The 56,790-nt window shown below is 69.6% G+C and carries 60 protein-coding genes (2 of these 60 cut by a window edge); 28 read left to right on the top strand and 32 right to left on the bottom strand.

Translation table 11 applies throughout. The annotated features are described in order from the left end of the window. The 7 genes in view from O7615_RS07330 to O7615_RS07300 are tightly spaced (at most 44 nt apart) and all read right to left on the bottom strand, a layout consistent with a single transcriptional unit that may run on beyond the window. Positions 1-584: the 5' portion of a radical SAM protein gene (locus O7615_RS07330; RefSeq protein ID WP_278176590.1), read on the bottom strand. The gene continues 268 nt to the left of window position 1, outside the view; the window shows 584 of its 852 coding nt (coding positions 1-584); it begins with the start codon at positions 582-584; its stop codon lies off the left edge, out of view. Between the two features lie 11 nt (positions 585-595). Beyond that, positions 596-1,609 (bottom strand): NAD-dependent epimerase/dehydratase family protein, encoded by a 1,014-nt coding sequence (locus O7615_RS07325; RefSeq protein ID WP_278176589.1) that lies wholly within the window; start codon positions 1,607-1,609, stop codon positions 596-598. Further along, positions 1,606-2,592, bottom strand: coding sequence for a glycosyltransferase family 2 protein (locus O7615_RS07320; RefSeq protein WP_278176588.1), 987 nt, complete (start codon positions 2,590-2,592; stop codon positions 1,606-1,608). The genes O7615_RS07325 and O7615_RS07320 overlap by 4 nt, the downstream gene beginning before the upstream one ends. Further along, positions 2,589-3,485: an LLM class flavin-dependent oxidoreductase gene (locus O7615_RS07315; RefSeq protein ID WP_278176587.1), complete on the bottom strand. Its 897-nt coding sequence runs from the start codon at positions 3,483-3,485 to the stop codon at positions 2,589-2,591. Before O7615_RS07315 ends, O7615_RS07320 begins: the two co-directional genes overlap by 4 nt. Then, positions 3,482-4,657, bottom strand: coding sequence for a glycosyltransferase family 4 protein (locus O7615_RS07310; RefSeq protein WP_278176586.1), 1,176 nt, complete (start codon positions 4,655-4,657; stop codon positions 3,482-3,484). Before O7615_RS07310 ends, O7615_RS07315 begins: the two co-directional genes overlap by 4 nt. Next, the gene (locus O7615_RS07305) at positions 4,647-5,381 is read right to left on the bottom strand and encodes a PIG-L family deacetylase (protein ID WP_278176585.1); all 735 of its coding nucleotides are present in this window, start codon (positions 5,379-5,381) and stop codon (positions 4,647-4,649) included. Before O7615_RS07305 ends, O7615_RS07310 begins: the two co-directional genes overlap by 11 nt. Positions 5,382-5,425: 44 nt before the next feature. After that, complete coding sequence (locus tag O7615_RS07300; protein ID WP_278176584.1) at positions 5,426-6,217, bottom strand: phytanoyl-CoA dioxygenase family protein; 792 nt, start codon at positions 6,215-6,217, stop codon at positions 5,426-5,428. 28 nt (positions 6,218-6,245) lie between these two features. Here O7615_RS07300 and O7615_RS07295 point away from each other — a divergent pair, with 28 nt between their 5' ends. Beyond that, positions 6,246-7,079 carry an endonuclease/exonuclease/phosphatase family protein gene (locus O7615_RS07295; RefSeq protein ID WP_278176583.1) on the top strand — a complete coding sequence of 278 codons (834 nt, stop codon included), beginning with the start codon at positions 6,246-6,248 and terminating at the stop codon, positions 7,077-7,079. Here the strand turns inward: O7615_RS07295 and O7615_RS07290 are convergent. Next, entirely contained in the window at positions 7,019-7,798 is a 780-nt protein-coding gene (locus O7615_RS07290) for a glycosyltransferase family 2 protein (protein WP_278182003.1), read from the bottom strand. The genes O7615_RS07295 and O7615_RS07290 overlap by 61 nt on opposite strands. Positions 7,799-8,264: 466 nt before the next feature. On the opposite strand from O7615_RS07290, the gene O7615_RS07285 reads away from it, so the two are divergent. Further along, positions 8,265-9,248 (top strand): hypothetical protein, encoded by a 984-nt coding sequence (locus O7615_RS07285; protein ID WP_278176582.1) that lies wholly within the window; start codon positions 8,265-8,267, stop codon positions 9,246-9,248. Between the two features lie 244 nt (positions 9,249-9,492). Here the strand turns inward: O7615_RS07285 and O7615_RS07280 are convergent, their stop codons facing one another. The 5 genes from O7615_RS07280 to O7615_RS07260 all read right to left on the bottom strand — a co-directional run bounded on the left by O7615_RS07280 (position 9,493) and on the right by O7615_RS07260 (position 14,658). Further along, positions 9,493-10,536: an SAM-dependent methyltransferase gene (locus tag O7615_RS07280; RefSeq protein WP_278176581.1), complete on the bottom strand. Its 1,044-nt coding sequence runs from the start codon at positions 10,534-10,536 to the stop codon at positions 9,493-9,495. A gap of 357 nt (positions 10,537-10,893) precedes the next feature. Next, complete coding sequence (locus tag O7615_RS07275) at positions 10,894-11,646, bottom strand: GPP34 family phosphoprotein (protein WP_278176580.1); 753 nt, start codon at positions 11,644-11,646, stop codon at positions 10,894-10,896. Positions 11,647-11,678: 32 nt separating this feature from the next. Beyond that, positions 11,679-12,698, bottom strand: a complete 1,020-nt coding sequence (locus tag O7615_RS07270) for an acetamidase/formamidase family protein (protein ID WP_278176579.1) — start codon at positions 12,696-12,698, stop codon at positions 11,679-11,681. Positions 12,699-12,701: 3 nt separating this feature from the next. Next, positions 12,702-14,114: an APC family permease gene (locus O7615_RS07265; RefSeq protein ID WP_278176578.1), complete on the bottom strand. Its 1,413-nt coding sequence runs from the start codon at positions 14,112-14,114 to the stop codon at positions 12,702-12,704. 178 nt (positions 14,115-14,292) lie between these two features. Beyond that, a complete protein-coding gene (locus O7615_RS07260) occupies positions 14,293-14,658 on the bottom strand; it encodes a hypothetical protein (RefSeq protein ID WP_278176577.1) in 366 nt (121 codons plus the stop codon). 809 nt (positions 14,659-15,467) lie between these two features. On the opposite strand from O7615_RS07260, the gene O7615_RS07255 reads away from it, so the two are divergent. The 6 genes from O7615_RS07255 to O7615_RS07230 all read left to right on the top strand — a co-directional run bounded on the left by O7615_RS07255 (position 15,468) and on the right by O7615_RS07230 (position 21,180). After that, the gene (locus tag O7615_RS07255; RefSeq protein ID WP_278176576.1) at positions 15,468-16,349 is read left to right on the top strand and encodes a helix-turn-helix transcriptional regulator; all 882 of its coding nucleotides are present in this window, start codon (positions 15,468-15,470) and stop codon (positions 16,347-16,349) included. Then, positions 16,346-16,546, top strand: a complete 201-nt coding sequence (locus tag O7615_RS07250) for a DUF397 domain-containing protein (RefSeq protein ID WP_278176575.1) — start codon at positions 16,346-16,348, stop codon at positions 16,544-16,546. The genes O7615_RS07255 and O7615_RS07250 overlap by 4 nt, the downstream gene beginning before the upstream one ends. A gap of 315 nt (positions 16,547-16,861) precedes the next feature. After that, positions 16,862-18,130, top strand: coding sequence for a hypothetical protein (locus O7615_RS07245; protein WP_278176574.1), 1,269 nt, complete (start codon positions 16,862-16,864; stop codon positions 18,128-18,130). Positions 18,131-18,134: 4 nt separating this feature from the next. After that, positions 18,135-18,875: a creatininase family protein gene (locus O7615_RS07240; RefSeq protein WP_278176573.1), complete on the top strand. Its 741-nt coding sequence runs from the start codon at positions 18,135-18,137 to the stop codon at positions 18,873-18,875. Between the two features lie 107 nt (positions 18,876-18,982). Then, positions 18,983-20,272, top strand: coding sequence for a hypothetical protein (locus O7615_RS07235; protein WP_278176571.1), 1,290 nt, complete (start codon positions 18,983-18,985; stop codon positions 20,270-20,272). Next, complete coding sequence (locus O7615_RS07230; protein ID WP_278182002.1) at positions 20,272-21,180, top strand: aminoglycoside phosphotransferase family protein; 909 nt, start codon at positions 20,272-20,274, stop codon at positions 21,178-21,180. The genes O7615_RS07235 and O7615_RS07230 overlap by 1 nt, the downstream gene beginning before the upstream one ends. Before the next feature lie 115 nt (positions 21,181-21,295). Here the strand turns inward: O7615_RS07230 and O7615_RS07225 are convergent, their stop codons facing one another. The 17 genes from O7615_RS07225 to O7615_RS07145 all read right to left on the bottom strand — a co-directional run bounded on the left by O7615_RS07225 (position 21,296) and on the right by O7615_RS07145 (position 34,510). After that, positions 21,296-22,624: a hypothetical protein gene (locus O7615_RS07225; protein WP_278176569.1), complete on the bottom strand. Its 1,329-nt coding sequence runs from the start codon at positions 22,622-22,624 to the stop codon at positions 21,296-21,298. Between the two features lie 4 nt (positions 22,625-22,628). After that, positions 22,629-23,357, bottom strand: a complete 729-nt coding sequence (locus O7615_RS07220) for a GGDEF domain-containing protein (RefSeq protein ID WP_278176567.1) — start codon at positions 23,355-23,357, stop codon at positions 22,629-22,631. A 176-nt stretch (positions 23,358-23,533) separates the two neighbouring features. Then, positions 23,534-24,067: a hypothetical protein gene (locus tag O7615_RS07215; protein ID WP_278176566.1), complete on the bottom strand. Its 534-nt coding sequence runs from the start codon at positions 24,065-24,067 to the stop codon at positions 23,534-23,536. Further along, complete coding sequence (locus tag O7615_RS07210; protein WP_278176565.1) at positions 24,064-24,417, bottom strand: hypothetical protein; 354 nt, start codon at positions 24,415-24,417, stop codon at positions 24,064-24,066. The genes O7615_RS07215 and O7615_RS07210 overlap by 4 nt, the downstream gene beginning before the upstream one ends. Next, positions 24,414-25,232 carry a hypothetical protein gene (locus O7615_RS07205; protein ID WP_278176564.1) on the bottom strand — a complete coding sequence of 273 codons (819 nt, stop codon included), beginning with the start codon at positions 25,230-25,232 and terminating at the stop codon, positions 24,414-24,416. Before O7615_RS07205 ends, O7615_RS07210 begins: the two co-directional genes overlap by 4 nt. A 4-nt stretch (positions 25,233-25,236) precedes the next feature. Beyond that, positions 25,237-25,815: a hypothetical protein gene (locus tag O7615_RS07200; protein ID WP_278176563.1), complete on the bottom strand. Its 579-nt coding sequence runs from the start codon at positions 25,813-25,815 to the stop codon at positions 25,237-25,239. Next, on the bottom strand, positions 25,808-26,428 hold the full coding sequence (locus O7615_RS07195; RefSeq protein WP_278176561.1) for a hypothetical protein: 621 nt from the start codon (positions 26,426-26,428) through the stop codon (positions 25,808-25,810). Before O7615_RS07195 ends, O7615_RS07200 begins: the two co-directional genes overlap by 8 nt. 102 nt (positions 26,429-26,530) lie before the next feature. Then, complete coding sequence (locus O7615_RS07190) at positions 26,531-27,091, bottom strand: hypothetical protein (RefSeq protein ID WP_278176560.1); 561 nt, start codon at positions 27,089-27,091, stop codon at positions 26,531-26,533. After that, positions 27,088-27,738 carry a hypothetical protein gene (locus O7615_RS07185; RefSeq protein WP_278176559.1) on the bottom strand — a complete coding sequence of 217 codons (651 nt, stop codon included), beginning with the start codon at positions 27,736-27,738 and terminating at the stop codon, positions 27,088-27,090. The genes O7615_RS07190 and O7615_RS07185 overlap by 4 nt, the downstream gene beginning before the upstream one ends. 73 nt (positions 27,739-27,811) lie before the next feature. Then, positions 27,812-29,038 carry a hypothetical protein gene (locus O7615_RS07180; RefSeq protein ID WP_278176558.1) on the bottom strand — a complete coding sequence of 409 codons (1,227 nt, stop codon included), beginning with the start codon at positions 29,036-29,038 and terminating at the stop codon, positions 27,812-27,814. A gap of 161 nt (positions 29,039-29,199) precedes the next feature. Then, positions 29,200-29,655 (bottom strand): hypothetical protein, encoded by a 456-nt coding sequence (locus O7615_RS07175; protein WP_278176557.1) that lies wholly within the window; start codon positions 29,653-29,655, stop codon positions 29,200-29,202. Between the two features lie 103 nt (positions 29,656-29,758). Continuing rightward, on the bottom strand, positions 29,759-30,745 hold the full coding sequence (locus tag O7615_RS07170; RefSeq protein ID WP_278176556.1) for a DUF4192 domain-containing protein: 987 nt from the start codon (positions 30,743-30,745) through the stop codon (positions 29,759-29,761). Between the two features lie 176 nt (positions 30,746-30,921). After that, a complete protein-coding gene (locus O7615_RS07165) occupies positions 30,922-31,896 on the bottom strand; it encodes a DUF932 domain-containing protein (protein WP_278176555.1) in 975 nt (324 codons plus the stop codon). Positions 31,897-32,011: 115 nt separating this feature from the next. After that, complete coding sequence (locus O7615_RS07160) at positions 32,012-32,140, bottom strand: hypothetical protein (RefSeq protein WP_278176554.1); 129 nt, start codon at positions 32,138-32,140, stop codon at positions 32,012-32,014. Then, entirely contained in the window at positions 32,137-32,619 is a 483-nt protein-coding gene (locus tag O7615_RS07155; RefSeq protein ID WP_278176553.1) for a hypothetical protein, read from the bottom strand. The genes O7615_RS07160 and O7615_RS07155 overlap by 4 nt, the downstream gene beginning before the upstream one ends. Before the next feature lie 462 nt (positions 32,620-33,081). Beyond that, complete coding sequence (locus O7615_RS07150; protein WP_278176552.1) at positions 33,082-33,930, bottom strand: DNA methyltransferase; 849 nt, start codon at positions 33,928-33,930, stop codon at positions 33,082-33,084. Continuing rightward, on the bottom strand, positions 33,923-34,510 hold the full coding sequence (locus O7615_RS07145) for a hypothetical protein (RefSeq protein WP_278176551.1): 588 nt from the start codon (positions 34,508-34,510) through the stop codon (positions 33,923-33,925). Before O7615_RS07145 ends, O7615_RS07150 begins: the two co-directional genes overlap by 8 nt. A 242-nt stretch (positions 34,511-34,752) precedes the next feature. Between O7615_RS07145 and O7615_RS07140 the strand changes: the two genes are divergently transcribed. Further along, a complete protein-coding gene (locus O7615_RS07140) occupies positions 34,753-35,502 on the top strand; it encodes a hypothetical protein (protein ID WP_278176550.1) in 750 nt (249 codons plus the stop codon). Positions 35,503-35,578: 76 nt separating this feature from the next. On the opposite strand, the gene O7615_RS07135 is transcribed toward O7615_RS07140, so the two are convergent. Further along, the gene (locus O7615_RS07135) at positions 35,579-35,875 is read right to left on the bottom strand and encodes a hypothetical protein (RefSeq protein ID WP_278176549.1); all 297 of its coding nucleotides are present in this window, start codon (positions 35,873-35,875) and stop codon (positions 35,579-35,581) included. Positions 35,876-36,054: 179 nt separating this feature from the next. Next, positions 36,055-37,458 (bottom strand): hypothetical protein, encoded by a 1,404-nt coding sequence (locus O7615_RS07130; protein WP_278176548.1) that lies wholly within the window; start codon positions 37,456-37,458, stop codon positions 36,055-36,057. A gap of 466 nt (positions 37,459-37,924) precedes the next feature. Between O7615_RS07130 and O7615_RS07125 the strand changes: the two genes are divergently transcribed. From O7615_RS07125 to O7615_RS07035, 19 genes are all read left to right on the top strand, one after another. After that, a complete protein-coding gene (locus O7615_RS07125; protein WP_278176547.1) occupies positions 37,925-38,230 on the top strand; it encodes a pilin in 306 nt (101 codons plus the stop codon). A gap of 8 nt (positions 38,231-38,238) precedes the next feature. After that, positions 38,239-39,141 carry a conjugal transfer protein TrbL family protein gene (locus O7615_RS07120; protein ID WP_278176546.1) on the top strand — a complete coding sequence of 301 codons (903 nt, stop codon included), beginning with the start codon at positions 38,239-38,241 and terminating at the stop codon, positions 39,139-39,141. Positions 39,142-39,168: 27 nt separating this feature from the next. Beyond that, complete coding sequence (locus tag O7615_RS07115; protein WP_278176545.1) at positions 39,169-40,056, top strand: PrgI family protein; 888 nt, start codon at positions 39,169-39,171, stop codon at positions 40,054-40,056. Continuing rightward, complete coding sequence (locus O7615_RS07110) at positions 40,053-41,831, top strand: ATP-binding protein (RefSeq protein WP_278176544.1); 1,779 nt, start codon at positions 40,053-40,055, stop codon at positions 41,829-41,831. The genes O7615_RS07115 and O7615_RS07110 overlap by 4 nt, the downstream gene beginning before the upstream one ends. Further along, the gene (locus O7615_RS07105) at positions 41,828-44,347 is read left to right on the top strand and encodes a TraM recognition domain-containing protein (RefSeq protein WP_278176543.1); all 2,520 of its coding nucleotides are present in this window, start codon (positions 41,828-41,830) and stop codon (positions 44,345-44,347) included. Before O7615_RS07110 ends, O7615_RS07105 begins: the two co-directional genes overlap by 4 nt. A 245-nt stretch (positions 44,348-44,592) precedes the next feature. Further along, complete coding sequence (locus tag O7615_RS07100; RefSeq protein ID WP_278176542.1) at positions 44,593-45,471, top strand: replication-relaxation family protein; 879 nt, start codon at positions 44,593-44,595, stop codon at positions 45,469-45,471. Between the two features lie 332 nt (positions 45,472-45,803). Beyond that, positions 45,804-46,520, top strand: a complete 717-nt coding sequence (locus tag O7615_RS07095) for a hypothetical protein (RefSeq protein WP_278176541.1) — start codon at positions 45,804-45,806, stop codon at positions 46,518-46,520. A gap of 192 nt (positions 46,521-46,712) precedes the next feature. After that, positions 46,713-47,456, top strand: coding sequence for a hypothetical protein (locus O7615_RS07090; RefSeq protein ID WP_278176540.1), 744 nt, complete (start codon positions 46,713-46,715; stop codon positions 47,454-47,456). A gap of 148 nt (positions 47,457-47,604) precedes the next feature. After that, positions 47,605-48,270, top strand: a complete 666-nt coding sequence (locus O7615_RS07085) for a sigma-70 family RNA polymerase sigma factor (RefSeq protein WP_278176539.1) — start codon at positions 47,605-47,607, stop codon at positions 48,268-48,270. Between the two features lie 83 nt (positions 48,271-48,353). Next, a complete protein-coding gene (locus tag O7615_RS07080; protein ID WP_278176538.1) occupies positions 48,354-49,388 on the top strand; it encodes a MarR family transcriptional regulator in 1,035 nt (344 codons plus the stop codon). A gap of 98 nt (positions 49,389-49,486) precedes the next feature. Beyond that, positions 49,487-50,554 (top strand): M23 family metallopeptidase, encoded by a 1,068-nt coding sequence (locus O7615_RS07075; protein WP_278176537.1) that lies wholly within the window; start codon positions 49,487-49,489, stop codon positions 50,552-50,554. 433 nt (positions 50,555-50,987) lie between these two features. Beyond that, positions 50,988-51,311, top strand: coding sequence for a hypothetical protein (locus tag O7615_RS07070; protein ID WP_278176536.1), 324 nt, complete (start codon positions 50,988-50,990; stop codon positions 51,309-51,311). Between the two features lie 201 nt (positions 51,312-51,512). Further along, positions 51,513-53,054 carry an ATP-binding protein gene (locus O7615_RS07065; protein ID WP_278176535.1) on the top strand — a complete coding sequence of 514 codons (1,542 nt, stop codon included), beginning with the start codon at positions 51,513-51,515 and terminating at the stop codon, positions 53,052-53,054. Positions 53,055-53,182: 128 nt separating this feature from the next. After that, positions 53,183-53,881 (top strand): hypothetical protein, encoded by a 699-nt coding sequence (locus O7615_RS07060; protein ID WP_278176534.1) that lies wholly within the window; start codon positions 53,183-53,185, stop codon positions 53,879-53,881. Continuing rightward, positions 53,851-54,303, top strand: a complete 453-nt coding sequence (locus O7615_RS07055; RefSeq protein ID WP_278176533.1) for a hypothetical protein — start codon at positions 53,851-53,853, stop codon at positions 54,301-54,303. The genes O7615_RS07060 and O7615_RS07055 overlap by 31 nt, the downstream gene beginning before the upstream one ends. 97 nt (positions 54,304-54,400) lie before the next feature. Next, on the top strand, positions 54,401-54,589 hold the full coding sequence (locus tag O7615_RS07050) for a hypothetical protein (RefSeq protein WP_278176532.1): 189 nt from the start codon (positions 54,401-54,403) through the stop codon (positions 54,587-54,589). After that, positions 54,586-54,819 carry a hypothetical protein gene (locus O7615_RS07045; RefSeq protein WP_278176530.1) on the top strand — a complete coding sequence of 78 codons (234 nt, stop codon included), beginning with the start codon at positions 54,586-54,588 and terminating at the stop codon, positions 54,817-54,819. Before O7615_RS07050 ends, O7615_RS07045 begins: the two co-directional genes overlap by 4 nt. 338 nt (positions 54,820-55,157) lie before the next feature. Further along, positions 55,158-56,468: a hypothetical protein gene (locus O7615_RS07040; protein WP_278176529.1), complete on the top strand. Its 1,311-nt coding sequence runs from the start codon at positions 55,158-55,160 to the stop codon at positions 56,466-56,468. Beyond that, a protein-coding gene (locus tag O7615_RS07035) for a phosphotransferase (RefSeq protein ID WP_278176528.1) crosses the window boundary here: on the top strand, positions 56,461-56,790 show its 5' portion. Its footprint extends 585 nt past the window's final position; only the first 330 of its 915 coding nucleotides appear in the window; its start codon is at positions 56,461-56,463; its stop codon lies beyond the right edge, outside the window. The genes O7615_RS07040 and O7615_RS07035 overlap by 8 nt, the downstream gene beginning before the upstream one ends.

Raw genomic sequence — 56,790 nt, 5'->3', positions numbered from 1 at the left:
CGGCTAGACGGCCCGGGCACCGTCATCGGACACAGATAGACGTAGCCTTCCTGGATGGTGTGGCAACTCCACGAATGGGCGACCTGGCAGGTCTCGAAGACCGCCGCGACCTGGTCCGGCGTCAGCGGTCTCACCGGGACTACGGGACGGAAGTTGGTGAACCGATTGACCGCCACACGCGTTCCGGCCTCGCCAGCGCGGACTCGAAGGTCCCGCACCGCGTGGGCAGAGATGACCGCACCGGGATAGACCGACACGTACACCTCATCGACGAGCTCGACCCACTCCAGCCCAACGCGGTGCAAGCGGGTGCCATTTGTGATGACACGCACTGTGCCGCCGATGCCGGAGCTCTTGATAGCCCGCAGGACTTCGGTGAAGGACGGGTGGAGTAGCGGTTCGCCGCCGACGACGCGTACCTCGTCGACGTCCGCGACCGACGCCACTGCGGTCAGGTCGCGTAGCACCGTCCGCGGATCGGCGCTCCAGGCCGTCGCGACCGGACTCGCGTGGCTGCACCCCGCGCACGCGAGATTGCACTGCATAACGGCGTTGACCTCGATGCCAAAGATGTGGAGCCGCACGGGGGTCCTTCCTACCTCTTCGAGTCGACTGTTGATGCCACGGACGCCCGCAGGTGAGCCGCATCGCCGCCGCTTTGAACCCGGCGGTGTTGCGACATCGCGTCGGATAGCGCCAGCGTCGGTGACCACCCCAGAAGGCGGCGGGCGCGTGCTGGATCGCCGACGAACCCGGCGATGTCGCCGGGCCGCCGGCCGGCCTCAACCAGCCGCACTGGGGCGGTGCGCAGAGACTGATACAGGCCGAGGAGCTGCCTGACCGTTGTGCCAACGCCGGTTGCGAGATTGAGAACGTCAAAGGTGCCGTGGACCCGCCAATCCGCTGCGGTGATCAGGGACATGTGGGCGCGGGCGACGTCTTCCACATGCACGAAGTCACGTAGGGCGGTCCCGTCGACGGTGGGCCAGTCGGTGCCGTAGATCTTGAACGGCTCGCCGTGCTTGTCAGCGTTCTGCAATTGAGACAGGACGTCCCGGGAGGACCTGTGGCGCGGCAGACCGTCACCGAAGCCAACGACATTGAACAGGCGCAAGCACACGACTTGTAGTTGGTGAACCGCCGCGACATCGCAGAGCATGCGCTCGAGGGCGTACTTCGAGTAGGCATACGGCGAGACGGGGCGCGCCGCGGCCTGCTCATCGACGATCGGTACGGTGCAGTCGCCGTATACCGCTGCCGAGGACTCGACAACCAGCCGTGGGCAGCCTATCTCGATGAGGAATTCGCATAGCCGCAGCGTCTTCGTGACGTTGGTTTGGTAGTACGCCATGGGCTCCGTCATAGATGCACCAGCGGAGATCAAGCCCGCCGCGTGCACTACGACTCGCGGCCGGCCATGATCGGTGACGATCCGCCGCAGCAGCTGCAGGTCGGCGAAGTCGCCGAGGTAGAACGGCAAGTGCGCGGTGACCTCGGCGTGTCCGGAACTCAGATCGTCGATAACGACTGGGGTGATGCCGTACGCGCGGCACATGTGGGCAATCGTCGACCCGATGTACCCGGCGCCTCCGGTGATCCACACGTTCATGCGCACCTCTCATCGTCGGCATGAGCGCATGTCTCGTTGCGGTACGTGCCCGATCCCACGTCGAGGTGGTCCATCCGTGACGGCGGACGGGCGATCCGCCATAACTGATAGGACCGCCCGCGGCGGGCATCGAGGTAGCCGTGAATCCTGGCGGCTGTCTCAAACCCAGCGAGCACAAGCACCAGCGGAAACCGCCGCAACGGCAAGCTGCGAAGAGCCAAGAAGATGAGCCGTGGCTGGGTGGTCGACGGGCGGTATCCGCGCAGACGTCGCAGGGCGACATGCTGAGCCGCAACTCGTCGACGCTGCCGGTATAGCTCCCGGACGTTGGTCGGGGCGAAGTTGTACACCAGGGCATCAGCTACGTACCCGAGGCTGCCGCCCTGGTCAACGACGATAGATTCCATGAGCGCCTCGTCGCAGTGGATTCCAGGTGGCAGGTGCCGTTGTAGTACCTCACTCCGGATCGCGACGATCTCACCCAGTTTGGGGTTGTGTAGCGATACGGCATGGTGCAGAGCCCACAGAACATCGTGCAGGTGGTCGACGATGCGGCGCGGGATCCACGTCTTGGCCATCACGACCCGCGGCCCCGTCATCATGCATTGGCCGTCCTCGGCCAACGGGGACACCAGCCGATCAATAGCATCGTCGGCTGGCACTACATCACCGCTGGAGAGCACCAGGACATCGGCGTCGACGACGCTTAGGAACTCGTTGATTGCCGCTACCTTGCCTTCACGGCGCGGCCGGACCAAAAGGCGGACCCGCGCGTCGCTCGCGGCGACATCCTTGACCATGTCGACGGTGTCGTCCGTGCATCCGCAGCAGACGACGACGACCTCGCACAAGGACGCCGCGCGCATCCGCTGTCCGAGGAAGCCCTCGACCACGTACCGGATCGTTGCCTCCTCGTTGTGGGCGAATATGCCGACGGCCGCACGGGGGGTGGCCTGCGTCGATCGGGCGCCCGGCAGCGTCACGAGGGGACCCCCGGCCTAGCCAACCGACGGTCGCTGTCGACGACGGATGCGAACCATTCCAGTGCTGCTAGCCGATGCTCCGGCTGGACTCCGAAGTCGCATACGACGATCTCGCCGACGCCCGCCGCCGCGTACTCAGCCAACTGGCGGCGGATCTCTGTCTCGCCGCCACGTAACTCTGCCGGCCAAGGCTCCGAGTGCTCACGAAGCGGTAGATGGTGGGGCAGGATCATGACTATCGCGCCCCTCGCAATATCTTCGGGGCGCCGGCCAGCGTCACGGGCGAAGGCGGACAGCGTCGCACCCTTCTCCGCAAGGTGCCGCGGGGTGCCCCAAATAGTCCAGCGATCGGCGTACTGAGCAGCGACCCTCAGGACGGCCGATCCGCCGCCCCCGACAAGGAGTGGAATGGGCGCGTGCGCAACTGCCGCTCCGTCGCGGGTGCTGGACCAGGGTGAGCTGGTAGCTACGCTGTCCCGGACAAGCATGCATGTCTCCCGAAGCGCCGCCACCCTCCGATCGAGGTCGCCGAACGCGACACCGGCGCGTTCGTGCTCCTCCTGAGAACCTCCGGTTCCGAGCCCCAGCACGAAGCGATCAGGTCCGATGCCGGAAAGAGTCCTCGCCATTTGGGCGGTCAGCAGAGGTGGACGGAGACTGCTGGAGGCCACCAACGTCCCCGCTTCGATACGTGGAACACAGCTCAACACGGCGCCGAGGGCCGTCCACGGGTCCAGGAACCATCTGCCCCGCTCGTCGGTCAGGTGGTCGGACAGCCAAACGCTGTCGAAACCAAGGCGTTCGACCTGTTGGGTCACTTCGAGTAGATCCGCCCAGGGGAGTCGCTGCTCCGCTAACCAGCCGATCCGGATGGCGCCTGCGTAATTGGTCATGCCTGGCACCCATCCGGGTCGCCCGACATGGCCGCTGCACCAACGTTGGATTCTGGCGCGGTGTCACCGCGACCGGATCGGTAGGCGGTGGTGACACGGCTTGCCATCGCCGCCACGGAGAGCGTCCGCTTCGCATGGGTGCGCGCACGATGGCTCATCTCGCGTGAGAGCGACTCGTCGCCGAGTAGCCGGCTGACCCGCTCGGCGAGGGCCGCTGCGGAATCCGGCGGGACGAGGAACCCCGTCCTCCCATCGACGATGAGGTCCGGTAACCCACCCACTCGGGAAGCGACGACGGGCACGCCGGCAGACATGGCTTCGATCACGACTCTCGGAGTTCCTTCCGTGTCGGACGGGCACACGAGCACGTCAAAACACTTCATAAGGGATGCGACGTCGGGCACCAGCCCGGTGAAGGAGATAGGCACATTCGGAACGGCCGCGGCCAGCCGCACGGTTTGGTCATACCGGTCTCCGCTGCCGACAACGATGAACTCAGCCTCCGGCCGGTCCCGGGCGACGAGGGCCGCCATAGCGACGAAAAGGTCGGGGCGCTTCTCGGGGGACAAGCGTCCGACGAACGCGACGGCCCGTCGCGCAGGGTTGGCACCGAGCCGTCGACGCGCCTCGTGGCGAGGAAGGAGCTCGGTGTGTGCAACTCCGTTGGGTATGAAGCTCACCTTCCGCCGGAGCATTGCGGTCAGGCGCTGAGTCTCGGGCGAGCTGACCGCGATCACGACGTCGGCGTACCGCAGTGCGTGTTCATTCAGCCGGCTCATCACCCGTAGGCTGTGGGGCGTCCGGATGAAGCCGTGGACGGTCATGGCCAGGGTCCACCGCGCCGATGAGGGCCGGAGAAGCCGCAGGGCCACGGCCACAAAGTCAGCGCGGTAGCCATGCGAATGCACCACGTCGGGCGGGTCGGCGCGCACCGCGGTCCAGGTGGCGCGTAGCCACGCGATCATCGACATGGAGTGGATGTCGATCACCGGTACTCCACGGTCGCGTAGCGCCATGCTGAGGTGAGCCGGACCCAGAAAGACCACGCGAACACCGTGGCCGGCCGTAGCTTGCGCCGACGCCAGATCCAGGAGGTGAGCGTCGGCGCCACCGACTTCGCCAGGAGGCTTCGCTCGGATCAGGTGGGTGATCCGAAGGGGTTCATTGGCCATCAAGGCTCCAAAGCCTCTCCGCATAGTGGCCGCAGCCGATCGAGCGGGCGTATGCGCCAAGTTGTTCCCGCCATGCGTCAGGCTCGTACCAAAGCACCTGCTGCTGCGATGCGTACTCTTCGATGGCCCTGGTTTTGGCTGACCAGGAGTCCGACGTACTTGGATACAGGTAGGCGTGCTGACCCTGAAAGTCGTCTTCCCAGCCCTTGCACCGGTCGTACAGAACGTAAGGAACGTCCTCGTAGTAAAGGACGCGCCGGTCGAGCCGCCGGGCCGCCATAGACACCAGCAGGTGGTCGACATGGCCGCCGATGCCGAGCGGCGCAAGCACCAGATCGGGATCTGCCGCCTCGACGCACTTGTGGACGGCGTCTAGGACCATGGTCAGTTCCTGGCCGGATTCGGAGATGCTGTCGACAAAGATCGCGGTGTCCGAGTCGTACAGCGGAGCGCCGTACTGGTCCTTGCGGTACAGTGCCTCGGGCAGTCCGAGGCGCGTCTTGCTAGCACCGACGAGACTCAGTGCTCGGTCGTCCTCCTTCTCCCGCTCCGTCATGGCGTTGTTGTCGGTATGGCCGCACCGCGCGTGGAACCGTGCGGCCGACTCAGTTATCGGTGGGACCGGCCGCCCGTTGAATACGGTGGTCACGATGACCGAGTCCAGAGCCGCTATCAGGGCTCCGCAGGACAGCACCGCGTCGTCGAGATGCGGTGAGAGGACCATGACGGTCGCTCCTCGCCGCAAGGAGAGGACGGACGACATGCCGTTCAGAACCGCGATAGTTCTTGCGGCGGGCCGCCAACCATGTTGAGGTATTCCCAGAATTCCAGCCCGAGGAGCTTGCGGCGCGCGGGAGAGAGACTGGCGCGTATCTCTGGTGACAAGCTCAATGCCATGTTCTCCTGCTGCCGGATATACGGACGGCAGTAGTAGGCGAGGACTCCGGTGCGGTGCTCATCGGCGGTGACGTTCGCCCCCGTGCCGTGCCAGACGCGGCCGTCGATGATCATTGCGGTGCCGGCTGATCCCGTAGCGGGCACCATGCAGTCACCCTGTGGCGGCGTATCCATGAGATGGCTGCCTGGCGCGACGAGCGTCGCGCCGTTCTCCACCGTGAAGTCGTCGATCATCCAGATGACGTGTGCGACGAAGGCATGAGGCCAGGGACGTTCGGCCCAGTCTTGATCCCAGTGCGGAGCCATGGCCGCCCCGCCCGGGCCTGTGATATTCGCGCTCAAGTTGGAGACGAGCGCATCCCGGCCGAGTACCGCATGGACCGCCTCCAGCGTCGCGCCGTTTTCGAGAAGTTCCAGGAAGCATTCGCCACGGTTGAACAACGTCCAGATCCGTTGGTTGCTGCCTGCACCGTAGAGGTAGGACCGCTCGGCTTTCGCGTCCGCCGTCGCCGCCACTCGCAGTTCACGACGGAGAACGTCCAGGTCTGCCGAGGGCAGTGCGCCTTCGAGCCGGCAGACGCCGTGCTCGATGAGGTGCGTGCTAGCCTCTTTGGGATCATCAGTGGCGGGTGGCAGCATTGGTTTCCCGGGCTGTTCAGTCATGCTTCGTCCATCCGAGGTGGGGGCTGATATGACGTACGCGTCCAGGGGAAGCCGCTCGACGGGAGCCGAACCTGTTGCTTTCCGCCTTGCCTCCCTCAATGCGCATTGCGGGCGGGATGCACTCGGGGCCTTCTACTCCATGCCTTCCGTCTTGGAGGCCCTGGCAGCCGAGGTCATCCTGGTGCAAGAGAACTGGCGACCCCGCGGCGGCGACAGTGCCGCGCTGCAGGCCGCGGTGACGTGCGGCTATCCGCATATCACCGAGCTCGACGTGCTCGCCGACACGAGCCTGTACGACCTCGGTGTCGTCACCGACCGAAGGGCAGATGAGCCGGGAGCCTGGGGACTTGCGGTGCTGAGCCGGATTCCGCTCGTGGTCCAAGAACCGGTGTGGCTCGGGGTCGCCCCGCGCGACATGGGCCAACGAGCTGCGCAAGTCATCGACCTCGTCGTGGACGAGCGCGTTACCGCTCGGCTGGTCAATGTGCATCTCACGCACCGGCTCATACACGGCCCGCGGCAGCTTCGACGCCTCGTTCGTGTACTTCGGGATGACGGTTTGCCTACGGTGATCGCCGGCGACCTGAACATGTGTCGGCCAACCGTCTACCTCGCACGGCCGTACCGTCCACTGGTCCGGGGCCGCACCTGGCCGACCAAGCGCCCAGTGGCCCAACTCGACCATGTGCTGGGCGGCACCGAGGTCTGCGCCAAGGACAGCACAGTCGTGCCGGTGCGGGGCTCCGACCACCTTCCGGTCCGAGTCACAATCGAGGTAGGGAGCCGCCCTGCGGGTGGCCATCATGGCAGCCGCTCGATCTGGGGAGGAACCACGATCTCGAACAATGGTTCCTTCGGCTGAAGGCTGAAGATCCGGGCCTTGTCACGTTCGATGGCGTCCGTGTGGATGTAGCAGTCGCTGCTCGGATTGTCACGCGTGTAGATATACAGCACCTCGGGGAGCATCAGGTGGCGGCCGGATGCCATTTCCAGGGCGGGGATAGTGATAGCCAGGTCGTAGCAGGTCTTGAACCATGAGCCGTCGGAATGCATGAAGTCGATGGCTGGGTCAAGCCGGGCGAACAGACTATGCTTCAGCGTCCGCAGGTGGTTGAACCAGATCGGATCCTCGTCAGTGTCACGTGCACAGAACGCCCGGTATGCGTTGGTGACGATAACCTCGTCCGGCAGGTGCTTCGCCGGCATGACCCGCCAGTCATCCGGGTCTGGCACATAGCTGCCGTAGGTGAGAAGCGGCTGAAAGTGGTCATAGTATGCACGTACCTTGCCGAGAGCGTCCGGGCCGCTGAGCCTGTCATCGGCATCGACGGAGACGATAACGTCCTCTGGCTCCGGCGACAACGCGTCGACCGCGGCGACGTGGTTATACAGCGATCCCCGATGGTCCTCGTTCCGAATGAATGTCCATGCATGATTTCGGCAGAACCGCTGCATGAACTCCGGCTGGCGCTCGTCCAACGAGGCGTCGTCGATTACGCAGACGTCGACAGCTGAATCGAGCTGCGCCGCCACGGATTCCAGGCTGCGAGGGACGAAGCGGAAACAATCCCTGCCCGCCATTACTACTTTGAACCGCAAGGTCGCTCCTCGGTGATTGGACGCATTAACCACGTCTTCGCCCAGTCGGCGCTCGATGCGACATGATCCAGAGGGGCGGGACGGGCGCCTCCTCCGCGCGGTTGTCGAGCTTGCCATCGCCTCGTCCCGACTCGACGAATATTAGCGGAGATCGCTGTCGATGAGGAGTACGTAACTGAACGTAGTCGATTGCGGCTGCGTGTTGCCCGAGAGCCGTTTTGCAGGGAGTCGGGCGCCCTGGGGTGTCGCTGCGGCTTCGGCGGGGCGCTCTCGGGATCAAGCCCTGCGAACACATAGCGTTACCGCGAGGTTGCGCATGGGGCACATCGACTCGCCGCGAGCCTCGACGCGGTGGGCTGTCGCGAGCGCCTGAGCAACCCGCTTCTTCCCCCGTCCCCCAGGTGCGCCCTGCTCTGCCCGGGGGAAAGCCTGCGCGTATAATTAGGGGGTGCGCTATCTGATTCAATTCCCTGCGGGGCTTTCCGAGCTTGTTGAGCAGGTGGCTCACGGTGACTTCGCGGACATGCGGGTCCGGTATGTCGACGACAGTGCTCTGGTATTCGACACCCGAGACCGAATCCGCTCTGCCGACGACATTCCGTACGCCAAGAACGTATTTCTCGTTCATGCCGAAACGAAGCGCCGAGGGCTCGGGCCGTCTGTCTCGGCACTGGCCGGCGGCCTGCCATCGCTGCGTAGCCCCAAGTCCCCGGGATTCCGGCTGATGTACCACATCGACGGACAGTTGGTCTCGCCCGACCCCGGCGCCCGCCGGGCTCTCGAACGGGCGGTCCTGCAGGCCAGCGGCCTGAGGCTCACCCCCCGCGGCCAGTGCCTCGAGTTCTGGGTCATCGGGCGCCGGGAGTCGCCGGTTTTGTACTTCGCCGAGCGGCTGCCGAGCCGTGGCGCTCACCAAGCCCGGGGAGCGCTCTCCCCGGAGCTTTCCGCCCTGCTTGTCGCGGCCGGTGAACCCCGTGCCGACGACGTGTTTTTGGACCCGTTCGCCGGGAGTGGTGCACTGGTCCGCGCACGGCTGCATACTCCCGCCCGATCTGTCATCTACAACGACATCGAACTCGACCGCCATCGGCAGAGCTTCCGACCACCAATACCCCGCAAGGTGCGGTTCCTCGGCGAGGACGCGCTGCGGTTGCCGTCGCTGAAGACTGGCACCGTCGATGTGATCGTCACGGACCCCCCGTGGGGCGAGCATGAGCAGTCCATCGGTGACTACCGGGATTTCGCCGCGAGGATGGCCGAGTCCTTCAAGCGGGTACTCAAGCCGGACGTCGGCCGCGTCGTCATACTCGTTAACCGTCGCAACGAGGATGTGCTGACCGACGCGCTGGTGGCGTCCTCGATGAAGATCTACGACTCGATTCACGTGCTGGTAAATGGCCACCCTGCCAGTGCCGTCCGGGCGCAGGTGTGAATTTGGCAGGTAGAGGCTAATGGTGCCGCCGGATAGCAGCAGCCGATGGTCGCCGAAGCTTAGAAACAACACCGCATCTACACCTACGACTTGGTGGTAGCGTTTCTCGGCGCTTGCTGGGTGCCGGCTTCCTAAGCCAGTTGGTCCGAGGTTCGCGTCCAGCGGTTCGTCAATTTCCGGCGGTGCTGAGCGGACAGAGCTGGCTGTAGGGCGGCATCCTGACTGAGCCGGTGCCGGTGGGGATTCAGGTCGTATCACGGTCATCGTTGCGGTCCCAATTAGCTTCGTGCCGTATTCGCGATGCGTGCGGCGCCCAGGTCCGGTTGACACAGAGGTCGTGCGTCTGAGGTGGAGCGCCTTGGTTCGAGTGACCCACCGCGACAGCCGTCGTGAGGCGGGGTGCGTGGCCGACGGCGGCAAGTAGGCCGGCGACTTGCGAACTGTCGCTTGCACTTGTCGGCAGCGCCAGCTCATCCAGGTCCCGGCGCCAGCGGGTGACGGGCACCAGGTCGTCTGGTTCCTGGGAGCGGGGGTCGGGGGAAACTAGGTCGAGGCCGGCGAGAAGACCCCGTATCTGCTGCCGGCTGCGAGGGTGGATTGGCGTAGACGTCTTGCCGTACAACTCGCGGATCGCGTCCGTCATAGATACGTCCTCCGAGTTGCAGGCGTGGGAGATGACGATGTAGCCCCCTGCAGCCATTACCCGACACAGCGCGGCGACCACGCCGGTAACGTCGTCAGGGACGAAGTGCAGCACGGAGGCGAGCAAGATCGCGACGGGTTCGTGGAAGCCTATGAGCCGGCGGACCTCGGCATGGTCGAGGATGAACGTGGTGTCGCGAATGTCCGCGTGGAGGACCCCGACTGTCATTAGGCCGCGTACGGTGGCACGCGCGTGAGCGATGACAATCGGATCGATGTCGACGTACACCACGCGAGCGTCCGGGTCTACCTCATGGGCAATGGTGTGCACAGCGCCAACCGCGGGCAGGCCGGCGCCGAGGTCAAGGAATTGCCGGACTCCTTGTGCAAGCGCATATTGGACTGCGCGCCGCAGGAAGGCGCGATTGGCGCGGGCAGCGTGAACAAGTCCGGGGACGACGGCGATGGCGGCGTCGGTGGCGTCGCGGTCGACCTGAAAGTTGTGAGCGAAGCCAAGGAGATAATCGTAGATTCGCGCGACACTGGGCTTGTCCAGGTGGGCCTCGGTCGGAGGTTCGTGTAGCAGTCGCAGCCCGGTCGCCTTCACCGACGGTTCCGGACGGGGCCGGTTGAGCGACCTGGTCACCGTAAAAGGGTGGTGTGCCGCCGGATTGGGAGGCGGTGCGGCGGCACACCACCCGGGCACCGCGGCCGAACGTTGCTCGGGTAAGTCACGGCCGTTAGGTGCCAGCTGCCCACCGACGGATCCAGACGGCAGGCGGGCAGCGGAAGAAGCGTCGTGCGTGAGGTGTACATCGGCAATGGCGGCCATAACTGTCACCTCGTTCGATTCCCGTGTGATGGGCCTGTGCGAGGAACCCGAGCAACGCCTTTGCCGGGATGCGACGGCTTGTAATGTGCGGCGACCCGTACGCCAGGGGTACACATGGGGCTGCCTCTCAGATCCAGGATGAATGTGTGGGCATGGGCGCGAACCGGGGTGTCACGCCATGGCGGCCACGGCGAGATCGCCGCGGCCGGCGTCGACTGCTTGCACCACGGCGGTGATGGTCGGGTTCTTGTGCTCGGTCACGACGTGCCGCAGCCACTGGGTCAGTTCCCGGGTCGGCATGCCGTCGTACAGGAACTCCGCCAGCTCCAGCGCGGCGATCAGGCCGCACAAGGCCACGCATTGGTCGTCGGGCGCCGCATGCCGGTGCTTGCCTCGCTGCTGGTGGTAGGCGACCGCGTCTTTCGCGTGGGCGCGGGCGCGCACGGCATAGCCGTAGTGGACCGGCAGGTAGATGTCGGTCTTGACGAGTCCCCCGAGTCTGCGGCGTTGAGTGCGCTGCAGCAGCCCCACGGCCAGCAGGGCGGCTTGGACCCGCTCGTAGAGCTCGGTGGCGGCGAACGAACGCAGCCACGCCCGGAGCTGGTCCCCGCTGAGCTGGGTACGCACGGTGCGTTCGACGGCCGCCAACGCGTCGTCTAGCGGAAGGCTCCCGGCCGGGCCGGGCCGGCAAACGGTCAACCGGCCCGGTTGGGGCTGCCAAACGCGGCTGAATTCGTTGTAGACGTAGCCGATCGCGACGTGCCCCTTGAGCGACAACTCCAGCAGCAGCGCCCCGGCCAAGCCGATCGCGAGGGACTGCTGGTTGATCAGTAGCTCGCCGGTGTCGTCGTCGTGGGCCAACAGGTACAGCTCGGCGTGCAGCGGCAGGGCCGCTCGGGGGTCGAGTCGGATCGTTGTGGGCACGGGGCGGGCCTCGTCAGCAGTTACGGACAGGGTCATGGCGCACCGGTCCCCGGCGCGACATCAGCTATGGCACGCAGCCGCTCGTGGACGCCGCCGTAGGTAGCGGCGCCGCGCAGGACTCGCTTGGGAAGGGCGGCGAGCATGGTGTAGTTCGGGTCGCACACGTTGCCCACCGGTGCCGTGCCCGCCTGCGCGACGAGCTGGTAGGCGTCGAGGGTGTCCAGGCCGGTCAGCTCGGCGGTCCATCCGACGAGGTCGTGGTGGCTGATTCGGAACGCGTCTTCCAGGGGGCGGGCGCATCCGACGGACATGATCGTGTCGTCGGTCTCGATGCGCGGCCATGGGGTCGGCGCGCCCTTGATGACCTCGACGGCGATGGTGGTGCGCATGGCGACCTCGACCGCGACCCCGCTCGCCTCGCCTTCGCCTTGGCGGGCGTGCCCGTCGCCGAGGCCGAGCATCGCGCCGTGCACGTTGACCCCGAGGTACAAGGTGGTGCCCGCCCGCAGCTCCGGGGTGTCCATGTTCCCGCCGTAGGTGTCGCAGGTGATGCTGCTGCGAGCCTCGAACCCGGCGGGGGCGACGCCGACCGTGCCGTGCATCGGGTCCAGGGGCAGGTCCACGGTGTAGTCGGAGTTTCGGGCGCGGTAACGCACAACGCCGGCCTCGACGTCGATGTCGTACAGCCACACCCGTTCCTCCAGCGGCGGCTGCAACGTGGCCGTGTGCGACGTTGAGGTGAGCGCGCCGAAGTGCGGGAACGTGCTGGACACGCCGACCGTGCGGGCCGGGACGATTGACAGGAAATGGACGGCCAGGGTGTCGCCGGGTTCGGTGTCCTCGACGAAGAACGGCCCGGTCACCGGGTTCAGGTACGGGAAGGTGCACACCTTCGACGGCAGGTCGTCCACGGTGGTGACCGCGCCGCCGAAGCAGTCCTCGGTGTAGGTGGACAGCACGTCACCGGAGCGCAGGTGCGCCAGCGGCATCCGGCCGCCGAACGTGTACGACAGGTCCTTCTCGGTCGGCATGTACGTGTGCTTCTCGCCCATCGTTCAGACCCTCTCGGTCACGGCGGCGCCGCTGTGCTGCGCGGGGGTAAACCCGGACAGCTCTGGCTTGCGCCCGGCGGCGTACAGGCCGATCAGCACCACGACGCCGAGTCCGATCCACACGAACCCCAGTCGCTGCGCCGCGACGTTGGCGTTCCACACGACGAACCCGAGGATGGTTCCGCCGATCAGCGGCATCAGCAGGTGCGCGAACAGGTTGCCGCTGCGCTTGCGGATGACGTAGTAGACGATCACGGACAGGTGCAGCAGCAGGAATGCGGTCAAAGCCCCGAAGTTGATCAGGCTGGCCAGCAGCGAGATGCCGTCGGCGCGGCTGTTCATGTACAGGCCGAGGGCGAGGGACACGGCGGCGACGAGCAGGATCGCGTTGCGGGGCACGTTGCGTTTGCGGGACACCTTAGCCAGGAAGCCCGGGAGTTGCTTGTCGCGGGCCATCGCGTACAGCAGCCGGGAGATGGCCACCTGCGCGACCATCGAGTCCGGCAGTCCCCAGGCGATGGCGGTCGCGACCGCGCACAGCGTGGCCAGCCACGGCCCGGCGGCGACCTCGGCGGCGGCGTAGAACGCCGTACCTGTCGCGTCGCCGTTGGCGATGAGGGCCTGTGGGTCCGGGGTCAGGACGGCGGCCAGCCAGGTCTGGGCGATGAACAGCAGACCGGCCACGAACAGGGCTCCGGCCATCGCCCGGCCGATCACCCGTGAGCCGCCCTTCGCCTCCTCGGCCAGCATCGCGATGCCGTCGAAGCCCAGGAAACTGAGCACAGCTACGGCGGTCGCGGCGAGCACCAGCGAGACGCCGAACGTGTCCGGGTTGTACAGCGGTTCCCACGTCCACCGGCCCTTGCCGCTGGCAATCGCCCACGCGCCGAAGCCGAGGAAGACGAACAGCACCACCAGCTCGCCGGCCAACATGATCCAGGTGAACCGGGCCGTCATCTTGATGCCCAGCGAGTTGACGATCGTGTTCGCCAAGACGAAGGCGACCAGCCACGCCCACACCGGGATCGCCGGCAGCGTGGCGTTCATCGCGACCGAGGCCACCAGGTACAGCAGCGACGGCACGAGGATGTAGTCGAGCATGATCGCCCAGCCGGCCACGAATCCGACCGGGGCGCCGATGCCCCGGCCGACGTAGTTGTAGACCGAGCCCGACAGCGGGAACGCCTTGACCATCTGCGAGTACGAGAACGCGGTAAAGATCAGCGCTACCACGCCGATCGCGTACGCCAGGACCACCATGCCGCCCGACGCGGAGAACACCACACCGAAGATCGCCATCGGGGCGATCGGCACCATGAAGATCAAGCCGTACGCGAGCAAATCCCGAAACCGCAGCGCCCGCCGTAGCTCCTGCTGATAGCCGAACCGTTGCAACTCTTCGACCGGATACGACACCGGGGGAATCCCTTCACTGGCTGCTGTTGAGGGGTATCGACTCCGCAGGCCCCCCGCGGGGCGAGCGAGCGGAGAAGTCATGGGTTTACGTGGACGGGTGCCGTGCGGTACCAGGCATGCCGGGCGAAGCCGCGCCACCCGCCGCCGCGCCCTCCCCGGCAGCGACGGCGGGCGCGGCCTATGTGCGCCGGACGAACCGCACGTCGTCGACCGTCCCGCCAACCTCAATCCGGACGTACAGACGGGCCAGCAGCTCGGAAGGCGCTTCCGTCCAGCAGCCGGCGGCCAACGCCGGATCGAGCCTCGCCGCGTCGGCGTACACGCGGCGCTCGATGGCGCCCGCGTCGATCGGCCGCAGCCGGCACCCACACAGGGCCATGTACTCGCGCGTCCAGTCGAGCGAACCCCACCGGCAGAACCGCGCCCCACAGCGACAGAACAACCAGCCGCACAGCGGATACGGATTGCTCGCGGCGGCCAGGCGCACCAGTTCGCCGGACGCGCAGGACTCGACCTCGGTCGAGGCGAGTGGACGGGACGCCACGAACGCCTTGCGGCCGTGCGGTTGGTCGCGCCGTGATCGGGCGGACCAACCGCACGGCCGGGTCCGGCCACGACACTCGGGGGAAGGCCGTGACCGGACACCTCCGGCGACCGCCACCCGCACGGGTGAACGGTGGCCAAGACTCGTGCCACGCTGCTGGCCTCGTCGGCCAGAGCCGCCGCACCGCGCGGGCACGTCGACATCGGCCGGGTCGACTCCAGCCGCCGCGATGACGCTCGCCGCGTGCACTCGCGACCGGCACGTCTGGGTCATGCAGGACCGGCACCGGCCAGCGCAATCCCGCTGGTGCACCCTGTAGACCTGCACCGCCAGCACGAACAGTGGCGAGAACCGCAAGCCGCAAATCACCGCATCGGCGCGAGGGGAGACCGGACGACTGAGCGTCACCGAGGCCGGTGCCACGCCGGGCACGGCCGAGTGGCGACGGCGTACGGTCCATGTCGGTGACCCGGTGGCGGTCATCACATCCTCCTCGGCAACGGTCGGATCATGCTCGCCAGTGGTGCGGCTGTCTGAGCGGATGATTGGCGGCCCGCGACATCGATGCGTCGCGTGCCGTGTGCCTACGATCACCGACGGTCCGCGAGTGCGGAACCCCGAGTTGATAGGAGATTTAGTAGGAGAGTTAGCAGGAGACGTGCCCTTGACCTGCGGTTTCTTCACGATGCGGGGCGCCTTGGAGGATCTTGGTGCCGGAATTTGGGGTTACGCTCTGGCCGCACCGGACAGTCCCGCGCGGCTGGACAGTCACGGTCGCCTTCGCATCTGTCCGCGCGGGAGGTTCGTTGATGATCAGCCCCTACGTGCGACGCCGTCGCCTCGCGGCCGAGCTAATCCGGCTACGCGAGGAACACGGCTACTCCACCCAACGGCTTGCCGCCGCCGTCGGCATACCTCGGCAGCGGATCAGCCAACTACAGAACGGGCACGTGCGCCCGAACGATGACGAGATCATGCGCATCCTCAACGTGCTCAAGGTTGGCCAGCGCCGCTGGGACCAGATCATGACCATCGCCCGAGAAGCCCGAGAACGCGGCTGGTGGGAGAAGTTCCGCGACGAGATGGGTCCGAGACAGGCCCTCTACGCCGACCTCGAAGCCGGCGCTCGCTCGATCGCTGAGTACCAACTGACGCTGCTCCCCGGCCTGCTTCAAATCCCCGCGTTCACGGAAGTCCGAGCCCGCGCCAACCGCGGCAACCACCCGGAGCACTTCGACCCCACCCGCGCCCTGGAGGCCCGCGCGATCCGCCAACGCGTCCTCGCCCGCGCCGGCGGACCCAGCTACGAGGTCATCATCGACGAGCTCGCCGTGCGGCGCTTCACCGCCCCGCCGGACGTTGTCCGCGCCCAACTCGACCACCTCGCGCAGGTCGGATACGACCACAAGAGGATCACCATCCGAATTCTGCCGCTGTCAGCGTCGCTCCCCGGGCACGTCGTACCCAGGTCGGCGTTCTTCACCTATCGGTACCCTGATCCCGGCGATCCGGTCGTCGTAGCCGTCGACACCGTCACCTCCGACCTGGTCCTCACCGAACCCGCCGACACCAGCCCCTATCTGGACCTCTACCAGCGTCTCCAGCAAGCGGCGCTCGCCCCCGCCGACAGCCTCGACCTCCTCGCCGCCGTGGCCGAGGAACTGCCCGACTACACAGGGAGCCGACGATGAACCCCAGCAAATTCACCAACTGGCGCAAGTCCCGCCGCAGCGACGGCGACGGCAACTGCGTCGAGGTCGCCTTCGCCGCCGACGGCTCCGTCGGAGTGCGAGACAGCAAGAACCGCACCGGGCCGGTCCTCGAGTTCACCCCGGCTGAGTGGGCGGCGTTCACCGGCGGTATCCGTGACAGCGAGTTCGACGCCTGACGTTTGTTTGTCGGATGGCGTGATCGTCCGGTCATCTCTCGGCGGACGGGGCGCACGTGGCGTGCGCTTCCGTCCGCCAAGCGGGGTGCCGCTTGAAGGCAAGACGTTCACGCTGCCATGCTGAGCCCTCAGCAGACAACACGGGGCGAGCCGGTAACCCAGGCCGCCTCGATCGCAACGGCGGCGATGGGCTGACAGGAGGTACCGGCATGGCGGGCGACCGCCGAACGCCAGGCGCAATTCGTATTGCCGGGCGACCCGACGTTTGTCGGCGTTTGCCTGGTGGCGGCGACACCATCTGAAGGAGAAGGGTCGATGCAGCGCAATCCGGAAAAGGTGGTGCCGCCGAATGTCCTGCTCCAGCAGGCGCGGCGCCGCCTGACCTCGCCGTTGCGCCCTGGCAGGTGTATGTCTCGGTCGGAGTTCGTCACCGCCGTCAACGCTCGGCTGCATGCGAACGGGATCCTCGACGCGGACATCGACGCGGACTATGTCGTGAAGCTTGAGTCCGGCAAGCACCGTTGGCCCCGCGACGAGCGTCGCCGATCAGCCATTCGGGCCGTTCTCGGGGTGCACCTTGACGCTGAGCTTGGATTTCACCGGACTCGTCGGAGTCGGTTGGATGATGAGGCTGACGCATCGAACGGCATGACGTTTAGCGGGCAGAGTGGCGACGTATGGGCAGTGGCGATCGAGCCCTCGCTGTGGTCGCTGGATGCCTCCATCCGACTGCTTGACAGCCTGACCACAGCGTCGGTGACGCATGGGCATGCGGGGCTATATCCCATCGCCGTGGAGCAGATTGGACGGCTCGACCACGCTCGCCGGTCAAGCCGGCTGCCGCGAGTTGACCTTGCCACCGCAGACACCCGCTGGTCGGAGTTCATCTCTTGGATCCGTGACAACGACGGTCTCGGCGATGCCGCCGAGTGGCTGTCACGGGCTCACGCCCGAGCGGTGGAGGCCCAAAATACCCATTTACGTGCTTATGTATTAATGCGGCAGAGCCAGCGTGCCGCCGATGACGGAGACGCGCCCGGCGCCACGCGTTTGGCCCGGGATGCCTTGCAGGGCGAACCGCTCCCCCCAAAGATCCACGCCCTGTGCCTGACCAGGCTGGCCGAAGCCTTGGCGCTCAGCGGCGACGATGACAGCCTGGCGCTCGGCGCGACCGCGGGCCGACAAGCCGGATCTCCTAGCGACGATCCGGCCAACGCTCTCGCCCGGCATTGCGACCATCGCTACATCACCGCCGCCAACGCGCGGTGCCGGTACCTGCTTGGCGACCACCGCAGCGCGGCCACGATCCTCGAAGAGGTCCTATCCGAGGAATCGCCATCGACGCCGTTGGACGCCGGCATCTGGCTGGCGTACCTTGCCGACGCCTACCGGCTTCATGATCCCGAACGTGCGGCAGACACAGGCACCGAGGCTCTCGCCATCGCCCGACAATGCACGTCAGCTCGTGTGGTCCGCGCACTGCTTCCACTCGCCATCACCCTACGGCCGTACCGTGGTGTCGAACCGGTCGACCGGTTCCTCAGCGCGCACCGCGAAGCTCTCATCGGCAGGCTGACAGGATGAGAGCGTGAACCTGATCCCAAGCACCACCAGCGCGGACGTACGACGCCGGCAGCCGCTCATCGCGGCCCTACCAGTCGGCAGTTTCGAGCAGCACGGCGACTACCTGCCGCTCGCGACCGACACGATCGTCGCGAGCGCCATCGCCGCGAACATCGCCGCCGCCCACAACGTACTCGCACTGCCACCGATGACGGTCTCGTGCTCCCATGAGCACGCAGCCTGGCCCGGGACCGTCAGTGTCACTCACCAGACGCTGTCGGCCGTGGTGACCGATGTGGCCGCGTCACTGAGGTCGCAGGGCATCACCCGCTTGGCGCTCGTCAACGGCCACGGCGGCAACTACGTCCTGTCCAACATCGTGCAATCCGTCAACGCCGCAGCACCGGCGACCATGACGCTGTTTCCCACACGAGCTGACTGGGACCGTGCGCGAACGGCCGCCGGCCTGCAGACCACGTCGCACCACGACATGCACGCTGGCGAGCTCGAAGTTTCAATCCTCGCCGCCGTCTGGCCAGAATCGATCCAGGAGGGCGCGTACGGCGCGGATCATATGGTGCCCGACCGATCGATGCTGCTGGTGCACGGCATGGGCGGCTACACCGAAAGCGGAGTGATCGGCCTTCCCTCCGCCGGGACCGCAGCCAAGGGCAAGGCCATTCTCGATAATCTTGTCGGGGCCTTCGCCGATCACCTGACCGCTCTGGGCTTGGGTGGCGACACCAGCCGCGTGCCGACACAGTAGCTGTTTTGGGAGGTCGAACTGACGTGGTCAGCCGCAGGTCATCGCCGAACACGCTCCTCAGCGATGCCCGGCGCCGACACCGATCACCGACAGGCTCGGGCCGACCGATGTCCCGCCAGGAGTTGGCCGACGCGGTCAACGCGTACATGTGGACCGCGCATCGGGTCCGCGAACGCCTTGACGAGAAGGACATCGGCAAGCTGGAGCGCGGTGAGAACCGTTGGCCGGGGAAGCTTCGACGTGAAGCGTTCCGTTCGGTGCTCCAGATGGAGACAGACGCCGAGATCGGCTTCTTCATCATTCGCGGAGCAGCCGAAGGAAACGATGTCACCGCCGTGCTTCCCGGCCTACCTGATCCCCAATCGGTCGCGAACGCGAGCGGTTTGGGTGAGCGCCGTCGGGTGCTGCTCAGCGGCGTCGCGATGATCGCGGCAGCATCGGGGCTGTTCGGCGGCTCAGCGTGGGCAGGGCGGGGCCGCGTGGGTTCAGCAGATGTGGCGAGGCTTAACGCTCTTACCATGCTGTACCGGTCGATGGACTACGAGTACGGCGGCGGCGCCCTGGTGACGGATGTCGGCAGGTTCGCGGAGTCGGCTTCCGCCCTGCTGGACCTGTCGTATTCGGACTCGCTGGCACCGGCGCTTCATTCGTCGATCGCCGCCGCCCGTCAACTCGCGGGGTGGACCGCTTTCGATGCTGGTCGCCACTCGGACGCACAACGGCATCTGCTCTCGGCGGAACGGGAAGCGGTTGCAGGTGGCGATCTGTTGCTCGCGGCGCGGATTCGCTACTGCCAGGCGCGGCAGCTCCAGCACCTTCGCCACAACCGCGATGCCCTCGACACGCTACGGCTTGCCCGCGACCAGCTCGGCGCCGCCACTACGCCAGCGGTTAGCGCCATGATCTACGGTGCGGAAGCGGCATCGCGGGCGGCACTCGGTCACGCCGACCTGGCCCTGTCCGCGCTGGGCAAGGCCCGCAACGAGTTCGACTGCATCAACCCCGACCGGGAACCCGATTGGATGGGCTTCTACGACCAGGGCGAAGTTCTAGCCCAGTACGGGCGGGTCTACCGGGACCTGGCTCGCGCCGACCGCAGCTATGGCCCCCAGGCTGTGCGGTGGGTAAGCGAGGCGGTCGCCGCGTTCGGACCGCAGAACGTGCGCAGCACCGTCCTGAACGAGGTCGGCCTGTGCAGCGCGCTGTTCCTGGCCGATGAGCCGGAGGAAGCGCTGCTCGTGGGCCGGCGGGTCCAGCAGCAGTCCACACAGGTGTCCTCGCGCCGGGTGACCGATCGGATCGCCAACCTACGCCGGGACCTCGCCCGTCACCGCGACCTGCCGGCGGTCGCCGAGTTCGCCCGATCCCTGCCGAAGCCTCTGGCGGGTGCGGCATGATGACCTCCACCGGACGGTTCACCGAAGCGGCGATGACCGCACTGATGCGGCGCATCGCCGGGCAGATTGGCGCTATGACCGATGATGCGCGGCTGCTTCGACTGACAAACAATGCTGTCTTCGCCTTGCCGACAGCGGGATTGGTCGTCCGAATCACCCGGTCGCACGGCCTCCAGGACCGGGTGCACAAGGTCGTGAGACTGGCGAGCTACTTCGAGAGCGTGAACGCACCGACGATCCGGTTGGCCACTGGCGTTGTGCAACCGGTCGAGGCCGACGGCCTCCTGGCGACGGTCTGGCGCTACGTGCCGCCCACGCCCGCAAAGCCGACCGTGGCAGATCTCGGTGCTGTGCTCCGCCAATTCCATGACTTGGGCGCCGCCACGGTCGCGGTGCCGGCGTGGGATCCGGTCGGCGACGCTCGCACGCGGCTCGGCGACGCCGAGGCGCTGCGTGACAGCGACCGCGAGTTCCTGCTCGACTGGTGCGACCGGCTGGCACCACGGGTGGCCGAGCTCAACGCTCGTGCCGAGCGCCGCCTGGTCCACGGCGACGCGCATGTGGGCAACTTGCTGCGCGGGCCGGAGGGTCGGCCCGTGTTGTGCGACTTCGACGCCACCTGTGTCGGCCCGTGGCAAGTTGACCTCGTCGCGGTCGCGGTCGGCGAGGCACGGTTCGGCCGTGCCGGCGCGCACCGGGCGCTCGCCGCCGCCTACGGCTACGACGTCACCACCGATGCGGACTGGCGGCTGCTGCGCGAGGCGCGTGAACTGAAGATGGTCGCGGCGGCGGTACCGCTGCTGGCCAGCGCGCCAGGAATAGCCGACGAGTTCGCGGTACGGCTCGGCTCCATCGTCCGCGACGATCCTGACATTCGGTGGACACCGTTCGCGGACGTGTCCAGGTGAACTGCTGGTGGAAGACCACCAGCTCGCGCTGGCCCCCAAACGCAAAAAGGGCCAACTGCGTGGGCAAAGCCCGGGAGCACAGGCGGGCTTTTCCTGTGCTCCCGGCGCTTGCCGACTAGCTGTCCGCAGCCGTTGAGTTGTCGTTTTCAGCTCGTCGTCGGCGGGCTGTGCCGAGGACCCGCACGGTGGTGCTGGGTTTGATCGGGGTGTCCTGCGGCCCCTTCAAAAATGGGTCGATGTCGATCTTCTTGCGGAGGCTTCGGCCAGGGCCGTACGCCTGGTTGCGCTCGTGTGCGCTGACCCAGTAGCGGTGATCTGGTTTCGCCCTGCCGCTCCGCGTGCGGTCACCTTCGATCATGGGGGGAAGGCTTGGTCGGGAGGTGGCCGGTTTGATGCGGACGAGCCGGACTTCGGGTGGTGGCCGGTGGGCGCGGGTGTACGCCTTGCGGATGGGCGGGTCGACCGGGGTCGGCTCGTCGTGGGTGAGCTGCTGGGCGATGATCAGCCAGGAGGCGACCAGCGCGGCCAGGGGGTGGTCTCCGTTGACGGTCAGGTCCTTGCGGACGTGTTCGACGTGGATGGGCACGAGCCAGCCGATCTCGTGCCGGACCGTTTCCATGATGGTTGGTGGTAGGTCGAGGCCGAGGCTGCGGTAGCAGACGATCTGCCAGCCGTCTGGGCGCGGGGTCCAGCAGGCTGCGGCGATGCGATGGCGCCGGTCGAGCGGGGTGGACCAGGCGAGCAGGCCGCTTCCGCCGGGCGCGATCCGGTCGGTGATGTGGGTGTTGGGCAGGTCGGCGAGCACTTCGGCGACGAGGGTCGTGAACTCGGGGTCGATCCAGTAGAGCCGGGCTTGGTCGAGCCCGTCGGCGATGAGCCGGCGAGGTTCGGCGTGGTCGATTGGCGAGGGCAGGCCGATCGGGCCGCGCAACAGCCCGGTGAGGCGGTCGCGCACCTTGGGCAGGGTCGACGCCTTCAGCGGTGCCGGGCTCCAGTCACCGGTGGTGAGTAGGGTTCTGCGTGGCTCGCGCATGAGCACGATGGCGCGGTGGAGGACGGCGAGGATCTGTGCCCTCGGGTCGGTGCGACGCCAGCGCATGACGGCGATGCTGGCGTCGGTCAGCGTGCGGTGGTCGTCCTGCTCGATGAGCGCAGCACATCGGCAGCAGACGTTCCATTGGGTGCTGTAGGTCTCCATGACGGGGCGGGTGCCGCCCTGGGACAGGGCCTCGATCTGCGGGGTCCGGTACATCCACACGGGCGGGTTGGCGCTGCACAGGTGGCAACGCCGGAACACGTGAGCGAGCTGGTAGGCCGGCACCGGTGCCGGGTCGTGGTCACCGCTGGTCGGTGCGACGGGGTGTTCGTAGGTAATGGTGCCGTCGTCGTCGATGGCGTTGAGTGCGTAGGTGCACACCGTGCACGCCATGTCGTGCTCGATCATGCGGTCACCTCGCTTCGTTGTCTGCGGGGCGCTGGTCTCGTCTGCGTGGCCCGTGCCGGCTGGCGTTGCGGGGCATCCGCATGTGCGGTTCGTAGGTGCGGTGCGTGCCGCGTTGCTGTTTGGCGTGGTAGAGGGCCACGTCGGCGTGGTGCAGCATCGTGTCGAACGTGCCGTAGTTGCCGTCGTAGACGGCGATGCCGGCGCTGGCTTCGGGGTGCACGACGATGTCGCCGTCGTCGGTGGACAGCGTGGCGGGTTCGGCGAGCAGGTCCAGGATCGCCGCGACCGGCTTGGCCTGGTCGGTGTGATCGTCGGCCGGTAGCAGCAGGAGGAATTCGTCTCCGGCGAGGCGGGCCGCGGTGCCGCCGTGGGGTTTGACGGCCTGGGCCAGGCGTTCGGCGATGGCCCGGAGCAGGTCGTCGCCGACGTGGTGGCCGTAGGTGTCGTTGGTGTGCTTGAACCGGTCGAGGTCGATCAGGGCGACGAGGGTCGGCAGGCCCTGCATCTCCCGGATGAGGAAGACCTTCGCGGCCGAGGACCGGTTCGGCAGGCCGGTGAGGCGGTCGTGCCCGGCCATGTAGGTGGCCAGGCGGAGCTGGACGTCGAGGTTGTCGACCAGTTCACGCAGGTGCGTGTTCTCGGAGCGAAGCTTGCGGAATTCGGGGCGGTTGCTGAGCCGGCCCAGGATGAAGCCGAGCGCCGCGGTGGCGGCGAGGGCAGCGAGGATGGACACTGGAGTCCTCTCTTTCCGAGAGAACCCGGGACGCATCGTTTCTGAGGCGTTGGCGTCCCGGGTCCAAACAATGACGAAGGCCCGCCGGCGGTTGGCGGGCCGCTTTTGTGTTTGCGCCGCCGGGTGGCGGCGCGCGCTCTGGTGGTTGCGGGGTGCGAAGAGGTTTGCGTCGCTGGTTACCGGAGGGGCTCGGGCCCGATCTCGACCAGCCGCCCGTCGGTGTAGTCGAACCTGGTGGCCGACATCCACGCGGCGGGCAGGAACATCAGGGCGGGTGGTTCGCCGATGGCCGCCACCTCGTACGCCCAGGTGACGGCGAGGATGACCGGGTCGGCTTTCTCCATGTCGGTGAACCCGGGCGCGGCGGTGACTTCGCTGAGCCCTCGGCGGCGGTGCCGCTCGATGGCCAGGTACGGGCACAGATCCAATACGGCTGAGCGCATGCAGTCGACGTGGCCTGGCGGGTCGGTGTACATCCGCTGGCGGAACCCGCCGAGGCCGCCGACGAACGCGACGAGGAAGTCCTGCCGTTGTCCGCACAGCCCGCACAGCCGATCCCGGACACATTGCAGAACCCGGCCGCCGTTGATTAGCGCGAAGTTGACGCTGCCGTCGTCCTGCTCGCTGACGTACGGGATAGGTAACCCTCGACGCGGGTCGACGGGCCGGGCGGCAAGCCGCGCCGGGATCGCCGGCCGTTGCCCGCTCATTCGGTTTCTCCCGGCTGTGCCGGCTCGACGCGCCGCCACCCGTTGCTTTCGCACGCCCACATCTGGCCGTGCGCGGTGACCGTGTCCCCGACGGACAGGCTCCGCAGCGGGTGGTCTACCTGTTCGGCGAGGGCGAGCTGGATGGCCCTGGCCGGTCCGGCGGGTGCCTGGCCCGGATAGTTGGACGCGACGAACGCCGCCTCAGCCCAGTCCTCTGCGCTGTACTGCGACCCGTCGCCTTCCAGCGCGATGGTGACGGTCACTTGCCGCGCGCCGACCCGGTAGCCGTCGGAGAAGCTGATGTAGTCAGCGGCGCGGTCGGACTGGGTGAACCCCAAGATGATGATCACCGGGTCACCTCGCCGGAGGCCACGGTCCACGGCCAGAGGTGGACACCGAGGGCGTACCGTCCGGCGGGGTCCGGGTGGACCCGGTCGACTTCGACCTCCCGCGGGTTGTCGTGGCCGTCGTCGACCTCCCAGCAGATGACGGCGATGTCGCCGTGGAGCCGGATGCGTGGGTGTTCGCCGGGCATGTCGCCGACGCGGACGGTGTCGAGGATGTCGGCGATCTGTTCGACGGTGGCGCGGTCGAAGGTGGGCAGGACCCCGCCGAGGACGGTGTAGCCGTCGGCGATCAGGGCCGGCAGTTCGATTTCGACCACCTCGCGGCAGGTGACGGTGGCCGGTGTCCAGGTCGCGTCCGGGGGTGCGATGTCGTCGTGGTGGTCGAGGACCTGGATGCCGTCGCTGGTGTGCGCGGCGTTCGGGTCGAGGACGAACCAGTGCCCGCCGGCCTTGGCGCCCTGGCGTAGTACCTCGATGAGCGGCTTGCGCCGGCGGTCGCGGCTGCGGCGGTCGAGTCGTAGGAACCCGGCGGCGCCGTCGGGCTGGCCGGGGGTGCCACGGGTTCCGGTCGGGGTGTGTATCCAGGTGCGGGCCGGCACCCGGCGCGGGCTGCCGTCCTTGTCGTACCAGATGGGTACGCCGTTGCTGCCGAGCCAGTCCTCGTCGGGCTCGGATTCCCAGATCAGCGCCGGGTGGGTGGCCGAGCCGGCGAGTGCCTGTGCCCGAGTGAGCCGCCGTTCGGGGGCCGCCAGCGCGTGCTGCGCGATCGGTAGTACGTCCTCCAGGTGCCACCAGAGGCGGGAGGGTTGTGCGGGCATAGCGCTACTCCTTTGTGGATGGTTGCGGCTGTGTCGGGTTGCCGGGTTGCGTCGGCTGTCCGCCTGCGATGGGGCGCACGCGGAGGATCTGCTTCGGAAGCAGCAGGGCCGCCGGAAGGTTGGTGACCGGGTCGGTGATGACCGTGTAGTCGCGTGCCCAGACGGCGTGCCACGGCTCGGCGGGCTGGCCCGCGCGTCGGTCGGTGGGGTCGCCGAGGATGCTGCCGATGCCGGCGAACAGCTCGGCGTTCCCGCTGGTGCGGTAGTGGTCCATGCGACCGGCCAGCATCGGGCACGCGGCGACCGAGTAGCCGAAGCATTCGGGGTGCATCGCGGCCTCGGGTGCGGTGTGCCGGTCCAGGTCGCGGTCTCGCATCGCGAACACGAACCGGGCGGTCAGGGGTTGTCCGCAGGTTTGGCACCACCGGCGGTGCAGCGCGTGCGCTGCGCGGTCGGCGTCGACCGAGCCGAACCGGTAGCCGCCCTGCGGAGTGCGGGCCGTGATGTACGGCACGACGAGCCCGGCGAGCAGCGGGCGGTGGCGCAGCCGTACCGGAATGGCAGGTGGACCGGAGTCATTCACGGCTGGCCTCTGCGGTCCGCTGCCAGTGCAGGATGCCGGCGCCGATGGCGTAGAGGCCGTCGGCGTCGGGTTGATACCGGGTGGGCTGGACGCTCGTGTGTTCGCCGTGCGAGATGGTGAGCACGTCGCCGGTGAAGGTGAGGCTGATGGGCTGCCCGTGTTGGGTGGCGAGATCGGCGCTGATGCGTTCGGCGGTCGTGCGGGTGAACCGCACCGGCGCGTCCGCCCGCTTCGTGTGGGCCAGGGCCGGGTACGTCTTCGATCCGATCGCGTGTGCGTGGACGCAGACCGGTGTCCAGCGTCGGTTGGCTCCGGTGGGCAGGCTGGCGAAGCCGGCCTTGTGCGCGGCGGCGGCGTACGCGGTGATGGCCTGCCAGGCGAGGTCGCGGGCGGCGGCCAGCAACCGCACCGGCGGGTCGACCATGCCTCGGCCGGTGCTGGCGAGCTGCGCGGCGAGGGTGTCGTCGGTGGTGTCCAGGGCCGTGGTGAAGCCGGCTGCGTGGGCGGCGGCCAGCATCCCGGTGGTGGACACGTAGAGGTCGAAGTCGGGTCGGTCGGTGTGCAGGGTCAGGCCGTACCAGTCCTGCACCCATCGTTCGATGGTGGTTGTCACGGTGGTCCCTTCTGTCGTGTCAGGGGTGGATGTGCCGGCAGCCCGCCACCGGGTTCGGTGGCGGGCTGCCGTAGTGGGATAGGGGTGCGCCGGGTGGCGGGGTCAGCCGCGTTCGGCCCGGCGGCGTTGTTCGGCGGCGTACGCGTCGGCGGCGGCGGCCAGATCCGGGTGGGTGCGCCGCATCGTCGACCACATTTGATCGAGTAGCGGCGAGATCTTCGCCCACGGCACCGGGTGCGGGCATCGCGGATCGACCGGGTGTTCGAAGGTGAATGGGCCGACGGCGAGGTTCCACTTGCCGTCCAGCCACCCGGTGGGCACCTGTTCCCCGGTGGGCAACGTGCGGGTTGCGGGGCGAGGGCAGCCCGGGTGCGGACAGCCGTCCGGGATGGACGGTGCGCTCGCGGGCCGGTAGACCCGAAACCACGACGGCGTGGTCGCCGATGACCGCCGCGAGATTCTCCGAGTCCGGATACCGGCCTCGATCGCGCCGCCATCGGTCCACAGCGCCACGTACTGCCGGCACCAGGAGCAGTAGGTGCCCGGCCACACGAAGCGCACCGGCGAGATGACGGCGGTGTGACCGGTGATGCTCAGCACCGGCTCCGGTGTGTGGGCCACCCACGGGTTCACCCCGCCGGGCTCCGGGTCGTCGGTGGTCACTGCGGTTCCCCGGGCTCGTGGTCGCCGGCCGTGTCGCGGGCGAGGTCGAGCAGCCGGCCCAGCCGCGTCGTGTACCGCTCGACGCGGTGCAGCTCGGCGCGGAACCGGCCGGCCGCGACGCGGTACCCGGCGGGTGTCGGCTCGATGTTCATGAAGCCAGGCGGCGCTGGCTCGTCGCGCTGGGGTTGCTGCGCGGCGGTTTCGGCGCCGTCGATGGCTTCGCGCCACCGCAGTTCGGTCAGGGTCAGGCAGTGCCGCAGGAACTCCAGGTCGTCGACGGTGAAGGCCACCGCGACGCCGTCGCCGGTGGCCACGCCGAGCCGGGCGAGGTGCACGGTGAGGTCGGCGAGCCGATCCCGGAACTCGCCGATGAGACTCGCGACCGGTTCGGTGGCGGCCAATACGCCGAGGTCGGCGGGTAGCCCCTGGGCGGGGACGTCGGGCCGGCGGACCCCGAGGTCGAGGAGTTGACCGCCGACGTGTCCGACGACGGACAACGCCACGGTGGCGGGCCGCCGTGCGGTGGTCGGGTCGGCCGGGCCGCTCGGGGTGAGCGCCTGCGGGTCGTACTCGACGTAGATGGTCAGCGTGATACCGCTGCCCAGGCCCGGAAGGGGCACGGTGCCGATCGGCTTGGTGGTGTGCATGAGGTTCGTCCCTTCAGACATACGAAAGCCCACCCGAGGTTTCGGGCGGGCCGGGGCTGTTGCCGCGCTTTGGTCAGTCGCGGTCGGGGTCGAGCCGGTGGTCGATGTACTCGCCGAGGTACACCGTGGACAGCGGCACCGGCGCGACCTGCGGCAGTTCGTCGGCCAGGACGCCGAGTTGCAGCCGCGCCGCCTGTTCGGCGAGCCGGGTGCAGTGGGCGCCGCGCAGGCAGACCAGGTAGCTGTCGTGCCAGGTCACTCGGTAGCGGTCCTCGCCGTCGGCGACGATGTCCGGCTCGCGGTGCGTGGCGCTGACGGTGATGGGCAGCCCGTACTGCGGGCAGGTGGCAGACGCGTCGCGCACGGCCCGGTAGGTGGCCAGGCGCGCGGCGGCCGGGGTGTCGGCGGTCACGGTGAGCGGGATCGCGACGGTGATCTCGTACAGGTGGGCGTGCGGCAACCCGGTCAGGCCGAGGTCCCGCAGCAGGTCATCGACGAGGCCGTACGGGGCGTGGCAGCCGGGCCGGTCGTCGATGTCCCCGGCGATGAGCACCTCGATCAGTGCCGCCCGGATCTGCCGCACCTGGTACTGCCACGCCTGCATTGCGAGCCGCCGCGCCGTGCACGCCTCGGTGAGGTGCGCCAGGCGGTGGACCGGTGGTGGGCTGCACGGCTGGCGCGGTGCGTCGATGTCCACGTCCAGCTCGACATCGGTTTCCAGATCGGGTTCGGCGTCGGTCGCCCCCAGGCTCGCTTCGACGCCGGGCAGCTCGGCGAGGCCGACGGTGAGCGCCGCGACCGCCGTGGTGCGCGCCTGGTGACCGGTCTCGGCGCGCACCACGGCGGTGATCACCGGTTGGCCCCACGTCTCGTAGCGGCGGTGGCCGGAGTCGTCGCGGGGGCCGGCGGCCAGGGCCTGCGGCGGCTGCTCGAACGCGACGGTGGCGGTTAGGCCGAGCACTCGGCGTACCGTCTGGTGCAGGTCGTCGCGGAACGCGGTGACCGCGCGGTGCGGGCTGGTGGAGCTGGCGCGGCGGCGCAGGTTCGCGGCGATATGCACGGTCCACATCTCCGGCAGGGCCGGCAGGCCGGCTGCCCGCAGGATGCGGCAGGCGACCTCCAGCGGCACGAGGTTCGCGCGCACGAGGGGGATCAACCGGCGGCGAAGCTCGACGCCCAGCGCGTGGGTCAGGTGCCGCCAGGCGGCGGCCTCCTGCCCCACGACGGCCGCTGCGGTCGCGGTCGAGGGCTCGGGACATGCGGTGTCTGGCGCCGGGTTGACCGGCGGTGTGGGTGTCATGGTCTCCTCCTGGAGTGGTGTGCCGACCACGGACGACGGGGCGAGCCGTGCTGGCTCGCCTCCGCCGTCGGCCGTGGCGTCGTGGTCGGGTGGCTGGTGCGAACAGGGCCGCGTCGACCAGCCGAACGGGGTTGCCGAGATCAGGACTGCGCGGCTGGTTCTCATGCCCGTTCGCGGTGGCGGGCGCGGTCCTCAGCCAGTTCGATGACCCTGTCGCGGCGGGCGGCGGGCAGGTCGGCGAGGAACTCGATGCATCGCTGTTCCTGGTCGCTGACCGGCTCGGCGAACGCCGCCTTGTAGGCCAGCCGGGCTGCCTCGTGCGCGGCCTCGATCGGCCCGCTGTGGTCGTGGCCGTAGACAAGCTCTTGCAGTTGCTTGGCCGCGCGGACCGGGTCGCGGGACAGGGTGATGTCGTAGACGCGGAAGTTCGCCGGGATGTCGGCCGCGCGGAGCGCGGCGAGCAAGCACAGGTCGGCCTCGACGTAGTGGGCGAACGCCTCGGTGCGTCCGGGAACCTCGCCCCGGGCACGTACGGCGGCGCGACCGGCCTGCCAGTTCAGCCGGGTCTCCTTGGCCCGCTTGGCGAGCGCGAGCAGCATGCTGCGAATGGGGTCCACTGTGGTTACTCCTGTTCTAAGGGGTTCTCCCTGCCGCCATGGGCGGCACCGGGCTGGTGTGGGAGGGCGAGCGGCTGCTCGCCTCGGTGAGCCGTCTGTCGGGTCACTGGCCGCTGAACGCCTGCTGGACCACCGATGGCGGCAGCCCAGCCTGGAGCGCCTGCAACAGCAGGCCGGCGAGGGTGTAGTCCGGGTCGATGTGCAGGGCGTACTCCAGGGCCATGGCCGCGAGAACGCCGTCACCACAGCGCCACGCGGCGAGGGCAAGCAGTGTCGCCGGTGCCGGCACGAACGGCTCCTCGGCGCGGCGGGTGACCTCGGCCCAGACGGTGACGTGCCGCTCATGCGGCTCGGTGAGTTCGGCGGCGAAGTCCCGCACCACGGGGTGCGCGAGTAGCAGGGTGAGCCAGGCCATCTCGTCGTCGGACAGGTGCCGGCCGCCGTCGTGGTTGCCCAGCGCGTCACGCACGGCGGCGGCGCAGGCTTCGTGCATGGCGTCGCTGCCGGCGTCGGCCAGGGCTTCCAGACGGCTGGCCGCTGCGAGGGTGGCACGGCGCATGCCGTGCCGGGCGGCGCCTTCGACCGGCGCGAACCGCACTGCCATGGCCGCCCGGTCCGGCAGCGCGACCATCCCGGCGACGGTGGCCTGCACCGCGACCACGGAAGCTGTCTGGTCGAACGGGGTGCCCTGCGGTGGGCAGCAGGCGGGGTTATCGCAGGTGAGGCTGAAGAACCGCCCGGCCGTGACCCGCAGCAGCTCCCGCACCGGCAGACCGGCGGCGGTCAACGCCTCCTCGACGGTGCGCAGTGCCGGGTCTACGTGCGCGGCGTCGCCGTAGCCGATGACGACCACGGCGGTCATCGGCTGCTGGCGCCGCACCACCGGAACCAGGCCGCCGGCCAGCTCGTGGATGTGGGCTGCGGCGGCGTCGGGGTCGGGCAGGTCGGCTCGGGCGGCGAACGTCACCCGGCCGCCGGCACAGACGATCACGACGAGGTTGCCGTCGCCGGGGTGGAAGCCGATGAGGTAGGGCACCGCCGTAACCATGTCGGCGGCGGATCGGACCGTCAGGGTGCTGCTTGAAACCATGATGATCTCCATAAATGTTCGCGAAGACTGGTTGGGGTAGAGGTGTGGGCCGGCAGGTACCGGGTGAGCGGTGACCCGCACACCCGGCGCGCGGCTGGTGCGTCGGTGGGCGCGCACGGCAGGGCCAGCCGGTGACGGCTGGCCCTGCGATCGGATGTGCGAACTGGTGGCCGGGCTCAGGCGGCCAGGACCAGGTCGAAGGCCCGCTTCTTGGTGGCGGCTACGGTGCCGTCAGCGAGGACCTTGTTGGCGCGGTGGAAGTCGCTCTTGGCGGGCTGCTTGTGGTCCAGCCACTCGGTGATGGCCTGGTATCCGGCCCACGCGGTACCGCGGATGTTCTCCTGCGTGGGGGCTTCCTCGAACAGGTACTTCAGGTCCCGCTCGCGGCCCAGCTTGCGCAGGAACGCCGCCTCTTTGTCGTCCTCATCCAACGGCCACAGCTCGTCGGAAATGCGCTGGAGCTGCTCCCATTCGAGCTGCTTTTCAATCATCTTCTCGGCTTCGGCCTGGAACTGGTCCAGGTACACCGGCACCAGCTTCAGTGCGTCGCGGACCTCGGTCAGCTTGCCCTCGATGTCGCCGGAGTGGCTGAACGCGTACTCGCCGACGTTGTCGGCGAACGCCGCCGCCTGCGTGTTGGCGCACACGATCCGCACCGGTGTGACGAGCACCCGGGCCAGCCGGGAACCGTCGTGCGAGGTGCACATGGCCAGATACAGGTCCATTGCGTCGATTCCGGCCACCATCATCGAGTCGGGCAGCTTCATCGTCACGAACACCTCACGGCCGCCCCGTAGACTGCCGGCGGTCTCGAAGTGGGCGCCGGTCGCATCGACGATGAAGTTCAGCAGGCCGGCTGCCTGCTCGTTCTGCACGACCTGATAGGACTTTCCGACCATGCCGAGCACCTCGCGCAGCCCGGTCTTCGGGTGCTTGCGGGTGGTGGCCCACCGGTTCGGCACGGCCGCGCCGGACGGCACGGTCTGGAGGGTTTCCTTGCGCACGTCCCAGCCGCCGAGGTAGGCGACGTCCATCACCTGCGCGGCGGTGAGGCAGTCGGTGGTGACGGTGCCGAGCCGGTGCCAGGCGTCCTGCCTGGCGGTGAAGAACGCTGCGGTGCCGTCGGTGAACTGTTCGATCTCGTGTGCCACGAAAGCTCCTTTATTGGAGGGAATGGAAGACAGGCGCCACCCGGGATTGGGTGCCGCCTGCGTGGTGCCGAGGTTGAGTGGTTGCCGACCGCCGGGCCGGCGGCCGGCGGGAGGTTCAGTCGGTGTCGGGGTCGAGGTGCTCGTCGATGCCGAATCCGACGTCGCGGTGTTCGATGGCGGCGACCGTCTCGGCGCGCAGCTCGCGAACCCGAGCCGGCACATGGCCGATGGAGATGGTGGTCACGGCCGTGCCGCCGGGCGGGCGGTGCTGCCGGTGGCGAGGTGGGCCTCCTTGAGCAGCCCGGCCGCTTCCTCCAGTCGGCAACTGGCCGCCGCCACCGCCGTCGTCAATGCGGCCCGGTCGTCGGTGGGCAGGTGCGAGAGGTCGGCGCCGGTGCCGGTGTCGACCTGGTGGGCCAGCCGGCCGCTGACCTGCGCCGCATAGGCAAGCAGCAGGTTCAGGCCGGTGAGCAGTCGGGCGAGCTGGTCGGTGTTGGCCACCGCGTGCCGGCCGCCGTGTGGGATGGCGTCGGACAGGTGCTCGGCCATGCGGAGCATGACCTCGACCGCCGTGGCGGTGTGCGCCGGGCTGATCCCGGCCTCGTCGCCGAACAGCTCCTCCAGCGTCGCCATCAGCTCGCTCGCCTGCGGCAGGCGCGGGAAGTTGGGGACGCCGTCGAAGAAGTCGGCGTGGGTGATCAGGTACCAGGCGTTCTTGAGCATGGTGCGGTTCCCCTTTCGATGGGCACGGCGAAGAGGGCGGCCACCGGTGGTGGCCGCCCTCGCGGAACAGGGATGTGCTGGGTCGCCACGCGCGCCTGGTTCGGGCGTGCGAGGTCGACACGGTGTGGGAGATAGGTGCTGGACGGCTGTCAGCCCGAGCGTCGGCGGCCGACCCCGGCGGGGTGGGCATGGTGCCGGCGTACGGCGGCTGTCAGGTCAGCACGAGGGTGTTGCGAAAAGGTGTGCGCCGAGGCTAACTCGATGACCTGTCAGCCAGGCCAGCCCGCGTCCGGCGGTCCTGACCGGAGCTGACAGCACCCTGTGCGGGACGTCTGACAGCGTCGTTCGTGGAAGCAGAAGCTGTCAGCGTCGCTCGCGGGACCTGACACCGCAGGTCAGCGAGACCGGGGTAGGTTCATCCGCCGGCGCCGGGCTCGGGTGACGAGCCGGAGCCGGAGCCGGTCAGCGCGGCCGGCGCAGCACGTACACGTCCTCATGCGCGACGAGCGCGACCGGGATGCCGTCGGCCCGCGCCTTGCGCACCGCCATGAGCCCGAACATGTTGGCCCGGTGGATGAGCTGCCCGTCGCGGACGGCGGCGAGCATGGCCACGCACCGCTCCACCGGCTCCAACCCCACCGACAACGCCACGGTGAACAGCTCGCCGGGCAGGTCGATCAGGTCGTCCGGGGTACGGCGGACCGGGCGGCCGGTGAACACGAAGGTGCCGCCGGGGCGCAGCATCTCCATACAGCCGGCCACGATCCGCCGCCACCCGTCCAGCAGCCGCTCCCAACCGACGTAGGCCAGGTTACCGGCGCCCCGGTCGCCGTAGACGTGGTCGCGTTTGTGGACCCGCTCGCCCGGTTTGGTGCGGACCAGACCGTGGGTGCGCCGCCCGTACGGCGGCGAGGTGAGCACCAGCGACACCTTGCCGTGCGAGCTGGCCGGCAGCAGCGAGGCCACGTCGCGGGCATCACCGCAGGCGACCTGCCCCCACGCGGTGCACCCATGCGTGGCGGCCAGGGCGAGGTTCGCGTGCGCGAGGGCGGTGAACTTGGGTTCGATGTCCACCCCGATGCCGTCGCGGCCCAATCGGACCGCCTCGACCATCGTCGTCCCGGACCCGCACATCGGATCCATCACGAGGTCGCCTGGGGCGGTGTATGCCTTGATGGCGTGTGCGGCCAGGTCGGGCAGCATCTTCGCCGGATGCTTCGAGGTTTCCTCCACGTACCGGCCGCGTCGCTGGTCACGGGCCGGTCGCTGGCAGGTCAGCCAGACCGAGGTGACCGGCAGCAGCTCAGCCATCGGTGGACCCCCGCAACGCGTCCAGCGAGCTGCGAAAGATCAGCACGTCGCTGTGCACGGGAAGGTGGGTGCCGCCGTCGAGCTGCCCGGACGGTGCGGTCAGGTCGTGCGCGGCCACGATGTGCTGCAGGTAGGTCAGCCCCGCCGCGCGGGCGGCGGCGATGAGGACCTGGTTGACGGTCAGCTCGGCCGCCTGGAGCACCACCGCGACGCAGCCGCCGACCATCACCCGCTGCGCGCAGTCGGCCAGGAACGGCACCGGCGCGGTGTCGCCGAGCGGCCAGCCGGTGACGATCAGCGCCGCCCGGCGGATGCCGACGGTCACATTCTGCGGGGTGTGCCGTGCGTGGTGGCGCTGTGCCGCGCGGACCGCGCGGGCCAGTTGCTCGCCGCTGGTCAGGTCGAGGACCAGCCAGCGCCGCCGGGTGAAGTTGCGCACCAGGCGGTCGGCGAGCATGACGGACATGGTGTCGCCCGCCTGCGGGGCGGGCGCGTGCCAGACGGTGATCGGCACCGGCGGCTCGCCGGGGATGATGTCGCCGACGGCTTCCGGTGCGGGATGACGAGTGGGTTCGGTCATGGGCGTTGGCCCCCGGACCGGGGCGGGCGTACTGACACTGCACAGACGCGACCTGACCGGTGAAACGAACTGCACGCCGAGCTGACAGCACCTAACCGGAGGCGGACCTGACAGGCCGCGAACCTGACCGGACCTAACCCGACCTAACAGAACCTGACAGCGGGCTGTGGTGACAGGTCCCGATGGCGCAATGAGGGTCTTCGCCCCGCACCAGGTGGGGCAGTCCTGCTTCAGGAGCCGCTATGCGCCGTACCGCCCTCACCGTCGCCGAGGACGCCTTCCGGCTGCTGGTCTGCGAACCAGCGCCCCTCGCCTTCGACGGCCGCCCGATCGCCGGCCTCCCCGACCGGCACATCCCCCTCGATGAGCTGCGCACGCTGTTGCGGGCGCGCACGATGAGCCCCGACACATCCGACGCCATCTGGCGTCAGCTCGCCCACCAGGCCCAGCACTGGGGTCCGGCGTGGACCGTCGGCGCGGTCGGCGTCGCCCTGCCCGGCCTGACCCACCTCGCCGCGCGCCTGTCCAAGGGTTTCGCGAAGCTGGCCGACGACATCGACTCCGAACTGCTCGCCGCGTTCCTGCACGCGCTGCGTACCGACGACCTTCAGGCGCCGCGGGTGTGGCTGCGGCTGTGCTGGGCGGCGTGGCGGGCCGGGGTCAAGGCTCGCCGCAGCGACGACCTGCTTGAGCTGCCGCCGGACGTGCCGGTCGGTTCCCGCACCCCGTACCGGCCCTACGGCCACCCGGACCTGGTCCTCGGCCGCGCCGTCGCCGCCGGCATCATCACCGAGGCCCAGGCCGAGCTGATCGCCGCCACCAGGCTCGGCGACGTGCTGATCGAGCAGATCGCCGCCGAGTGCGGCCAACCCGGCGCGGTCGTGCGGATGCGGCGCAAGCGCGCCGAACGCAAGCTCGTGGCCGCTCTGAAGCAGGGTCAGCTCGCCGTTCCACGCCGGGTCACGGCCGCCGTGCCAACGGCCAACGCGTGACGCACGGCCAGACAACTCAGTCGCGTATCAGCGGGATCACCGGCGCTCGACGACCCGCGGGGCGCTTCCGGCCGAGCTAGGGGCCTGGCGGACGGGGCGTGGCGAAGCCGAGGTCGGCGTCGCCCGCCACGCGCAGCACCGCCCGCAACGCCGCCCGATACCGCTGGTGCGGCCACCGGTACAGACCACGCTCCAACCGGCCAATGTAGGCGGCATCCACCCGCGCCGCGATCCCGGTATCGGCCAGCACCTGCGCGTTGACCCCGTCGGCCAGGTCCGCCCGCGACATCGCCCGCCCGGACCCGGACGCCGAGCGCAGCCGCGCCTGCCGCAGGTGCTCGTTCGGGACGACTCGCCCGCCATCGGCCACCACAGCTACCGCCTTCCCGTTCGCCCGCGTGCGCGGCTCCAACAACCGCCCCGCCGTATCGGCCAGCGTAGGCGAATCGTGACCGACGGTGCGAGCCCCGGCGAAGGGGTTGCCCCGCGCGGTGGAGGCCGCCGCCGCACCCGGTGAAGTGGGCAAGGCGAGGGCGGCCCGCGCGCCGGCCGCTAGCCCGTTCCTGGTGGGCCGAGCACGGCAGCCGCCTGGTCGGCGAAGGCGTCGACGGCCCCGTTCCCGTGGTGCCGCACGAGCAGCCGCCGGAGAAGCTGGACACGTTCGGTACCCCGGGCGCTGGTGACGCCGGTGGACAACGTGAGGCAGCGGGCGGCGAGGTGCGCGGCCTCGTCGATGTGTCCGGCGTCGATGTGCGCCTCGGCCAGCCATGACAGGTACAGCGACAGCTCGCGGGCGTGGGTGTCGTCGTACCGGTCGACGGCGGCGGCCAGCAACGGGATGGCGTCTACGGGGCGGCGCAGTTGGGTCAGGCAGCGTCCGGCCATCACGTCGATCTCGTCGCGGTTGAGCCAGTACACCCATGCCGGATCGGCGCTGGGGTCGGTGTTGGCGTACGCGTCCTCGACCTCACCGAGCGCGCGGAGGGCGGCCTGCGCGTCGCCGAACCGGGCGTTGGCCCACGCCACCCGCTCCAGCAGAAGCGCCCGCGTGGTCGCGGTCGCGGTGGCCTTCGCGCCGTGGTAGGCGCTGGACGCCAGCAGCACCGCCTCGCGTGGGTCGGCGACGTTGGCCTTCTGGTAGGCCAGCGATGAGAGCAGGTTCGCCGCCAGCGGATTGTCCTGCGCGGCGTGGGCGGCGGAGACCCCGCCCAGGTAGTACCGCTCGGCTTGCCCGGTCAATCCCGCATCGCTGGCGACCCAGCCGGCGAGCTGACACAGCTCGCCCACCGCCGCCAGCAGCAGTTTGCCGGTCGCCTCGGTGTAGGAGGCGCTGCGCACCATGTCCACCGTGACCCGCAGCTCGCGGCGTACGAGGTCGTGCATGTCGCCGCCACCGAGGAAGTCGTCCATGCGGCGCAGCATGTCGGCGCGTTCGGTCACCATCGCCGCGAGGCGGCGCCCGACCCGCCGACCCGAGCGCAGCTCGACGATCTGCGGCGGATCGACCACCCGCCACTCGTGGGACAGCCGCATCGCCTCATCCGGGCCGAGGTCATCCTCGTGCGCCAGGAACGCCGCCAACGCCGCCGCGCTCGCCTCGTCCCAGGTGTCGCCGCCGAGCAGCTCACCTCCAGCACGCCCCGACGCTGCGGTGTCGATGATGAGCATCGGGCTGCCGCGCCCGGTGTGGAAGCCGAGTTGCGCGTCGGTCGCGCCCAGCACGGCGCGCAACGCGGCCCGGTACCGCTCGTTCGGCCAGCGGTGTTCGCCCCGCTCCAGCTTGCCGATGTAGGTCTCATCGAGGCGGAACACACGGCCGGTATCGGCGAACAGCCACGCATTGACCGCCTCGGCGAGTTCCTGTCGCGACATCGCCCGCCCCGACCCGGACGGCGAGGGCAGCCGCAGCCGCGCCCGCCGCAGCAGATCGTTCGGGGCCTTCCGTTGATCCGGCACCGCAGCTATCACCTTCTTGCGCGTTCGTCGCTCCGGCGAGCCGGCTCGGCGGTACCGAACCACAATTGCCTGCCCGCCGACCGGCAAGCGTAGTGGACAGCTCACGGCAGGTGAGTGCCCTGGAGTCTGACAGACGCCCCGCGGCCGTGCTCGGACCTGTCACCGCTGGGCGCTCGGCGGCTGCGGTGAGGGTGCTACCAGCGCCGTTAGGTGCTGTTAGGTCGGGTCAGGTCGGCGGGGAGTTCGTGCGGGCTGACAGCGGATGTCTGGGCGGGTGCATGCCGCTGATGGCGTGCCCGCCTCGGTGGGGACGCAGTATCCCTCGGGCGGCTGGCCGGATCACCGGTGCGGCGTACTGACTACCGACCTTCGCACACGACGTAGGGAGGAGCGCCCCCACCGGCCAGCACCCGTCATGGGGTTTCCCCATCGAGGCGGTCTCACGAGTCCCATGTGGAGACCGCCCATGCACACGCACACCCTCGTCTCCGTCGCTGGAGACATGCTCGCCGCAGCGCCCGCACCGGATGTCCTGGCGGCGAAGACCATCCCGGAGGTCATCGATGGCCTCAAGTTGTGGATCATGGGGATTCTGGCGGCTGTCGCCACGCTTTTCCTCGTGATCGGTGGCCTGCGGTACATGACCGCCGGAGGTGACCCGGCCCAGGCAGAACAGGCCAAGGGCAACTTCAAGGCGGCCCTGGCCGGTTACGCCCTGGCCGTACTCGCACCGGTGATCCTGCAAGTCTTGCAGGGCATCCTCGGCGGCTAGAGGCCGTCATGACCGATTGGCTGTACAACGGCCTGATCGAGTGGCTCGCCGAGCGTGTCCAGGGCATGCTCGGCGGGCTGGTCTCGCTGCTGACCGCGACGTTCTTCACTTCGCCGGACGTCACCGTCTTTCCGCAGGTGCAACTGCTGGTGGGAAAGTCGATGGTGCTCGTCAACGCCGCCTTCGTGTTGGCGATCATCGCCGCCGGGGCCATCGCGATGACGCACGGCACCTTCCAGATCCGCTATCAGGCCAAAGACCTGCTGCCACGGCTGGTGTTCGGGTTCGTCGCATCGAACTTCGGCGTCGAGCTGTGCCGGATGTGCATCGAGACAGCCAACGCGTTGACCGTGGCGATGGTCGGCCAGACCGCGTCCGGTCCGCAGATCATCGACTTCGTCAAGGCCCGCATCGTCGGCGCGTTGACCAGCCCGTCCTCGGCCGTGCTCGCGGTGGTGATCGGGCTGATCATCGTCGTGCTGTTCTACATGCTGCTCGTCGGCTGGTTCGCCAGGATCGCCACGCTGATCGTGCTCGCCGGGATCGCCCCGGTCGCGCTGGCGTGTTACGCCCTGCCGCAAACCCAGGCCGCCGCCGGGCTGTGGTGGCGCTCGCTACTGGGGTGCCTGGCAACGCCGCTGCTACAAGCCATCTTCTTCACCACCGGCGTGAACCTGCTGCTCGACCCGGAGCACAACGTGCCGATCCTGCTGGGCCTTCCCGGCGGCGCGAGCACCGACGTGTTCAACCTGTTCATCGCCGCCTGCCTGCTCATGGTGACCGTGCGCATCCCGAAGCTGGTCGGCCGATACGTCACCCGAGGCGGCCAGATGTCCACCGCCGGAGTCGTGCTGCGCGCCGTGATCATCCAGTCGATCACCCGCCGCATGCGCATCCCCGGCCGCCGCTGACATCCCTCGCTGACAAGGAGTTTCACTATGGACGACGACATCCCTCGGGCCTCCGTGCCCGCAGACATCGGAACCCCGGACAAGATCGCCTGGGGTTTGACCTTCCGGCAGCTCGCCATCATCGGCACCGTCGCCGGTGCCGGCTGGCTGCTGTACTCCAACCTCGGGCCGCTGCTGCCACCCATGGCGTGGGTGATCGCCGCGATCCCGGTTGCCGGAGTCACTGTGTTCGTGGCGCTCGGCCGCCGTGACGGCCTGCCCCTGGACGTGTGGCTTCGCCACGGGTTCGCGCTGCGGCGGGTGCCGAAGCTGCAAGCCCCGGGCCGTGTGCGTGCCGGGCACGCACTGGTCGACACGGCGGCGCCGCCGAAGGTGCCGGCGCCGCTGCGCACCGCCGCGACGAGCATCGCCGCCGACGGCACGCTCACCGTGGACGGCACGGCCCGATCGGTGATCGCCTGCGGCACCACCAACGTCGCGTTGCGCACCGGCCAGGAACAGGGCGCCCTGCTGGCCGGGTACGGGCAGTGGCTCAACGCGTTGAACGGCCCGGCGCAGATCGTGGTCGCCGCCCAGCGGCACGACCTGACCCCGTACGCGCAAGCCGTCGTGGACAACACCGCCCGGCTGCCCAACGAGGCGCTGCGGGCGGCGGCCGACGACTACGCCGCGTTCCTGCTCGACCTCGACGCCACCCGAAGCCCGCTGCGCCGCCAAGTGCTCGCGGTGGTCCCTGCCGGTCCGACCCGCGAGGCCACCGTCCGCGCGTTCGGCGCCCTCGGCGTGTCCGCCGACCCGCTCGACGGCGGCGCGGTCACCGCCGCGCTCGCCAGCGCGGTCGACCCCTACCAGCCGCCGGTACCCGGCCCCAGGGCCGTGCCCGGCATCCCGATCACCACCCGGAGAACGCCATGAGCCTGCTCACCCGCAAACGATCCACCCCCACCGCGAAGGCCCCGGTCGACCCGGTGCCGGCGCCGGCGGCGCTGGAGATCACCCCGACCCACGTGCGGGTCGGAGACGACTACGCCGCCACCTACGCGGTGTGCGGCTACCCGGCCGAGGTCGGCCCCGCGTGGCTGGTCCCGTTGCTGTCCTACCCGGGCCGAGTCACCGTCGCCGTGCACACCGAGCCCGTGCCGGCGCCGATCGCCGCGCCGATGCTGACCAAACAGCGCGCCCGCCTGGAGTCCACCCGCCGCATCGACGCCGAACGCGGCAAGCTGTCCGATCCGACGGTGGACGCCGCCGCCACCGACGCCGCCGACCTGGCCGAACGGGTCGCCCGGGGCGCGTCGAAGCTGCACCACGGCGCGGTCTACGTCACCGTGCACGGCCGCAGCCTCGACGAGCTGCACGAAACAGCGGCCGGCGTCCGGTCGGCCGCCGCGTCCATGCTGCTGGACTTGCAGCCGGCGACGTTCCGCCACCACCTCGGCTACACCACCACCCTGCCCCTCGGTGTCGACGGCCTGGGAATGCGGCGCATCTTCGACACCGAAAGTCTGGCCGCGGCGTTCCCACTCGCCTCCGGTGACCTCGCCGCACCCGCCCCCGGCCAGCACACGTCCACGCAGGCGGTGATGTACGGGGTGAACACCACATCCCACGGAGTGGTGATGTGGAACCGGTGGAAGCAGGACAACCACAACTCTGTGGTGCTCGCCCGCTCGGGGGCGGGCAAGTCGTACTTCGTCAAGCTCGAAGTGCTCAGGTCGATGTACCAGGGAGTCGAAGTCGCCGTGATCGACCCCGAGGACGAATACACACCCCTCGCGGCACACGTCGGCGGCACCGTCATCCAGCTCGGCGCGCCCGATGTCCGGCTCAACCCGCTCGACCTACCGGTCGACACCGAGTTGACCACGTTCCGCGACCAGCAGTTGGCCGTCCACACGATCATCAAGGTGATGCTCGGCTCGGGCGGACAGGAGTTTTCGATCCCTGCCGCCGAGAAGGGCGCGTTGGATCGCGCGATTCCCGCCACCTACGAGGCGGCCGGGATCACCAACGACCCGGCGACCTGGGGCAGGCCGGCACCGCTGATGCGGGACCTGGCCGCCACGCTGAGCGCCGATGCCGATCCGGCCGCGCAGCAGATGGCGGTCCGGCTCGCCCCGTGGGTGTCCGGCACGTTCAAAGACCTGTTCGACGGTCCGAGCACGAGCCGTCCGGACGGCCACCTGGTGGTGTGGTCGTTGCGGCACCTGCCAGACGAGCTGCGCACCATCGGCACGCTGCTGACCCTCAAACACATCTGGGGTCGCATCGACCAAACCGCGACCGGCGGGCAGCCGACCAAGCGGCTCGTGGTCATTGACGAGGCATGGCTGTTGATGCGTGATGGCGAGGGCGCCCGGTTCCTGTCCCAGATGGCCAAACAGTCCCGCAAACGCAACGCGGGCATGACGGTGGTGACCCAGGACGCCGCCGATGTGCTGGGCAGCAACTTCGGGCTCACGGTCGTGTCGAACGCGGCGACGCAGGTGTTGATGCGCCAGTCCACGCAGGCCATCGACGCGGTCACGAAGGCGTTCGGCCTGACCGGTGGGGAGGCCCGGCTGCTGCTGTCCGCGGGCAGGGGCGAGGGCCTGTTGGTCGCGGGCCGATCGAGGGTGCCGTTTCGATCCCAAGCCTCCGGCAGCGAGCACCAGATCGCGGTTACAGGAATTGGCGGTGAGCAGCGATGACCAGCCAGCCGTGGGAGTCCTGGGTGTCGTGGGTGACGGCGCGGCCGTGGCTGGCCGTCCCGGCGGCGCTCGTTCTGGTCGGGTACGTGTTCGGCCGCGACCAGCTCCTCGCGTGGCGGCACCGCCGCCTCGTCGAGGGCGCCCGATGGGTGACGATCGCCGCGCCACCCGAGGTCGATGAGCACTCCGCTGCCGCGCTGTGGTCCACGATGACCGGGGTGCTCACGCCGTCGGTGTGGCGGCGCCGGCTGTACGGCACCCCGCATGTGGCGTGGGAGTACACCTGGACCGGCCGCACCCTGAACATCCGGCTGTGGGTGCCCGGCACGATACCGCCCGGGGCGGCCGAGAGCGCGGTACGGGCGGCGTGGCCCGCCTGCACCGTCGCGGTCGACGAGACCGCCGGGCCACCGATCCCGGCCGCCGTGGCCGAGCAGGCCGGTGGGGCGTTGTGGCCGCAGGAGACCGACGTGCTGCCGCTGCGCACCGAGCACGAGGCCGACCCGTTGCGGGCGCTGCTGTCCGCCGGAGCCGGGGTCCGGCATCGGGAACACGCCTGCGTGCAGATCCTGGCCCGGCCCGCCTCGGCCCGGCGGGTCCGCCGAGCCCGCCGCACGGCCGCGAAACCCGCCGGCACCCCCGGCGGCGACGTGGCGAACAAGGCGGTCAACAGCATGGCCCGCCTCGCGATCGAGCCGATCCTGTGGCTGCTCGAAGTGTTCCTCCCCGGACCGTCTCGACGCAGCACAACCACGCGCGGAGGATCCCGCCCGGAGGGCCGGGATCCGGTGGCTGAGGCGCATCAGCATGCGGTGGTGGACAAGGCGGTGCGGGTGCCGCACTTCGAGATCGCCATCCGCTACGGCGTCGCCGTCGATGACGACACCGCCAGCGCGAACAACACGACGGGCGGCGAGCGCAAAAAGCCGGACAAGCGGACCAAGGAGGAGAAGTGGCGCGACGACGAGCGGCGCAGGCAGATGCGGGCGCGGCTGGCCGGGCTCGGGCACACGTTCGCGTCGGCGGCGGCCACCTACACCCGCCCGAATCGGCTGCGGCGGATGAAGATGGCCGCACCGGTCAGCGTGCTCGCCTCCCGGCGGCTGCTGCGCGGGTTCCTGGCCACGGTGGAAGAGCTCGCGGTCCTCGCGGCCCTGCCGCAGGACCTCGCCGTGCCCGGCCTCGACCGGGCGCGGGCGAAGGCGATGCCGTCGCCCGCGGCCATCCCGTCCGGCGGACGCGGCGTGAAGGTGCTCGGCCGCTCGCAGATCGGTGGGCACTCGGTCGGGCTGAACGTGGTCGACGCCCGCCAACACGTGCACCTGATCGGCAAGACCGGGGTCGGGAAGTCCACGCTGCTGCTCAACATGATCCTGTCCGATGTGCACGCCCGACGCGGGACGGTGGTCATCGACCCGCGCGGCGACCTCGTCCTGGACATTCTGGACCGGTTGCCCGCCGAGTACGCGGACCGGATCGCGATCATCGACCCGGAGCAGGACAACCCGGCCTGTTTCAACCCGCTCGATGACGGCGGGGACGCGCACCTGGCGGTGGACAACCTCGTCGGCGTCTTCTCCAAGATTTTCCAGCGGCACTGGGGGCCGCGCATCGACGACACGTTGCGGGTGTCCTGCCTGACGCTGATGCGTCACGCCAACCCGACGTTGGCGTTGGTGCCGCCGCTGCTCAACGACCGGCAGTTTCGGGGCCGGTTCGTCTACGACCTGTCCGACCCCGAGGGCCTGGGCGGGTTCTGGAACTGGTACGACTCGATGAACGAGGGCCAACGCGCCCAGGTCATCGGCCCCGTCCTCGCGAGGTTGCGGGCGTTCCTGCTGCGGGATTTCGTCAAGAACGTCATCGGCACCGCGCACACGTCGTTTCAGATGTCGAAGATCCTTGACGGCGGGCTGTTGTTGTGCCGGCTGCCCAAGGGGGTGCTCGGTGAGGAGACCGCCCGGATTCTTGGCTCGCTGATCGTGGCCCGGGTCTGGCAGGCCGCCATCGCCCGCGCCGGACAGAGCGAGGACGAACGCCGAGACGCCACCCTATATATTGATGAATGTCAAAATTTTCTTAATTTGCCGGGTTCGGTGGACGACATGCTCGCCGAGGCCCGGGGATTCAGGTTGGGCCTGGTGCTCGCGCATCAGAACCTGGCCCAGTTGCCGAAGGAGACCGCTGACGCGGTCTCCGCGAACGCCCGGTCGAAGATCTTCTTCAACGTCGACCCGAACGACGCCCGGGAGCTGTCCAAGCACACCAGGCCGGAGCTGGACGACCACGACCTCGCACATCTGGACGTGTACACCGCCTCCGCCCGGCTGCTGGTCGCCAACCGGGAAATGCCGGCGTTCACGTTCACCACCAACCCGCCGGTGGAGCCGGTCGGTGAGGCCACCGCGATCCGACAAAGTGTGGCCGCGGCGCACGCCCGGCCCACCGAGGAGACCGCCATGCAGCAGGTCGCCCGCAAGTCGCTGCACCGGCGCACCAACCCACCACAGTCCTGAACCGAAGCCACTGAACCGCAGCAGCGAGGACCTCCAGCGGGTGTCTGGTGGTCCTCGTCCGGCTGCTCGGCGGGGTTCTCGGCTGGTCGCTCGTTTGGGGGCGTTTGCGAAACGAGGCCCGAACGAGCCATGAGCTGGGCGGCTGTCAGGCCGTCCACCAGCGGACCGGTCAACCGGTCCGCAAGATCCACCTGTCCAGACTCCCGTACCGGGAGTATCTCTCTACCTCTGAGGGGTGACTGCCTATGGCTCCATCCGCATCGGCCAACAATCCGCTGGCCCTCTACCACCGTCTGACCCCCCGTGACCGGGATCTGCTCGCCCTGCTGGACGAGCACTCGGTCCTGACCACCGATCAGGTCCACCGCCTGCACTACCGGGCGCTGCGCACCTGTCAGATCCGGCTGTACGAGCTGCACCAGCTCGGCCTGCTGGACCGGTTCCGGTTCGCCCGCCTCTACGGCGGGTCCGAGCCGTGGCACTGGGTTCTGGGCCTGCACGGCGCCCGGTTCATGGCCGGAGCCACCGGCCGCCCGGCACCGACCGTGCGCGCCCACCGCGAGCAGGTCAACCGGCTGGCCGCCAGCCCGCGCCTGCCGCACCTGCTCGCGACGAACGAGTTCTTCGTCCGGCTGGCGTTCACCGCCCGCATCGACTCCCGGGTGCGGCTGGACCGGTGGTGGTCCGAGCGGACCGCCACCACGAGGTTCATGCGCATCCGCCCGGACGGGCACGGGCTGTGGACCGAGCACGGGCGCACGGTCGGCTGGTTCCTGGAGACCGACCGGGGCACCGAGCCATTGACCCGCGTCATTGGCAAGTTGGAGGCGTACGAACGGCTGGTCGCCTCCGGCGGCCCGCGGTACCCGGTGCTGTTCTGGCTGCCGGGCGCCGAGCGGGAGTCGCACCTTCAGCAGGAGCTGCGCCGGCGGCTGCCGCAGGTGCCGGTGGCCACCGCCACCCACCAGATGGACCCCGCCGGGGCGGTGTGGCTGCCGATCGACGGCTGGCAGCGGATCTCGCTGCCGGACCTGCCCAGCGAGCACGGCCGCAACGTCGCGGAGAACCCCAACTGGGTCGGCGGACAGCTCGACCTGACCGGTCAGGCCGACCTCGCGGCCTGACCTGACAACGGGCCTGCGGGCACCTGACCGGACCTGACAGGACCGGTCAGCCGGCGGCCCGATTCCTAACACCGCAGGTCACAGCCCCGCCGGAGATTTCCTGCGGGGCCTGGCCTGTCAGGTGGCGAAGCTACGGTGCCAAGCACATCTATTTGTTCCAGCACCGTTCGTCGCCACCTTCGACTCGCGCGCCCGCGCGAACACATCTTCAGCCCACCCGTTCTCGGGTCGGCTGGTGTTCGCCTCGGCGTTGTCCACAGCAGTCCGTCTGGCGACGGCACCGGTGTCAATCCCACCTGTCCGCAAGACCCTTGCGAAGGGAGCACCCTGCCGTGTCCACCAACACCAGCACCGCTCGTACCGTCATCGTCTGCATGCCCGCCGACACCACCATCGACTGGTTCTCCGCCTCGGAGATCCTCGACTGGCACAACCTGCCGGCTGGCACTCCACGCACCATGTACCCGGTCCGCCGGCCCCGCCTCATCGGCTGGGTCAGCCGGTGGTCGGCTCGCCACCTCGTTCAGGTGACCCGCCGCTTCGGCGCGGTCGTCTGGGCCGCCGGTGGCCGCAAGAGCCGACTCGACCTGACCGCAGCGGTCACCGCAGCCAACACGGCCGCCGTCTACCGGTGGCGCACCTGGGCTCAGGTGGTCCGCAACACTGCGGTCGCCAAGACCTGGGGTGACTACCTCGCCCAGCACAAGGCCAACCCCACCAAGGTCACCTTGGAGGAGGCCCGCCGCCGGTTCGAGGAACAGCCCCGCGTGCTGGCGATGCTGTCGTTCAACTCCCACCCGATGTCCAAGGTCGAACTCAACCCGTACGAACTGGACGCCTACCAGGCGGGAGAAGCGACCTACACGGTCGTGCACTGGCAGCAGGCCATCACCGGAGACGCGGTCGTCACCGACGACGGCCGGCTCATCGAGCCCGCCTCGCCGTCGCTGGCGGACAAGCTGCGTTTCCTGGCCGAGGCCGGCGCGTATCTGAACAAGCTGCGCCGCAGCCACCAGATCCTCGCCGTCACGGTCGCAGCACAGCCCTAACCCATCCATCCATCAACTCTCCTGTGAGGACAGCCGGTCGCCCTTTGGCGGCCGGTTGTTCGCCGTTCGAGTCCTCCACCGCGCCTTGACCAGGCGTGCGGATGGAGCGGCGATACGCCCCGGCCCATGCCGGGTGGCCCATTTCGGCCGCCCGTCGGGGCGGCCCGAACGCCCGTGAGGAGACCCCACACCGTGCCATACGACCCCGCGCTGACCGCTATCGCGGTCGCCACCAACGACGCCCTGACCGAACCCCTGTGGCGCCACGACACCGGCGACACCGACCACGGCGACCCGATCGCCCACATCGCGGTCGAGCTGCACCGCGCCGCACACGACTTCAACACCACCACCGACCTGCTGACCCGCCTACTGGCCCACGTCGGCGAGCTGTGCCGTCGGCACACCAGCACCATCACCGACCTGGCCACCATCTACCCGCACTCGCTGGACAGCGACACGGTCCGCCTCGTGCAGCAACTGGAACGCTTCGACACCCAACGCGAGACGCTGCTGAAGCTGTACGGGATGTGGCGCCGGTACCGGCACACCACCCGCGACCCTCGCGCACGGCACCTGCTGGTCCAGCCGTACGACCCGAGCAAGGGCATGGTCGCGCTCAGCTCCGACGAGACCGGACTCGGCTGGTTCGTCGCACCGGACCAGGTCGCCGCCGAGGTACACGGCCTGTCCACCTACGGCGTCCTCGTCGGCGGCATCTGGCACGGCAGCGCCGGCTGGCAGGCCACCGCCTTCACCCACCCCGAGCACCGGGCCACCTGCCCGCACCTGGTCTACCCGCTGCCGCCGGCCGACACCGAGGCCGCCGCCTGCCGAGCCCTGCTGCGCTGGTGGGCGCTACGAGACTCCGAGCAATGGCACGGCCGCACGCCGGCCGAACTCACCGCCGCCGAGCAGGCCGCGCTGGTCGCCTGACCAGTGGCACCGCTCGATCACCCCAGACCGCTGATGCATCGCTGAACCACGGCCGACGCCCGGCCAACCCGCGCCACCGCGCGCACCCCCGGGCGTGGCCGCACGGCCATGCCCGGGATTGCCCACCGCTGAAGGGAGTCCCTCTGCCATGGCCACACCACCGCACCGGCCCACAGTGATCGACCGCCGCCGACGCGGCGCCACCTTCGATGCCGGCCTCGTCGAACGGACCCGCTGCGGCGACCGGGCCGCGTTCGCGGAGCTGTACCAGCTCACCCTGGACGCCGTGACGCGTTACGTCGCGGTGCGCATGCGCGACCGCGACCGCGACGCCGTTGGGGACCTCGTCCACGACGCGTACTGCTTCGCGCTGGCCGAGCCGACCCTCATCGGCGACGACCCGATCGGCTCCATGCTGCGGCTCGCGGCCCGTGCGGTGACTCGGCACGGCTGGTCGAACCGGCGCTACATCCGCGCGGCATACACCGTCGGCGAAGACCAGCAGACCAACCCGGTCCCCGACCTCATCGGTTCGACCACGCCGACTGTGTCCGAGGCCGTAACGCGGATGACGTTCGTGCACGCGCTGGCCCGGCTCACCCCAGGCCAGCGCCAAGCCATCCAACTCCGGCACATCGACGGCTACCCCCGCGACGCCACCGCGAAGGCGATGGGCCGAACCGTCAACGCGGTCCGGCATCTCGAACGCGCCGCCCTGCGCCGGCTGCACCACCAGTTCACCCCAGCCGCCGAAGCCCCCGTGCCGGTCGCCGAACGGCAGACCGCGCAGGCCGGCGCCACCGCCGCCCGATAAGGCGGCACCCATAGACGAGCCCGACCTCGAACCCGGGGTCGGGCTTTGCCCTATCCATCAACCCAAGAAGGGAACTGTCCGCAATGGACAAGCTCACACCCAGCGCGCAGCGAACGCTCGACGCGCTGAAGACCGGCCCCGGCAACGTGCACGAACTCGCCGAGCGCACCAGCCTGAGCCGCTCGACCACCGACAAGGCCATCAACGTCCTGGCCAAGGCCGACCTGATCGTCAAGGTCGACGACGGCGGCGACCCCGCCGACGGCGCCCCGGCCCGCTGGCAGCTCGCCGACCCGGCACCCGCCGCCGACGAGACCACCCAGCCCGAGGCGACCGACGACGGCGATGGCACCGAGCCGGACACCGAGGTCGCCGGCCCGGCCGAGGCCGACGCCACGACACCGGACCAGGCGACCGACCCGGCACCGTCGGGCGACTCGCCGCAGCAGCCGCAGGACCCGCAGCCGGTCACCGACAAGCCGGTCACCGACGACAGCTCCACGGACGCCGGCCCGGCCACCGACGCACCAGCCGACGGCGAGGTCACATCGGACGGGGACGCCGAGCAGGACGGCGAGCAGAAGCCGGCCGAGGCGGAACCGCCGAAGCTGTGCCGCGGCTGCCAGGCCCAGATGCCGAAGATATGCGAGTGCTGCTGGCAGAAGACCCCCGCCTACTGCGGCAAGTGCCGCAAGGACATGCCGCAGGCCCGGCGCGGCGAGCCCGGCGAGCCGATCATCCTGTCCAACGGCCTGCCGAAGCTGCGCCCCGGCGAGTTGGAGGACATGGTCGCCAAGGTGATGCGGGAGCAGCCGCTGCCCGCCTTCGCGGGCATCGTCGGCTGGACCGGTGGCCGCCTGGCCATCCACATCCCCGGCCGCAGCCCCGGCGCGATGACCAACGCGATGCGCAAGTTCGCCAAGGAGGGCAAGGCCGAACTGATCGGTGACGACCCCGAGCGCTACAAGCTCATCGACACCGCGCAGCCCGACGCCGCCACCGACACCAACGGCGAGACCGACACCAACGGCGAGACCGGCAGCGACGACGCGGCGAGCCAGCAGGAGGCCGGGCAGCCGGACGGCAGCACCGAGCAGCAGCCGGACAACGCCGGATAGCTGCACCGCGCCACCAGTTCACCCAAGGTCGGTGGGCCGCCCCGTGAGGGCGGCCCACCGGCCTTTTTCCGCTTCACGCCCCGGAAGGAGGCGCCGCCATGCGCAAGCTCATCAGCCTCATCGTCGCGATCCTCGCCGCCATCATCGCCATCCCGCTGCTCGGCGGCGCCGCCATCTTCGGCGGCGGCACGACCTGCATCCCCACCACAGCGGCATCGGCGACGACCGCACCGGCATCGTCCAGACCGGCCGCGCCGGGCGGACCGATACCGCCGGTCGAGGGCTGGGATGCCGAGCAGCTCGGCAACGTGGCCATCATCCTCACCGTCGGCAACAGCAAAGCCGTGCCGCCGTGGGGATGGGTGGTGGCCACCGCGACCGCCATGCAGGAGTCGACGTTGCGGAACCTGTCCGGCGGCGCGGACGACTCGATCGGCCTGTTCCAGCAACGGCCGTCGCAGGGGTGGGGCACCCCGCAGCAGCTTCGCGATCCGGCCTACCAGGCGGGCAAGTTCTTCGACAAGCTCGTCACGATCGAGGGCTGGCAACAGATGCCGCTCACCGAGGCAGCCCAGAAAGTGCAGCGTTCGGCGTACCCGGACGCGTACGCCAAGCACACCGCCGAGGCGATACGCCTGGTCAGCCACGTCGGTGCGGCGCTCGGCCTGTCCACCGTCGGGATCAACCCGTGCAGCGAGGTCTCCGCCCAGGGCTGGACGCAGCCGGTGCGTGCGCTGGTCGTGTCCGGGTTCCGTACCAGCGAACGGCCCGGCCACGACGGGGTCGACCTCGGCGCCCGGCGGCACACCACCATCGTGGCCGCCGCCTCCGGCACCGTGCAGCGGGTGCGGTGCAACGCCATCGACAGCCGCACCGGCGGCGAGTGGGGCTGTGGCCGCGACGGGGACCCCGATCTCACGAAGGGTTGCGGCTGGTACGTGGACATCGGGCACCCGGGAGGGATCACCACGCGGTACTGCCACATGCATACCGAGCCGTACGTGAAGGTCGGTGATCCGGTGATCGCCGGGCAGCCGATCGGCGAGGTCGGTTCCACCGGCCACTCCAGCGGCCCTCACCTGCACTATGAGGTTCATGTCAACGGCGGGCCGGTGGACCCGGAGGGCTGGATGCGCGCTCACGGGGCGGCGCTCGGCCAACCCTGACGACGGTGATCGCCGTCGCTGTCGGCACGTCCTGTAGGGACTCCTCAGCGCTGCCTACGCGGGTGGCGCACGGGCAGCCGAATGTTCAACAGCGCCGCCCAGTACCGCTGCCAGAGGCTGTAGCCTTCCCGGCCGCGCTCGGCGGGCACGTCACCGGCGGTGTGCCCGCCGATCAGCCGTCGTGTCGCGCGGTCGGCGCGCGCACCGTCGTGCAAGCGGAACGGGCGGGCCGCCGCTGGCGACGACCGGCAGCGTCCTTCGCCGCTCTCAGGGTAACCCGCTGCGCGGTGGGCGTACCGGCCGCTGCTGCTCGGCCGGTGGCTGGTCGGGGATGCGGTCCTCCGCCGGCCTTGACAAGCGGGGCGGATGGAGCGGCGATGCCAGCCGCCGCACCACAACGGCGGCACGCCTGTCACCTGTCCGGGGAGCGATCATGACCGTCACGCCCGACCTCACCCCGTTGCCCACCGTGGCCGACCGCGCCGACGCCGTCGCCACCGACCTACGCCGCTTGGCGACCAGCGACGGCGCACCCTCGACCCGCGAGTTGGTCGACCTCGCCGCCGCAACCGCCGCGATCACCGTAACCCTGCTGGAGACGGCGCTCCCGGCGGTGGACGAGGACGAGCCCGGCACTGGTGAGGCGTTCGAGCGCGCCGCCGAGCTGGGCGACGACGCCCGCCGGCACCTGGTCACCGCGTTCCACCTCATCGCGGGCGTGCACGGCATCGTCAGCGTCCGCCCACCGACGACCTGACCACCCGAGTCAGGTTTCCCCGCCCTGCCCCGCCCGCGCGCCGCGCGGGCGATCTCGCGGAAGGCGGGGTCAATCCCCATCCCTGTGCGCCTCGCCGCTGGTTGTGCGGCGAGGCGCCTGTTCGTGAAGGAGCACCCAACCCATGGCCACACCGCACCACGCCACCACCGCCAACCGGCGGGCTCGACGGGGGCACGCGTCATGAGCTACGCCACGGCCACCTCAGTCAGCCTGACCGGCATCACCGGCCGCCTCGTGCCGGTGCAGGCCGAACCCGCCGCCGGCCAGCCCGGCGGCATCGTCATCCTCGGCCCGGACGGGCGCAGCATGGAAGAGGCCCGCGACCGGGTACGAGCTGGCATCGTCAACGCCGGGCTCTGCCTCCCCGGACATCGGGTGACCGTCACCCTGCCACCGTCCGACGACCCGGCACCCGGCTCCAGCACCGATCTGGCCATGGCGGCGGTCATCCTGTCCACCGCTGGGCTGTTCCCACCGGCCGTGCTGGACGCGGCGGCGCTCATCGGCGAGATCGGCCTCGACGGCGCCGTCCGCCCGGTGCGCGGCGTGCTGCCGATGGTGACCGCCGCCGCCGACCTCGGCATGCGCACGGTCGTCGTCCCAGCGGCCAACGCCGCCGAGGCCCGCCTCGTGCCCGGCATCACCGTCGTCGCCGTCGCCACCCTCCAGCAACTTGCCCAGTGGGCCAGCACCGGCCAGCACCCGCCGACGCCGAAGCCCGCCACCGGCGAGCGGCCCGGCACCGGTGACGGGTACGTCGGCGATCTGGTCCACGTGCCCGCCGTTATGACGAAGGCCCGGTGGGTACTGGAGGTCGCCGCGGCCGGCGGTCACCACCTCGGCCTGGTCGGGCCGCCCGGAGCCGGCAAGACCCTCATCGCGCAATCCCTGCCCTCGCTGCTGCCGGACCTCGACGACGCCGCCGCGTTGGAGGTGGCCGCGCTGCGTTCGGCCGCCGGGGTGACCCCGCCCGGCGGTGGGCTGGTGCGCAGGCCACCGTTTCGGGCGCCGCACCACACCGCGTCGCTTCCGGCGCTGCTCGGCGGCGGGCCACGCGCCCCGTACCCGGGGGCGGTGAGCCTGGCCCATCACGGCGTGCTCCACCTGGACAACGCCCCGGAGTTCGGCAACCGGGCACTGGTGGCGCTGCGCCACCCGCTCGATACCGGACAGGTGATGCTCGCCGGAGCCCGCCGCGCCGTGACCTACCCTGCCCGGTTCCAACTGGTTCTCGCCGCACAGCCGTGCCCGTGCGCCCGCCCGAACGGCGCCGACCTGTGCACCTGTACGGACTTGGACCGTCGCCGCTGCCTGGCCCGGATGGCGGACCTGTGGCGGCGCACCGACATCCGCCTGCACCTCGACGCGATGAACCCGAAAGACGCGGTGAGCCCGGACGACGCGGCGGCCGGCGAGTCCTCGGCCGTGGTCGCCGCCCGGGTCGGCTCCGCCCGTGAGCACGCCGCAGACCGTTGGGCCGCGCTCGGCTACCGCGTCAACGCCGAGGTCCCCGGCGAGATCCTGCGCACCGGCGTGTGCGCGCTGCCCACCTGCGACATCAACCCGCTGCTGCACCTGCGGCGGGTGGGCACCGTCTCCGACGACGGCCATGACCGCATCCTGCGCGTCGCCTGGACGCTGTGCGACCTGCGCGGCGCGGACCGTACCGACCTCGACGACGTCACCACCGCCATCGACTTGCACGTCGACCGGCAGCCCTGACGACCCGCCCCTCCAGCCACCCCGCCCCGCTGCAATACCCGGGCGGGCGGTGGTGCATCTCCGCTGTGGCTTCGCCGCCCTCGCAGGCGGCGAAGCCACACCGCCACGAAAGGACGCTGACCCCTTCCATGACCAGGCCACCGAAAGCGATTCCACCCTGCCTCGTCTGCCGGCAAACCCCAGGCCACGGCGAGCTGTGCCCGTCCGACGACGACGAAGCCACCTACTACCTGCAGCACCCGATCCCGGGCGGGCACCGCGACTGGACTCCCGCCGGCATCCGCTACACCGGCACCCCCGCACGCCGTACGGCGGTCCGCGCGCTCATGGCCACCACGCACTGGGAGCGGATGCACGGCAAGCCGGAACTGCCGATGTCACCCGGGCTGCTGCTCAACCAAATCCTCGCCGGGTTCGGCAGCTCCGCCACCAAGACCGCACGCGTCGGCTACACGGCCGGCGAGTTCTTCACCGCGCTGGACTGCTCCTGTCCTTCGTGGCGCTGCACCCACGACCACGACACCACGACCGGACCCTCCCCGGACTGGCTCACCGCGCCGGGCATCGACCCGGACCTGCTGGTCAACGTGGGCCTGGTCGCCGTCGAGATCCGCTGGGCCGAGCTGTGGCAGACCTACTGGTTCGCCGACACCGGCGGTGCGGTGGGGCTGGCCATCGACACGGTTCCCGAGATCAGCCCGCCCGGAATCACGGTCGCGTGTCACCGCCGCTGGTGCGACCTGTGCCCCGGGCAAAGCAAGCCCGGCCCCCGCGCCAAGGCTCCTACGCCGTGCCCGTGTTCCTGCCACACCGGGACGCGGTCGTGACCGAGGCCCGGTTCATGCGGATCGCGACGGGAGAGACCCGCGAGATCACGAGGTGGTTTGAGGGTGGCTGGTTCAACTGTCCGTGGTGCGGGGCCGCGAACCCGCCCGAGGCGGAACAGTCGCAGCACTGTGACAACCCGGCGTGCTGGGCGTCGAAGTACGCCACCGCCGACCAGGTGCGCGCCGAGCAGGACCGCAGAGCCCGCCAGGCGGCCGAACGTGAGCAGCGGCAACGAGATGCCGAGGCGCAGGCCGCCGCGCAGCAGCGCTACCAGCAGCAGCGGGCGGCGCTCTGGGCCGAGCGGGTGGCCACCGCCACGGAGCGCGGCGCCTGCCTGACCTGCCTGCGCAACTCCCGGTGGGAGACCGAACCGCGGTACCGGCGGCATCGCCGCGCTGACTTCCACACCGCGCAGGCGTGAACCAGTGGCAACCCCTCCGGGTGCCTGCCGACCCCGGGCACCACCCACGACACCGCCCGTCCCGACGGTACCGACACGACCAAAGGAGACCCATCCGATGCCATTCATCGAGGTGAGTGACGAGGCGTACGCCGTGCTCACCGAATACGCCACCCGCTGGAACCAGACCCGAGGCGAAGTGGTCGACACCCTGATCCGGCTGTACACGCAGCCGGAACACACCGTCGCCGCGCCCTGCGACGACGGCGAGGCCACCGGCAACGCCACCGCGGCGGCACAGCGGTGATCGCCGACATCGCGCTGACCGAGCCGATCGACCCGGACGAGCGGGTGATCCGGTTCATCCAGGTCACATGCCGCTGCGGCGAGAAATCACCGGTCGCCCGCGACCCCATGCAGGACAAGGTGCCCAACGACGCCGACGACTGGCACGCCGCCCACTTCGACGCCACTGGCCACCGCGACTATCACCGGTGGACGCTGGAGCGTGGCGCCGGCCGCATGTACCGATTCTGACCGCCACTATCGGTGCCGGGCATCCCCGCGTGGGATGCCCGGCACCATCTCTGCGGCCCGCCGGCCGCAAAGCCCGGCTCTTTTCGCATTTCTGGCGGACCGCGCTGGCGTTGTCCCCCCGGTAGTGGCCTCGACTACGATCCGTGGACGCGTGAGCGGCATCATAGGGAATGTCCGGACCGGCACTGGTACCGGCAGCGGGCTCGCGGTGATCGTCGGCCTGTTCCGGACGCGGGTGGGAGGTGCCGCTGATGTCTCGGCGTCGAGACCAGTCGCCGAATACCCTGCTGCGGCAGGCTCGGCGTCGGCGGGTCTCGCCGTCCGGGTCAGGGATGCCGATGTCGCGTCAGGAGCTGGCCGACGCGGTCAACACGTGGCTCGCGGCGAACCGCAAGAACCACCGGACCGTAATCGACGACACCTACGTGGGCAAGCTCGAACGTGGTGAGCACCGCTGGCCGACCGGCCCGTACCGGGACGCGTTCCAGGCGGTCCTCGGCGCGGCCAGCCCCGCCGACCTCGGGTTCTACCCCGGCCAGCAGCCCTCCGAGCACCCGCAGGTCGAGGCCGACATCCCGCTGACGCGAACGCCCGGTGACCTGAGCGACCTGCTGCCGGCCGTCACGGAGATCGTCGTGCGGGGCACCGTGACGGTGCCGCTGCACACACGGATCATGAACCTGATCCCGCCGGTGAGCATGGACGTGCCCCGCCGGATCGGCGCGGCGGACGTCGCCCGGATCGAAGCGACCACGAGCGCGTTCCGCGACTGGGACAACCGGTGGGGCGGCGGCCTGTCCCGCGCCGCCGTCATCGCGCAGCTCCAATGGGTCGCCGCGACCGCCTCCCGATCGGTGTGCTCCTCCGAGACTGTCAAGAACCGGCTGCTCACCGCGCTGGCGGACCTGGCCGGAGTCGCGGCGTTCCTGTCCTACGACGTGAACCACCACCCGCAGGCGCGGGCGCTGTGGACGGTCGGCCTAGACGCCGCCAGCGAAGCCGACAACGTCGACCTGGTCGGTACCACCTTGCGGCAGCTCGCCCACCAAGCCCTGCACCTGGGCCGCACAGACGAGGCGCTGCGGCTGGTCCGGTTGTCCTACGCGACCACCGTCGACCCCGGCCACCACGTCTCCGAACTGGCCCTGGCCGAGATCGCCGCCTACGAAGGCTGGTGCTTCGCCGCCACCGGCAAGCTGCAACCCTGCCACCGCGCCTTGGGTCGAGCGCAGGAGCACTTCGCCAACGCCGACGGTGAGCCGGCGCCGCCCTGGCTGTCCCACCTCGACGCCGCCGAGCTGGCCGCGTTGCGCGGCCACTCCTACCACGTGCTCGCCCACCGGGTGCCCGAGGTCGCCGACGAGGCCGAGCACCTGCTGCGGCAGGCGGTCGCCGGCCGCGACAGCGCCTACGCCCGCAGCCGCACCCTCAACCTGATCGCCCTGTCCGGCACCTTCTTCCAACGCGGCGACGACCTGGAGCAAGGCGTCGCAGTGGGCGACCAGGCGTTGGGCGGTGCCGGCACGCTCACCTCACCTCGCGCCCTGGACCGGCTCCGCGCGCTGAAGGCGCTGACCGTCCCGCACACCGCCGTCGCGGCGGTGGCGCAGTTCCAGCACCGCATCGACGCCGTCCTCGCCGATGCCTGAACCGCTACCCGCCCCGGTCGCCGCCGCCGCGCGTACGGTCGCCGCACGGCTCGGGCTCAACGCCGACCAGGCCCGGACGCTGCGGCTGCACGACGCGGCCACCCTGCTGCTCCCAGCCGATCACGTCGTGATTCGGCTGGTCCCCACGACCGAGGAAGCCGTCGCGCGAGCCCACCGCGCGGTCAGCCTCACCAGGTGGCTGGCGACGCGGGACTTCCCAACGATCCGCCCAGCCGCCGACAACCCGATCGAGACGAACGGTTTCGTCGCCACCGCCTGGCACGAGGTTGCCGCTCGTGCGCCAGGCTCCCCGGTGGAGGTC

The organism is Micromonospora sp. WMMD1082 (assembly GCF_029626175.1).
In the GTDB taxonomy this organism is placed as follows: Bacteria; Actinomycetota; Actinomycetes; order Mycobacteriales; family Micromonosporaceae; genus Micromonospora.
This window is presented reverse-complemented; position numbering and strand designations above follow the sequence as displayed.

Excerpts from the sequence above, each read along its gene's own strand:
- O7615_RS07080 (WP_278176538.1), top strand. The coding sequence starts at position 48,354 with ATGGACAAGCTCACACCCAGCGCGCAGCGAACGCTCGACGCGCTGAAG.
- O7615_RS07185 (WP_278176559.1), bottom strand. The coding sequence starts at position 27,738 with ATGCACACCACCAAGCCGATCGGCACCGTGCCCCTTCCGGGCCTGGGC.
- O7615_RS07140 (WP_278176550.1), top strand. The coding sequence starts at position 34,753 with ATGCGCCGTACCGCCCTCACCGTCGCCGAGGACGCCTTCCGGCTGCTG.
- O7615_RS07105 (WP_278176543.1), top strand. The coding sequence starts at position 41,828 with ATGACCAGCCAGCCGTGGGAGTCCTGGGTGTCGTGGGTGACGGCGCGG.
- O7615_RS07065 (WP_278176535.1), top strand. The coding sequence starts at position 51,513 with ATGAGCTACGCCACGGCCACCTCAGTCAGCCTGACCGGCATCACCGGC.
- O7615_RS07205 (WP_278176564.1), bottom strand. The coding sequence starts at position 25,232 with ATGCCCGCACAACCCTCCCGCCTCTGGTGGCACCTGGAGGACGTACTA.
- O7615_RS07325 (WP_278176589.1), bottom strand. The coding sequence starts at position 1,609 with ATGAACGTGTGGATCACCGGAGGCGCCGGGTACATCGGGTCGACGATT.
- O7615_RS07115 (WP_278176545.1), top strand. The coding sequence starts at position 39,169 with ATGGACGACGACATCCCTCGGGCCTCCGTGCCCGCAGACATCGGAACC.
- O7615_RS07225 (WP_278176569.1), bottom strand. The coding sequence starts at position 22,624 with ATGATCGAGCACGACATGGCGTGCACGGTGTGCACCTACGCACTCAAC.
- O7615_RS07100 (WP_278176542.1), top strand. The coding sequence starts at position 44,593 with ATGGCTCCATCCGCATCGGCCAACAATCCGCTGGCCCTCTACCACCGT.
- O7615_RS07075 (WP_278176537.1), top strand. The coding sequence starts at position 49,487 with ATGCGCAAGCTCATCAGCCTCATCGTCGCGATCCTCGCCGCCATCATC.
- O7615_RS07230 (WP_278182002.1), top strand. The coding sequence starts at position 20,272 with ATGACCTCCACCGGACGGTTCACCGAAGCGGCGATGACCGCACTGATG.
- O7615_RS07180 (WP_278176558.1), bottom strand. The coding sequence starts at position 29,038 with ATGACACCCACACCGCCGGTCAACCCGGCGCCAGACACCGCATGTCCC.
- O7615_RS07150 (WP_278176552.1), bottom strand. The coding sequence starts at position 33,930 with ATGGCTGAGCTGCTGCCGGTCACCTCGGTCTGGCTGACCTGCCAGCGA.
- O7615_RS07245 (WP_278176574.1), top strand. The coding sequence starts at position 16,862 with ATGCAGCGCAATCCGGAAAAGGTGGTGCCGCCGAATGTCCTGCTCCAG.
- O7615_RS07305 (WP_278176585.1), bottom strand. The coding sequence starts at position 5,381 with ATGGTCCTCTCACCGCATCTCGACGACGCGGTGCTGTCCTGCGGAGCC.
- O7615_RS07215 (WP_278176566.1), bottom strand. The coding sequence starts at position 24,067 with ATGAGCGGGCAACGGCCGGCGATCCCGGCGCGGCTTGCCGCCCGGCCC.
- O7615_RS07250 (WP_278176575.1), top strand. The coding sequence starts at position 16,346 with ATGAACCCCAGCAAATTCACCAACTGGCGCAAGTCCCGCCGCAGCGAC.
- O7615_RS07290 (WP_278182003.1), bottom strand. The coding sequence starts at position 7,798 with ATGGCGGGCAGGGATTGTTTCCGCTTCGTCCCTCGCAGCCTGGAATCC.
- O7615_RS07120 (WP_278176546.1), top strand. The coding sequence starts at position 38,239 with ATGACCGATTGGCTGTACAACGGCCTGATCGAGTGGCTCGCCGAGCGT.
- O7615_RS07125 (WP_278176547.1), top strand. The coding sequence starts at position 37,925 with ATGCACACGCACACCCTCGTCTCCGTCGCTGGAGACATGCTCGCCGCA.
- O7615_RS07170 (WP_278176556.1), bottom strand. The coding sequence starts at position 30,745 with ATGGTTTCAAGCAGCACCCTGACGGTCCGATCCGCCGCCGACATGGTT.
- O7615_RS07060 (WP_278176534.1), top strand. The coding sequence starts at position 53,183 with ATGACCAGGCCACCGAAAGCGATTCCACCCTGCCTCGTCTGCCGGCAA.
- O7615_RS07255 (WP_278176576.1), top strand. The coding sequence starts at position 15,468 with ATGATCAGCCCCTACGTGCGACGCCGTCGCCTCGCGGCCGAGCTAATC.
- O7615_RS07110 (WP_278176544.1), top strand. The coding sequence starts at position 40,053 with ATGAGCCTGCTCACCCGCAAACGATCCACCCCCACCGCGAAGGCCCCG.
- O7615_RS07295 (WP_278176583.1), top strand. The coding sequence starts at position 6,246 with ATGACGTACGCGTCCAGGGGAAGCCGCTCGACGGGAGCCGAACCTGTT.
- O7615_RS07315 (WP_278176587.1), bottom strand. The coding sequence starts at position 3,485 with ATGACCAATTACGCAGGCGCCATCCGGATCGGCTGGTTAGCGGAGCAG.
- O7615_RS07050 (WP_278176532.1), top strand. The coding sequence starts at position 54,401 with ATGCCATTCATCGAGGTGAGTGACGAGGCGTACGCCGTGCTCACCGAA.
- O7615_RS07085 (WP_278176539.1), top strand. The coding sequence starts at position 47,605 with ATGGCCACACCACCGCACCGGCCCACAGTGATCGACCGCCGCCGACGC.
- O7615_RS07070 (WP_278176536.1), top strand. The coding sequence starts at position 50,988 with ATGACCGTCACGCCCGACCTCACCCCGTTGCCCACCGTGGCCGACCGC.
- O7615_RS07310 (WP_278176586.1), bottom strand. The coding sequence starts at position 4,657 with ATGGCCAATGAACCCCTTCGGATCACCCACCTGATCCGAGCGAAGCCT.
- O7615_RS07300 (WP_278176584.1), bottom strand. The coding sequence starts at position 6,217 with ATGACTGAACAGCCCGGGAAACCAATGCTGCCACCCGCCACTGATGAT.
- O7615_RS07270 (WP_278176579.1), bottom strand. The coding sequence starts at position 12,698 with ATGGGCGAGAAGCACACGTACATGCCGACCGAGAAGGACCTGTCGTAC.
- O7615_RS07145 (WP_278176551.1), bottom strand. The coding sequence starts at position 34,510 with ATGACCGAACCCACTCGTCATCCCGCACCGGAAGCCGTCGGCGACATC.
- O7615_RS07235 (WP_278176571.1), top strand. The coding sequence starts at position 18,983 with ATGTCCCGCCAGGAGTTGGCCGACGCGGTCAACGCGTACATGTGGACC.
- O7615_RS07155 (WP_278176553.1), bottom strand. The coding sequence starts at position 32,619 with ATGCTCAAGAACGCCTGGTACCTGATCACCCACGCCGACTTCTTCGAC.
- O7615_RS07040 (WP_278176529.1), top strand. The coding sequence starts at position 55,158 with ATGTCGCGTCAGGAGCTGGCCGACGCGGTCAACACGTGGCTCGCGGCG.